General features: G+C 70.6%; 33 protein-coding genes and 2 pseudogenes. 12 read left to right on the plus strand and 23 right to left on the minus strand.

The window, feature by feature from the left end:
* Positions 1–251: 251 nt before the first annotated feature.
* Both RM445_RS28340 and RM445_RS28345 read right to left on the minus strand, forming a co-directional pair.
* On the minus strand, positions 252–2,027 hold the full coding sequence (locus tag RM445_RS28340) for a CocE/NonD family hydrolase (protein ID WP_311559934.1): 1,776 nt from the start codon (positions 2,025–2,027) through the stop codon (positions 252–254).
* A gap of 98 nt (positions 2,028–2,125) precedes the next feature.
* Positions 2,126–2,635: a DUF1269 domain-containing protein gene (locus tag RM445_RS28345; protein WP_311559935.1), complete on the minus strand. Its 510-nt coding sequence runs from the start codon at positions 2,633–2,635 to the stop codon at positions 2,126–2,128.
* A gap of 198 nt (positions 2,636–2,833) precedes the next feature.
* On the opposite strand from RM445_RS28345, the gene RM445_RS28350 reads away from it, so the two are divergent.
* From RM445_RS28350 to RM445_RS28365, 4 genes and pseudogenes are all read left to right on the plus strand, one after another.
* Complete coding sequence (locus RM445_RS28350; protein WP_311559936.1) at positions 2,834–5,704, plus strand: BTAD domain-containing putative transcriptional regulator; 2,871 nt, start codon at positions 2,834–2,836, stop codon at positions 5,702–5,704.
* A 115-nt stretch (positions 5,705–5,819) separates the two neighbouring features.
* Entirely contained in the window at positions 5,820–6,032 is a 213-nt protein-coding gene (locus RM445_RS28355) for a hypothetical protein (protein ID WP_311559937.1), read from the plus strand.
* Positions 6,033–6,336: 304 nt separating this feature from the next.
* Positions 6,337–7,371: pseudogene (locus tag RM445_RS28360) on the plus strand (IS3 family transposase).
* 471 nt (positions 7,372–7,842) lie between these two features.
* Entirely contained in the window at positions 7,843–9,504 is a 1,662-nt protein-coding gene (locus RM445_RS28365) for a SpoIIE family protein phosphatase (protein WP_311559938.1), read from the plus strand.
* Positions 9,505–10,019: 515 nt separating this feature from the next.
* Here the strand turns inward: RM445_RS28365 and RM445_RS28370 are convergent.
* The gene (locus tag RM445_RS28370; RefSeq protein ID WP_311559939.1) at positions 10,020–10,241 is read right to left on the minus strand and encodes a hypothetical protein; all 222 of its coding nucleotides are present in this window, start codon (positions 10,239–10,241) and stop codon (positions 10,020–10,022) included.
* Here RM445_RS28370 and RM445_RS32580 point away from each other — a divergent pair.
* Positions 10,206–10,373, plus strand: a complete 168-nt coding sequence (locus RM445_RS32580; RefSeq protein ID WP_397469416.1) for an integrase core domain-containing protein — start codon at positions 10,206–10,208, stop codon at positions 10,371–10,373. The genes RM445_RS28370 and RM445_RS32580 overlap by 36 nt on opposite strands.
* Positions 10,374–11,805: 1,432 nt before the next feature.
* Here the strand turns inward: RM445_RS32580 and RM445_RS28375 are convergent.
* Positions 11,806–12,339, minus strand: coding sequence for a hypothetical protein (locus RM445_RS28375; RefSeq protein WP_311559940.1), 534 nt, complete (start codon positions 12,337–12,339; stop codon positions 11,806–11,808).
* An 807-nt stretch (positions 12,340–13,146) separates the two neighbouring features.
* Here RM445_RS28375 and RM445_RS28380 point away from each other — a divergent pair.
* Positions 13,147–14,223, plus strand: coding sequence for a hypothetical protein (locus RM445_RS28380; protein ID WP_311559941.1), 1,077 nt, complete (start codon positions 13,147–13,149; stop codon positions 14,221–14,223).
* 1,095 nt (positions 14,224–15,318) lie between these two features.
* Here the strand turns inward: RM445_RS28380 and RM445_RS28385 are convergent.
* The 3 genes from RM445_RS28385 to RM445_RS28395 all read right to left on the minus strand — a co-directional run bounded on the left by RM445_RS28385 (position 15,319) and on the right by RM445_RS28395 (position 17,431).
* Positions 15,319–16,077 (minus strand): maleylpyruvate isomerase family mycothiol-dependent enzyme, encoded by a 759-nt coding sequence (locus tag RM445_RS28385; protein ID WP_311559942.1) that lies wholly within the window; start codon positions 16,075–16,077, stop codon positions 15,319–15,321.
* Between the two features lie 331 nt (positions 16,078–16,408).
* On the minus strand, positions 16,409–16,939 hold the full coding sequence (locus tag RM445_RS28390; protein ID WP_311559943.1) for an alanyl-tRNA editing protein: 531 nt from the start codon (positions 16,937–16,939) through the stop codon (positions 16,409–16,411).
* A gap of 234 nt (positions 16,940–17,173) precedes the next feature.
* Positions 17,174–17,431 carry a hypothetical protein gene (locus RM445_RS28395; protein WP_311559944.1) on the minus strand — a complete coding sequence of 86 codons (258 nt, stop codon included), beginning with the start codon at positions 17,429–17,431 and terminating at the stop codon, positions 17,174–17,176.
* Positions 17,432–17,708: 277 nt separating this feature from the next.
* Between RM445_RS28395 and RM445_RS28400 the strand changes: the two are divergent.
* Positions 17,709–18,824, plus strand: a pseudogene (locus RM445_RS28400) (MFS transporter); the annotation flags it as partial.
* Between the two features lie 311 nt (positions 18,825–19,135).
* Here the strand turns inward: RM445_RS28400 and RM445_RS28405 are convergent.
* From RM445_RS28405 to RM445_RS28425, 5 genes are all read right to left on the minus strand, one after another.
* Complete coding sequence (locus tag RM445_RS28405) at positions 19,136–20,287, minus strand: LLM class flavin-dependent oxidoreductase (RefSeq protein ID WP_397469417.1); 1,152 nt, start codon at positions 20,285–20,287, stop codon at positions 19,136–19,138.
* 26 nt (positions 20,288–20,313) lie between these two features.
* Complete coding sequence (locus RM445_RS28410; RefSeq protein WP_311559946.1) at positions 20,314–22,884, minus strand: ATP-binding protein; 2,571 nt, start codon at positions 22,882–22,884, stop codon at positions 20,314–20,316.
* Positions 22,885–23,290: 406 nt separating this feature from the next.
* Positions 23,291–23,473 (minus strand): hypothetical protein, encoded by a 183-nt coding sequence (locus tag RM445_RS28415; protein ID WP_311559947.1) that lies wholly within the window; start codon positions 23,471–23,473, stop codon positions 23,291–23,293.
* 124 nt (positions 23,474–23,597) lie between these two features.
* Positions 23,598–24,086, minus strand: coding sequence for a hypothetical protein (locus RM445_RS28420; RefSeq protein ID WP_311559948.1), 489 nt, complete (start codon positions 24,084–24,086; stop codon positions 23,598–23,600).
* 67 nt (positions 24,087–24,153) lie between these two features.
* Positions 24,154–25,317 carry an IS30 family transposase gene (locus RM445_RS28425; RefSeq protein WP_311559949.1) on the minus strand — a complete coding sequence of 388 codons (1,164 nt, stop codon included), beginning with the start codon at positions 25,315–25,317 and terminating at the stop codon, positions 24,154–24,156.
* Positions 25,318–25,592: 275 nt separating this feature from the next.
* Between RM445_RS28425 and RM445_RS28430 the strand changes: the two genes are divergently transcribed.
* The gene (locus tag RM445_RS28430; RefSeq protein WP_311559950.1) at positions 25,593–25,766 is read left to right on the plus strand and encodes a hypothetical protein; all 174 of its coding nucleotides are present in this window, start codon (positions 25,593–25,595) and stop codon (positions 25,764–25,766) included.
* Positions 25,767–25,873: 107 nt separating this feature from the next.
* Here the strand turns inward: RM445_RS28430 and RM445_RS28435 are convergent, their stop codons facing one another.
* On the minus strand, positions 25,874–28,762 hold the full coding sequence (locus RM445_RS28435; protein ID WP_311559951.1) for a BTAD domain-containing putative transcriptional regulator: 2,889 nt from the start codon (positions 28,760–28,762) through the stop codon (positions 25,874–25,876).
* 137 nt (positions 28,763–28,899) lie between these two features.
* Here RM445_RS28435 and RM445_RS28440 point away from each other — a divergent pair, with 137 nt between their 5' ends.
* Both RM445_RS28440 and RM445_RS28445 read left to right on the plus strand, forming a co-directional pair.
* The gene (locus tag RM445_RS28440; protein WP_311559952.1) at positions 28,900–30,099 is read left to right on the plus strand and encodes an NAD(P)/FAD-dependent oxidoreductase; all 1,200 of its coding nucleotides are present in this window, start codon (positions 28,900–28,902) and stop codon (positions 30,097–30,099) included.
* 107 nt (positions 30,100–30,206) lie between these two features.
* Entirely contained in the window at positions 30,207–30,983 is a 777-nt protein-coding gene (locus RM445_RS28445; RefSeq protein ID WP_311559953.1) for an alpha/beta fold hydrolase, read from the plus strand.
* A gap of 44 nt (positions 30,984–31,027) precedes the next feature.
* On the opposite strand, the gene RM445_RS28450 is transcribed toward RM445_RS28445, so the two are convergent.
* The 10 genes from RM445_RS28450 to RM445_RS28495 form a co-directional block, all read right to left on the minus strand.
* On the minus strand, positions 31,028–31,381 hold the full coding sequence (locus tag RM445_RS28450; protein WP_311559954.1) for a nuclear transport factor 2 family protein: 354 nt from the start codon (positions 31,379–31,381) through the stop codon (positions 31,028–31,030).
* 412 nt (positions 31,382–31,793) lie between these two features.
* On the minus strand, positions 31,794–32,540 hold the full coding sequence (locus tag RM445_RS28455) for a DUF1990 family protein (protein WP_311559955.1): 747 nt from the start codon (positions 32,538–32,540) through the stop codon (positions 31,794–31,796).
* A gap of 434 nt (positions 32,541–32,974) precedes the next feature.
* Positions 32,975–33,673: a catalase family protein gene (locus tag RM445_RS28460; RefSeq protein ID WP_311559956.1), complete on the minus strand. Its 699-nt coding sequence runs from the start codon at positions 33,671–33,673 to the stop codon at positions 32,975–32,977.
* A gap of 25 nt (positions 33,674–33,698) precedes the next feature.
* The gene (locus RM445_RS28465; RefSeq protein ID WP_311559957.1) at positions 33,699–34,061 is read right to left on the minus strand and encodes a Rieske (2Fe-2S) protein; all 363 of its coding nucleotides are present in this window, start codon (positions 34,059–34,061) and stop codon (positions 33,699–33,701) included.
* Positions 34,062–34,102: 41 nt separating this feature from the next.
* Entirely contained in the window at positions 34,103–35,191 is a 1,089-nt protein-coding gene (locus RM445_RS28470) for an NAD-dependent epimerase/dehydratase family protein (protein WP_311559958.1), read from the minus strand.
* Positions 35,192–35,298: 107 nt separating this feature from the next.
* Complete coding sequence (locus RM445_RS28475; protein WP_397469420.1) at positions 35,299–35,445, minus strand: DUF4383 domain-containing protein; 147 nt, start codon at positions 35,443–35,445, stop codon at positions 35,299–35,301.
* A gap of 250 nt (positions 35,446–35,695) precedes the next feature.
* Positions 35,696–36,142 carry a DUF4383 domain-containing protein gene (locus RM445_RS28480; RefSeq protein WP_311559959.1) on the minus strand — a complete coding sequence of 149 codons (447 nt, stop codon included), beginning with the start codon at positions 36,140–36,142 and terminating at the stop codon, positions 35,696–35,698.
* A gap of 402 nt (positions 36,143–36,544) precedes the next feature.
* Complete coding sequence (locus RM445_RS28485; RefSeq protein ID WP_311559960.1) at positions 36,545–36,826, minus strand: cupin domain-containing protein; 282 nt, start codon at positions 36,824–36,826, stop codon at positions 36,545–36,547.
* Between the two features lie 406 nt (positions 36,827–37,232).
* Positions 37,233–37,547, minus strand: coding sequence for a hypothetical protein (locus tag RM445_RS28490; RefSeq protein ID WP_311559961.1), 315 nt, complete (start codon positions 37,545–37,547; stop codon positions 37,233–37,235).
* Between the two features lie 483 nt (positions 37,548–38,030).
* Positions 38,031–39,284: an FAD-dependent monooxygenase gene (locus tag RM445_RS28495; RefSeq protein ID WP_311559962.1), complete on the minus strand. Its 1,254-nt coding sequence runs from the start codon at positions 39,282–39,284 to the stop codon at positions 38,031–38,033.
* A gap of 548 nt (positions 39,285–39,832) precedes the next feature.
* Here RM445_RS28495 and RM445_RS28500 point away from each other — a divergent pair.
* Both RM445_RS28500 and RM445_RS28505 read left to right on the plus strand, forming a co-directional pair.
* Positions 39,833–39,970 (plus strand): hypothetical protein, encoded by a 138-nt coding sequence (locus RM445_RS28500; protein ID WP_311559963.1) that lies wholly within the window; start codon positions 39,833–39,835, stop codon positions 39,968–39,970.
* Positions 39,971–40,863: 893 nt separating this feature from the next.
* On the plus strand, positions 40,864–41,244 hold the full coding sequence (locus tag RM445_RS28505) for a hypothetical protein (protein WP_311559964.1): 381 nt from the start codon (positions 40,864–40,866) through the stop codon (positions 41,242–41,244).
* Positions 41,245–41,680: the final 436 nt, after the last annotated feature.

Genomic DNA, 41,680 nt, shown 5'->3' on the forward strand with positions numbered 1-41,680 from the left:
GAGCGCCGCGCCGCCGAGCGCCACACCACCGAGATCACCGCGTGCGCCGGGCTCGGCCTCGAGGCCGTCGGCTGGCATCGCAAACGGGACGTGGCCGTCTTCGCCGGCGACTGCGTCGACCGCCTGCCCCCGGGAAAGCGACAACGCACGCACAGTTGGAAGGCGAGGGCGTGCAGCGGTAGCCGGGCCTGCACGGCTGGCGGCGCGCCGATTCCGACGTTTGGCCGTCCGCCGGTGAGGTGGCCACGTGGTCATGTGGTCGGGGCGGGTACCTCGGTGACCTCGACCCAGCTCTCACCGCCGAAGTGGACGGTGTTGCGGCACGGGTAGGGCGGTACCGGCATGTCGAACTGTGCGTAGCCTTCGCTCACGTCCATGCGGAGCAGGTCAATCCGGCTGGCGAGTTCGAGCCGCAAGGTGTCGCCGCGGCGCAGCAGGGTCGGCGCCGGGGTCAGGCTGAAGCGCAGGACGACCGGTTCGTCCGGGACGAGCGGCTCACGGTGCCCGGCGTCGATGGCGATCTCGAGTGGTGTGCTCCGCTGCTTGTCCTCGGTGCGGGAGACGGGCCGGATGGCGCCGAGTGAGAGCTGGTGGCGCTCGCCGGTGGCGTCGAGCCGAGACAGTCGGGCGACGACGTAGGAGTCGAGTTCGTTGCAGTTGTAGGTGAGTCGTGCGGTGACCGGCCCGGCGAGCTGGGTGTCCTGCTCGACGGGCAAGTCGAAGGCGAGCGTCTGGTTGACCACGTCGTCCATGCCCCCGAGGAGTGGGAGCCCGAGGGGGACTGCGACCCACGAGCCGGAGCCGTCGGCCATCGCGTCGAGGCTCAGCCGGTGGGTCGTGGCGTCGGCGTCGGGGGCCCCGAGGTAGAGACGACGGACGTCGCCGCCGACGGGTGGGAAGGCCTCGGCGGTGTCAAAGCGCTCGGCGCCCTCGACCCAGTAGCGCACGTGCGGCTGTTCGGCGTAGCCGTTGTCGGTGTCGCGCAGGATGTGGTCGAAGAAGGCGAGTGCTTCGCCCTGCCAGGCGTAGACCGGCAGGTCGTAGGACGGTGGGGCGAGGATGAGCCACTTGCGGTCGGCGGGTGTCGCGGCGTGGGCGATCAGGTCGTAGCAGCCGAACTGGTGCAGGTTGAAGTACCCGAGGTTCTGCACGACCGTGAACGGCACCTCGATGTCGCCGAGCGTGGCGGTCGGGCCCTCGGGGATCGTCGCCTGCGCGCGGGTCTTCTCGTCGAACATCCAGTTCGCGTAGATCCGGCGCATGAACTCCACCGGTGTGGCGGACTCGAAGGACTCGAACATCCCGGAGACCTTGTGGTGGACCAGCCGCTCGAGCAGGGGGTGCAGTGGCCCGTTGGTGAGGTGGCTGATGAGCGCGCGACGGTCGGGTGACAGGCGCTGGTCGTAATTCGCCTGTGTGTAGTTCGCGCCCATCCAGAGGCTGACGAAGAACCAGGCGGGCACGCCACCGAAGTAGATCATGTGGCGCCACAGGTCCGTCGTGACCTCGTTGCAGAACAACGCCTTGAGCGCCGGTGGTTTGCGCGCGGCGACGCTGAGCTGGGACACCGCGTAGTAGGAGGTGCCGAAGAGCACGACCTCGCCGTTGCACCACGGCTGCTCGGCCGCCCACGCGATGACCTTCTCGTGGTCGTCGATGTCCTGGGGGTCGAAGAACATCACCTGATCGCCGGTGGAGCGGCCCATCCCGCGGCGCTCGACGATGACCGGGCAGTAGCCGCGGTCGGTGAACACCGGCGGCGAGCCGATCTCGTTAGACCCCGTTGGGATGCCCGCGGTGTGGGTCTCGGTGGCGTATCCGCCGAAGGACACGACGGCCGGGTAGCGGCCCGGTGTGCGCGGGGTGTAGACGTCGGCGTGCAACTCGGCGCCGTCGGTGACCGGGACGCGCTGGTCGGCCAGCACGCGGTTGCCCAGCCCTTCCATCGCGACGGCGCGCGGCGCCCAGTCGGCGTACTGCCGGCCGGCGGTCGAGCCCTTGAGGGGGATGTGCGAGGAGGTGTTCACGGCGGTGACCTTCCTGGTCGTGTCGGTGTCGTGACCGGCACCATGACCCGGCGACCTCCAAAAAACCTCCAGGCCCCGGGGAGACCTCCGGCGGGCGGTCAGCCGTCGCCTCGGGGCGGTTCAGGGTCGGCGCCGAAGGCCATGTGCAGGATCGCCGACTGGTGCTCGTCCAGCCCGGCGACGAAGCGGCGGGCCTGCCGCCGGGTGAGGACGCTCTGCAGCCGGGCGACGGGCGGCTCGGGGTCGCCGAGCAGGAACAACGCCGAGCCGCCCGGCGTGAGCCCTCGGGCGATCGCCTGGAGGAGCCGGTCGTCGAGGCCGACCCGTGCGAGCAGGCCCCGGGGCTGCTGCGGGTCGACCTCGACACCGGTCAGGGGGAGCAGGAACAGTACGGCGAACAGCAGCCCCCAGAAGGCGCCGGACAGGCCGCTGCGCCCCACCGGTGCGGGCTCCTGCCAAGCCACCGGTCGCTGGGCGTCCCGCGGCCACACCACCACCGCCACGTCGTCGAAGGCCACGGCGGCGGAGTCCTGGAGCGCCTCCACGACGGCGAGGACCCGTTGCGCGCCGTCCACCGAGTCGAACGTGTAGATGCTGAACGTGACCACCAGTCGCCCTCTCGCCCGGATTCTCTGCCGGTCCGCAGGGTCGGGGCGTCCCCTCCAAGAACTCTCCAACGGCCCTCCGGTCGCGGCCACGAGCCGGGGCAAGTGGGCACGCCACGTGCTCTCGTCCACCGTGTCCACCCTGGTGCGGTCGCTCGAACAGAGGATGCGTCATTCGCGCCGCCGGTCGACGATGATCCGGTGGCACACGTTGCGGGGGTGGCGGCCGTCCCGCCGCACTTCCGCGATCTCGGCCCACTCCTGGTCGAGGTCGACGGCGTCGAGCGCACACCTGGGGGCCCGCGCCCCGCCGCCGCGCTGGCACTGTTGTTGATCAACGCCAACCGGCGGGTCTCCTCCGACACCCTCGGCAACGCCCTGTGGGCCGACGGACGCCCGCGGGCGGCGTCGACGCTGGAGTCGCACCTGTGGCGGCTGCGCCAGGTGCTCGAGCCGGACCGGTCCCAGGGCCGGGCACCCGCGGTGCTCGTCACCGAGTCCGGCGGGTACCGCCTGGTCGTGAGCGCCGACCAGGTCGACTCGGTGCGCTTCGAGCAGCTCGTGGAGGACGCCGCGACGCAGCTGCGTCAGGGCCGCCCCGACCGTGCCCTCGATCGTTGCGACGAGGCCCGCTCGCTGTGGCGGGGCCGCCCGTTCGACGGCGTGGCCGATCGGGACTGGGCGGTATCGACCGTCGCCCGGCTCGAGGAGGGCCGGACACAGCTCGTCGAGCGTCGGATCGACGCCCTGATGCAAGTCGGGGAGCCGGAACGGGCGCTGCTCGAACTGGAGAGCGAGCTCCGCGAACACCCGCTGCGCGAGCACCTGTGGGCACAGCGCATGCTCGCCTGCCAGCTCTGCGGCCGCACCGACGCCGCACTGGAGGCCTTCCACGACGCCAGAAGGCTCCTGATCGACGAGCTGGGCCTCGAGCCCGGCGAGGAACTCCGCGCCGTGCACGCCCGCATCCTGAAGGGGGACCCGGGCCTGCACGCGATCGTGCGGAGACGGGATCCCGCTCCGCCGGCCGACGACGACCTCCTGCACCTACCCGTCCCCGCCGGCGACCTCGTCGGCCGCGACGAGGAGCTCCGCCGGGTCGCCGCCCTCGTCCGGCAGATCCCCCTGGTGACGCTCGCCGGACCGGCCGGGGTGGGCAAGACCCGTCTTGCGGTCGAGCTGGCCCGCCGGACGTCCGGTTCCTTCCCCGACGGCGTGTGGTTCGTCGACCTCACACCCGCCCAGGACGCAGAGCAGGTCGCCGACGCCGTCGCCTCCGCGCTGGGTGTGCCGTCCGCCCCGACCGGCTCACGCGACGACGCCCTGCGCGTGTTCACCCGCGACCGCCGCATGCTGCTGCTGCTCGACAACTGCGAGCACGTGCTCGACGAGACCGCCGGCCTGGTCGCGACCGTGCGCCGCACCGGCCGGGAGCTGACCGTCCTCGCCACCAGCCGAGAGCCCCTGGACGTCGCCGACGAACACGTGGTCGTGGTCGACCCACTGGCTCTGACCGACGCGGGGCCGGGTGGGCAGGCCGCCTCGGTCGCGCTGTTCGTGGATCGCCTGAACGGTCGGGCCCGGTACGCCGACGGCGAGCCCGAGCGCGACGACCTCATCCGCAGGATCTGCCGCGCCGTGGACGGAATACCCCTCGCGATCGAGCTCGCCGCCGCCCGGGCCCGCAGCTTCAGCCTCCGCGAGGTCGCCGACCAGGTCGAGCTCGACCCCAGCTCCTTGTCCCGCGTGGGTCGGGGCCGGGCGGGGCCACGCTCGACCGTGCGCGCCACCGTCGAGTGGAGCCACCGCCTGCTCGGTCCGGACGAGCAGCGCCTGCACCGCGCCCTCTCCGTTCTGCCGGGCCCGTTCACCCTCTCGGCGGCCGCGGCCGTCACCGGGATCGACACGGCGACGACCGCCGACCTGCTCGCCGACCTCGTCCACCGCTCGCTGGTGGCTCCGCTGGGCAGCTCCCGTCCCGGTCGCCCCTCGCGCTTCGCCCAGCTGGCGATAATCCGCGGACACGGGGCGCGTGCGCTGGCCGACGCCGGCGAGGCCGCTGCGTGCCGGGCCCGCCGCGACGCCTGGGTCGAACACCTCATCACCGAGGACCCACCGCGACTCGGGTCGGTCGCGGAAACCACCTGGTTCGCGGCGATCGACGACGACCTCGCCGCCCTGCGCGCCACCCTGCGGCACACCCTCGTCGATGAGCGCTCCCCCGCCGGGGGTCGGATCATGTCCGCCGCCCCCCTGATGTACTGGTACACCCGCGGCGCGACGCTCGAAGGTCGCCGCTGGACCGAGCTCGCCGCCGACGTGGCGCCGCCCGGCCTTTCCGCCGCGATGCTGTCGTTGTCCCTGTCCGCCTTCTGGGGTGTCGCCGGCCGCGGCGATCAGGCCGAGCCGCACGGTACCGCCGGCCTGCACGAGCTCCCACCCAACCTCACCGTCGACGACGACCTGCTCGTCGGCGACCAGCTCGTGGTCCTCGCCGGCTGCCTGTGGCTCAGCGGGTGCCGCGCGCTCTACTCGCAGGTCCTCGACCGCATCGAGGCCATCAGCACCCGCACCGGTGACGCCGACCTCCGGCTCCTCCACCGGGTCCGCAGCGGCCCCTTGGAGCTCACCCGCCGCCCCGCCGCCGACGTGCTCGCCGACGCCGCCGCAGCGCACACCGAAGCGCAAGAACGCCACAACCACTACGCAAGCTGGTTCGCCACGATCGTCACCCAGATGGCCGCCCTGACCGCCGGCGACCCCGCCGCCGCCCTGCACTGGTCCGACCGCGCCCTGGCCGAACTGCACCACACCGCACAATCCCGGGCGCCGTTCCATCTCGAGTTCCGCGCCAACGCGCTCACCCTGCTCGGCAGGAACGACGAGGCGCTGCAGACCTACGCCGCCGCCCGCGCCCACAACCTGCACCTCGGCGTCCCCTGGCCCAGCCAGGACGCGACCGCACACCTGCTCGAGCGCGCCCGCGCCGCGCTGCCCCCGCACCGCGCCGAGGCGGCGTGGAACGACGGTGCTGGCCTCACCGTCGACGACCTGGCCGGACAGGCGGGCTGACCCGCGCGGTCGAGACCGAGCACGGCTCGGCGTTCCCCGGGTCGCCTCCGGTAGTCGGGCAGACCCGTCCCCGGGTACGGGTGGAGTTCGCACGCCCTGGCGCTCACAATGCGGCATGCCTCTCAGCAGCGACGGGACAGTGTTCCGGCGGCTCGGTGCGGACGAGGGCGCCGTACTGACGTCGGCGATCATGACTGCGTACGGCTCGACCTACGACGTGTCATGGGTCTACGACTCGGACGAGGTGTGCGCACGGCTGGCCGACGGCCGGTACGTGTCGGTGGTCGCGGAAACGGTCCGCGGCGACCTGTCGTGTACATGGGGATGAGCATGGCTGCGGCCGGTGATGCGGTCGGCCACGCCGGCCAGGCCGTCACACTGGCGACAGCGCGGGGGCAGCACCTATTCACCCGCACCAAACGGTTCCTCATGGACTGGGCCAGGGACCGGGGGCTCGCCGGGATGTACTCCGAGGCGACGGCCGCGCACCCGTACAGCCAGAAGGCGAACCTCGACCTCGGAGCCAGGGAGACGGCCTTCCTGCTCGGCTGGATCCCGGACTCCGTCGTCAACGACGCTGAAGCGCCCTGGGTCCTGTGGAGGCTCCTGACCTTGGAAACGAGGATGGAGTCATGCCGAAGGAGCAGTCGCCGGGTAAGCCGAACACGCGCCGGTTCTCCGAGGAGGAGAAGGCCGCGGCGGTGCGGATGGTCCGGACGTTGCGGGTCGAGTTGGGCACCGGGCACGGCACGGTCAACCGGTGGCCGACCAGCTCGGTCGAGGGAGGCCGGCTCGGGGTCGAGCCCATCTGCCGGGTCCTGCAGGTGGCCCCGAGCACCTACTACGCCGCCAAGACGCGACCGCCCTCGGCTCGGGCGTGCCGCGACGCCGAGCTGATCCCGGAGTTGGTCGGGCTGTGGGAGGACAACTACCAGGTCTACGGAGCCCGCAACCTCTGGAAGGCCGCCCGCCGCGCCGGCCTGGACGTCGGGCGGGATCAGGTCGCCAGACTGATGCGCGCCGCCGGGTCGCAGGCGTTCGCAGGACCAAGCGGGTGCGCACCACCAGACCCGACCCGGTCGCCGCCCGCCACCCCGATCTGGTGCAGCGCCGCTTTCAGGCCGAGCAGCCGAACCAGCTGTGGGTGACCGACCTGACGTTCGTGCCGACCTGGGCCGGGGTGGCCTACGTGTGCTTCATCGTCGACGCCTTCTCCCGGATGATCGTCGGCTGGCGGGTCGCCGGGCACATGCGCACCACGATGGTGCTCGACGCCCTGGAGATGGCTCGCTGGTCCCGCGGCACCCGACTGGACGGGCTGCGGTGCCACAGTGATGCCGGGTCGCAACCCGATTCACCTCGGTGCGGTATGGCGAGCGGCCGGCCGAGCTCGGAGCGGTCCCGTCGATCGGCTCGATCGGGGACTCGTTCGACAATGCTCTGGCCGAGACGGTGAACGGCTTTACAAGGCCGAACTGATCCGCGGCCCGACCCGCCAGCAGCCGTGGAAGACCGTCGAGGACGTCGAGCTGGCCACGCTGGGATGGGTCCACTGGCACAACACCCGACGCCTGCACGGCTACCTTGCCGACATGACCCCCACCGAGTACGAGGAGGCGTTCTACGCTGCCCACCGGGATGATCAGACCACGGTCGGAAACGCATAACGCGGGCCTCCATCAGACCCAGGGTGACTCAACCCCGACAGCCTGGATGCGATCAGGGAACGCCGAACGTCCGACTACCTGCTGGTCAACCCGCAGTACCGGGCGGAGCCGGCAAGCCGGCCCTACGGCCACTCCGGCTACACGCGTGACCCCGCGTTCCAAGAACAAGTCGGGCTGCTAGCAAGAGCCAGCCGACGGGCGATCGACGGGTAACCACCGGCCGATAGTTTGATCTTGGCTCCCTCAAGGCCAATCGGACTGTAGGTGAGGCGCTGCCGCCACAGTGCGCCTCGAGCGGCTCGGGCCTGGGCAGTTCCGTGTCTGCGCCACCTCAGCACCTGATCTAGTCTGTCCCGACACCGTGTTGCGTCGCGGGTCTACGTGCGGTGGGCCGGATCCCGAGCGTCGGGCGGTGGCGCGACCAATGGCCGTGGGCACTGAAGTCCTTATCGTCGAAGGAACGTTCGGAGTATGACCCCGTTGGAGTTGCAGATGCCGGCCGACGGCCGCGCGCCCGGGCTGGTTCGGGCCGAGCTGAAGCGGTGGTTGGCGGCGCGGGCCTGGCCGGATGAGGATCGCGAGGATCTCGAGTTCGCGGTGAGCGAGGCGGTCTCGAATGCGGCCGAACACGCCTACCGCCCTGACGCGTCAGCGAAGGAACCTGAGCCCGTTGTCGGCGTGGTCGTGATGGAGTTGATCGATCCGGATGGCCGGCGGGCCAAGGCGATCGTGGATGACGTCGGTGTCTGGCGCTCCGCGCCGCCCAGCCAGGAGTTCCGCGGTCGTGGCCTGCGCATGATTGACACCCTGATGGAAAGCTGTGAGGTGAACCAAAGTTCGGCGGGAACTAGAGTCACGATGATCAGCAGGCCCGTGGAAACACAGCCCCAGCACCGGCACGGATCCGGGTCGGCGGAGGCAGGGAAGCCGGCACGCTCCCCCAAGGAGCGGTTGCGATGGCTTGAGGTCGTCACCGACTCCGGACTGGCGCAGCTGACCGTGGACGAACTGCTCGACGAGCTACTGGAGAAGGTTCGCGAGTTGATGTCGGTCGACACCGCCGCTGTGTTGCTGCTGGATCCCTCACAGCAGTTCCTGGTTGCCACGGTGGCCCGAGGGATCGAGGAGGAGGTCCACCAAGGCGTGCGGATCCCGCTCGGTCGAGGGTTCGCGGGACGCATCGCCGAGGAACGACACTGGGTCGCCATCGACCAAGCCGATCACAACAACGTGCTCAACCCAATCCTGCGGGACAAGGGCATAGTGTCGCTGCTCGGCGTGCCGTTAGTGGCCGCTGGGACGGTGCTCGGCGTACTCCATGTGGGCACCCTCACCCGGCGCCGCTTCACCGAACAGGACGCCCAGCTGCTGCAGATGGTCGCCGACCGGGCGGCGCTGGCCACCCAGTCCCGCATATCGCAGGCCGAGCGCGCGGCGGCCTTGGTCATGCAACGCAACCTGTTGCCGGCCCAGCTCCCGGACGTTCCCGGAATAGAGTTCGCCTCCCGCTATGTCCCCGGCGGTGACGGCGAGGTCGGGGGCGACTGGTACGACGTGTTCACCCTGCCCTCGGGCGCGGTATGCCTAGTCGTCGGAGATGTCGCCGGGCACGGTCTCGCGGCGGCCCAGTCCATGAGCCAAATCCGCGCCGTGTTGCGGTCACACACGCTGCACACCGAGGACCCCGGCGACGTGTTGACCAGGCTCGACGAACACGTGCAGCACTTCCTGCCCAACACCATGGCCACCGTGCTGTGCGGGATGCTCACCCCCTCGACCAACGTGCTGCGCATGTCCTCGGCCGGCCACCCACCACCCATCCTCGCCGCTCCCCAGGGCGAGACCACAACACTGGCGATTCCTGCTGATCTACCGCTAGGTATCAGGACCAAACGCCCTCGCCACAGCACCGACGTGCCGCTGCCGCCCGGCTCCGGGCTCTGCCTCTACTCCGACGGGCTCGTCGAGCGGCGACACGTCGTCATCGACGACAACATCGAGAAGCTCCGCAACTCGGTGACTGCCCACGCGCCCGAGTCGGTCTGTGTCGACGTCATGCGACAACTGGTCGGGTTCGCCACCCCCAAGGACGATGTCGCCGTACTCGTCGTCCGGCGGTTTGCCACTGGCTAGTCCAACACGGCTCCTTCTTCCGTCTCGACTGTTGCATGAAGACAATTGCGCTCAACCCGGCGGCGAGTGCTCGCCTACCGGATTTGAAAGCTGCGCACCCGCCGCCAGTGGGTTCTCGTCGCGGGTCGCTCCCGGGCGCTTCCCGTGGGCGCAGGGTCCCCGGTACCCGGAGTGGTTCCAGGAGGACTTCCAACGCGCCGCTTGAGCTGCGCCACGGGGCAAGATCCACCCCGTCGTGGCCCACGAGATGCTCGAGCCGGTCGGTGCCCCGACCGAACAGACCGCGACGAGCACCTCGGCTCGGCGGTGTCGCGGCGGCCATCCTGGACCGAGTTCCTGCGAACCCAGGCCCACGCCATCCTCGCCTGCGACCTGTTCCACCTCGACACCATCACGCTGCACCGGCTGTACGCGTTCCTCGTCATCGAGCACGCCACCCGGCGAGTGCACTGGCCGACCAACAGGCCGCAACCTGCTCATGGACCTCGACAACGCCGACAGTCGCTTCCGGTTCCTCATCCGAAACCGCGACGCAAATTCACCGCGGCATTCGACGCCGTCTTCACCGCCACCGACATCCGCATCATCAAGACACCAGTGCGGGCGCCGCGGGCCAACGCGACCGCCGAACGCTTCGTCGGCAGCGTCCGACGCGAACTCTCGACCGCACCCTGATCATCAACCAGCGGCACGCCCCCACCGTGCTCGACGAGTACCAGCACCACTACAACAGCCATCGGCCACACCGCGCGCTCGGCCAGGCCGCTCCCCTACGATCACTCCCCCAGCCGACCACGAGCGCGACAACAGGCGTCCAACGCCGCGACCGACTCGGTGGACTGCTCCACGAGTATCAGCAGGTCGCGTGACCTGGGCAGCGAATCTGGCACCCACAGGCCCCGATTCTCCAGCCCACAGGGAGCCGCGGCCTTTCTCGCCACCTTCGGCACCCAACTTGCCGACGCCATCACCCCGTCTGCAGAGTGAAATGATCAAGGCAGGCCCCCGGCCACTGGTGCCGAAGGCGACGGTGATGCCCCACAGAAGCTCACTGAGTACCCCAGCCATCGCAGGCGGCGCCGTCTACGCGACAACAGCCAAAGTCAACTTGGCCGTCAGCTCACCGATCCCGTCCTGAACCAGTTACCCAGTCAAGGCTGCGTGACAAGTTCCAGCCAGGGGTAGCACCCCCGGTCGAAGTGGGTGACAAACTGGGCTACTGGCTCCGGATTCGGAATGCACTCGGCATCTGTCTCTGCACCGAGATACATAGTGTCAGCAGCACAAACGCTGATGCCAGCGGTTTTTGTCGCACTTCGTAGATAAGAAGTCAGCGGACACTTGTCATGTTCCCGTCGTTCTCCCGAAGACCCTAACTGGCGAAGAAACATGGCGATGTTCTCAGGCGTTTTGAGGAGTGCAAGCGCTGCAAGGTGCCGCTCGATGACTTCTCGAATCGAAGGGGACCGAGGTGTGTCCGTCTCAACCATCAGAGGCGACCTCAAGTATCTTCCCACAACGTCACAACTCTGCCCTCCAATGCGGCTTCACGCCTCTCAGGCGGCATAACCCAAGACAGCGGCAAGGTACCCAACTGACGTGGGGGCTAGTCACGAAGACTCTCCGCGGTCGGAGTCGACTCCGTCAGACACCCCGACAACTATCAGGGGGTTTGATCGTTAGGGTTCCGTAGATCGGTCGTGGATCGGTTCAAAGCTTATCCATTGACGCAGGACCGACGACGATGCGACGACGTCACAGTGATCGTTGTGATCCCGTGGGCTTGTCCGGCCTCAACAATATTCTGCGTGAGCAGACAGACGGGTCCGCGGGCCGACTGATCTTGGGTGTGAAGTGTCGAGAACCCTGGCACTGGACCTGATCAGCGCTTTCACATCCAGCCGCGCCCCCTACAGCCCGAACTCCGACCAGCATGATCGCTCGCTGTGGCTCTTCGACTCGCCTTCCTGATGCTCGCGCTCATCGCGACGCAGCAACCCCCACCAACACCTCAAGCATGAAGATCACAAAGACCTGAACTGGCCCCTTGTCCCCCAGGCTCGACCAGAGCGTCTGCCGACAGCCGCCATGATGCGCTGAGCTGCAGGAACTGTCTTGACAGACGTTCGCGAATCTCGCCGGATCTGAGTCCGTTGCGGTCAGCGTTGCTGTCAACCGGGCCCACCCGACAGCCACTCTCGCGTGGAGAGCCGAGCCTGGAGCGGCGGCGATCAGATCACAAGACGGAGCCAGATGTCACGCCTACTATGCTTATCGCTGAGTTTGATCTTTGTTTAGCGACTAGTGTGCCGCTCGTGCTTCCGACAGGTGCTTCTCCCTGATTTCTTCCGTGATCGACTCCGGCAGTCCGCCGCTGTCGCTCCGTACGGAGTGCAGCCATTCGAGCTGGTTTTCGTCATGGATCGCGTACGGGAGTTTCGAGGAAGCTCGGCCGAACAGTCGGAAGACCGTGACGTCACCCTCCGCCGCGCCTTGCTCGTCCATCGACTGAAACGGCGAGAACGTGAGCTCACGGACGCGGGGTTTATCGCCGGGGCGGACGTCGTTGATCGCTTTCGCGAGCAGCCTGTCGGGGGTCGTGCTGATGTACAGCCGGAACTTGGTGATGGCGGCCAGCTTGCGCAACGGGACGCACTGGTACTCGTCGAAATCGGCGAGGATGTCGCTGATGAGCCCTGAGAGCCGGTCGGCCTCTTCTCTTCCGACGAGCCGACGGGCCATGTGTTCCGTGAGCGTGAAGTCGGGCTGGCCGGCCGTCACGACGTTCAGGTCGGGCCCCGTGATCGGAACCAGTTCGCCGCGCCGGGTAGGCAAGCAGCTCGTTCCAGAAGATCTCGTCGGCCATGCCACGCTCCCGAGTCCGGCATGCACAACCGCGGGTAACGACAGGGTAACGGCCATGGCAAGGCCCACCCCTACGCTTGGAGGAGTCGGACGTGCCGACCGGTAAAGACGGCGAGGAGAGCGTCACCTCCACGTGATCCACCAGTCCGGCGGCCATCAGCGCCCGGTTCATCGACGGACAGGCTGCCGTGTGAGCGCAACGCGACCGAGGCAACCGCTCCCGCCTGGGCGAGGCGCTCGGTGTAGCGCTGGCCGATCCGCCGGCACGCACCAACACGGGTCAGCGGATCCTGCTTCGCACCGAGCACCATCCGCACCGCGCGCTCACGCAGCTCATCGGGGTACTTCCTCGGCGCCACCATCGATCTCGTTCCTCCAGGCTTGACGGTCTCCATCAAACCCGGCGCGAGACGGCGGGCTGATCACTCACCGAATCAACGTGGCGACCAGTCACACGCGGCGAAGATCCTCAACTGCGCAATTGTGACTTCCATGCCATCCAGTCAGGGGAGCATGCCGCTCCCATTCCCCTGCTGCAACGCAGCCGGCTTGTCCCAGGCTGCGGTCTGACTCGACGGAGACGTGCCCCGACTGGTGCTGGAAGTCGGCATGTCTACCGCTGTCCCGCTCCCCAAGGAGGTGGCCGGCAGTGGGCCTCAGTACATCGGTAGCGACTACCGATGCCCGCGCTCCCCCACGTTCTCGACGCTGTGCTCGTCCCGACCGGGTCGTCGAGCCGCGCGATCCCCGTGACACCCAACCTCCGAGGAGGCATATATGACCATCACCGCCGACAACACTCGCGTGCCGGACGACGTCCAGGAGCGGATCCACGAGGCCCACCGCCGGCGCGCCGCCGCGGAGCAGCGCGAGGTCACCTCCGCGCTGCAGGAGCTGCGGTCTCGGTACCGCGCCGAGTGGTCCCGGCTGATCACACCGGCTGCGGCGCAGTCGATGCGCGAGTTCTCCGCGGCTCATCGGCCCAAGGGCAGGGCACACGGGGACGCCGAAGCCCGTAGCCGGTTCCACGCCGCCGGCCTGGCCCACGCCCGAGAGCTCGGGGTCGACCTCGGCGCCCTCGACCGGTTGCGCGAGGACGGCCGGCGCCGGTATGCGGCTATCGCCGACCGCAGCACGGCGGCCACCGCGGGGTCGCTCTCGACCGGCGAGGGGGCGTCGGCGGCGGGGCCGGCGATGTCCGCGGCGGCGACGCAATCGGTCTTCTACGCTCCGTGGCACGGCTCCTGGCAGCCGGGAACGTGGCGTTCCACCACCGACCCGAGCCACACCACGTGGACCGACCAGGTGCCTAGCCACTTCGTCCCGAACAGCGGGCGACTGGGTAGCCGCATCGGGTTCAACCGTCGCCCCGCCGACAACGACGACTCCGCGTACATCAAGCACAGCTGCGGTGTGCTCGTCAACTACACAATGCCGTCCACCAGCCGGCTGGAGATCGGCATGGGCATGACCCGGCAGTTCGGAAGCCACTTCATCGACACCGACGATGAGTTCGGTTACTCGTGGAGCGAGTGGAACATTCGCGAGACGACGGTTGCCGAGGTCTACTGGGACTGGAATGACTGGAGCGCGGACAGCCGCGCGACCAATCAGGTCGCGTGGACCCACGGCGGAGGCTTCCTGGAGGAGTGGGAGGACACGGTTCCAATCCCGGCCGGCCAGTTCCGCGCGGCGTACATGTACAACCCCAACGTGGTGTTCCCGGCCGGCCACACCGTGGTGGTGTTCGCCGGCGTGGAGCTGTCGGTGGACGCCTGGGTGGACGACGTGGCGGTGCGCGCCACGCTCGACGCCGCGTGGCTGCTCAACTGGATCACGATCAAGCCGAGGTGACGGTCGGGAGTCCTATGAGGTTCCAGGACCTGCCCGCGGCGTGTAATCAGCGGCTTCAGGCTGCGGGCTCGTACTGGTTGATGACGCCGCCGAGGATCGGTCGACGCCGACCGGTGAACTCCTGCACCAGCTCACCCGCGATTCCAAACCCGCAGACCGCCCAGAACAGCGACAGGCCGAGCCGGCAGGTTCGGCCTGTCGCCGATGTCCTGAGACATCACAAGGACGGGCCGACGAACCCCGCAATGAATCTCTCGGACTGCCGTAACAAATGAGGCGTCGCCGGCGAGCCGCGGAACATGCCACGAGCGGGGCTCACCACGATCGCGGCACTAATCAGCGCCGTAGCCGGCGCTATTGCGATCATGGTCAGCCCGCTCATCTCCAACCCGATGCCGCTCGCCATCACGGGCGCCGCACTCGTCGTGTGTGGCGTGATCGCGCTACTCGCCACCGAGTGACCAGCACCATCACGGCGGCCACGATCCACCGGACATGGCGGCGATGGCGGCTGCTGCACGGAGGGAGCTAGAGCGGCGGCGGGCGGAGGGCCGCCAGGGGTCGACGTAACAACGGCATCATGTCACACGACGGTAACGGTTGACCGGGTGCGCGACGCGTCCCCTCCCGCTTCCAGGCTCGGTCGGCCCGACCTCGTGTCGGGGTGAAAAGGGCCCGCCCCGCCTCGGAATCATCGAGGCGGGGCGGGTGTCGCCAGCCCGGTGTTCGAGACCCCCGAACCCCCTCGCAGCGACCTTCCCTTATCGCCAGGTTAGGTTGACCGTTACAGCATCGTGTTCCGGATCGTCAAACTGAGTCGTGGCAGGTCGAGGCAACAGAGCGCATGCTGGCTGTGCTCGGGTTCCCCTCGGCGTCAGTAGCGGGTCATGGAACTGTGTCGGCAGATGACCCATTGGGTAACTGTTGGGCCAGTCACACCGAGTTGACAATCATGCATCCCAACGTCGTCTACCCGTGGTATCCGCTACAGCGGGGCGGACACATCGATGAAACGCAGCTCGCTGACAACCGGGCGCTGGGATAGCGACCAGGGTGCCCCCGTCTTCAACGCCGTCGTGGCAAGGTCCGCGGTCCTCACCGGATGATCGACACCATCTCCAGCACCGCAGCGGCAACGTCACCGTCGATGTGTGCCCGGGTCCGCGCCTGGTCCGGCTCGACCATGCGGACACAAACTCGCCACAGCAGATCTGCGTCGATCGTCAGCACTGCACCACCGGCTACCGCTGGAGCCCGCCGCCACCCTTCCTCGCTGCGCACCCAAGTCCAGCTCCCGACGTCGGTGGCGATCGTTAGGGCGGAACCGCTCCGATCGGCCAAAGTGAGGGGTACGGCGTGCAGGAAGGTGTCGAGGATCGCCCATAGGGTGGCCGGCTCGGTGCCGCCTGGGCGCCCGGTCGCCTCCCGGATCTGCTGCTGGTGGACCCAGTACTCCGTGGCGTCGCGGGCGCAGTCCAGCCAGACCGGAGCCGGGCCGGGCCCCGCCCAGGACACCGGCTCGCCGAGGGCGTCGGGGTCACGGCTCGCCCAGAACGTCACGACCTGCTCCGTGGTGACGGTCAGCAGGTCGATCAGAACCCGCGTACTGGCCCGTCGTGTGGCGTTGACCCACTGCCCGTTGAACCTGTGGATGAAGGCCGGAAGCGGCTCGCCCGGGCCGGGAGCGTCGACCTGGTGCCCGTCTCGGCCGCGGGCTAGACGGGACACGTCGTCGCCGAGAATGTGCGCCACCACGTCACGCACAACCCACGGCGCCGCAACGGTGGGCTGCTCCCACTCCACCGCCGACAGCGCACGTAGCAGATCCAGCAGGTCGGCTCGGTCCCGCGCCATCAGCCACAGCAGATTCCGATCAACGTCGAACGACGACATTGAACCCCGGATTCCCTGAAGGGTTGGTTCTCCCGCCGACGGTTGCTCGGCGGGTGTGTTCTGACGGTAGTGCAGGGTTTCGTACTCGACCGACGGAAGTTGCCGATCATGCTGTGGTTGTTGAACCAGTCGACCCAGCTCAAAGTCGCGAGTTCGAGGTCGTCGACGACATGGAAGAGTCCGTCGCGGCGGACGCGGACGCACTCGAGCTTGTCGAGCCTCGATGATCGAGTCGGCCAAGGCGTTGATGCTCCTGTCGCCCACCGAGCCGATCGAGGCGACCGCGCCGGCGTCAAGCAACCAGTTGGCGTAGCGGATAGCGGGTACTGCCCGGACTCAACCGGTCGTCGCAACGACGGATTGTGTTGAGCCGAGCGTGAGTGTTCGTCGAGGGCTTCGGCGGTTGTCTTCCAGCCGAGTGTCTTGCGGGGTCGGCTGTTGAGATCGGGTTCGCTGCGGTCCGGACCAGGGCGGAGTCCGCGTCGGCGTAGGCGTCGGCCACGGCAGGCCCGAGGAACTCGACGACGACGGCCCGCGCCGCGGCCGGCTCCTCGTTGATCCGGTTCCCGATGCGTCGCCCCAGTTCCGCGGAGATCGACTTCACTGGGAAGTCGAGGCGTCCGGAGCCGGGCTCCATGTTCCCGCCGGTGATCGGGATGGCGAACTCGCTCCACACCACGCCGCACAGCATGTGCAGCACCGTCTGGGTGCGCATGAGCAGGTGGCGCCAAGCCCAGTCCAGCTCGCCGGCCACCTCGACGCCCTTGCCGGGCAGCTCGGGGGCGTCGAGCCAGTGCCAGATCCGGCCCTCCTCCCGCTTCACGCGGGTGACCGCGGCCGGCCTGGTCGCTCAGTCCACGGTGCCGAGGTTGGCGGCTGACCGCCGCCAACCCGGGTAGAACGCGGTCCGACCGAGCGCGACCCCGCCGGCGTCACGGTCGGTCGCACGACCGCGGCATCGAACGAGCGGCGGTAGGCGTCCGTGGCGAACAGCTCCTCCGTCATCGGCGCGACCCTACGCGGCCGGCCCGGCTGCTCCCGCTCACCTCGGCCGGTGTCACGCCGCCGCCGGTGCCGCCGCGGCAGCCGCCCGCTCGCGCCATCCCCGCCGCAGGCGCAGCTGCCGCCGGCGGCGGGCCGCGGGGGCCGGGGCCGATCCGCGGGCGACCGGGGCCACGGCGGGCGCCTCGGTCCGGGCGGCGCGGCGTGCTCCCGCCTCGGCCAGCAGCACGTCCCCGGCCGCGAGGAGGTGGGGGAACTCGATGAGCTCGGCCAGGTCGAGCTCATCGACCGAGAAGACGACTCCGGTATCCATGGGGGCAGCTCCCTCCTGCTTCGACCCGCAGACCGTGTCGCACACCCGTCGCCCGCCGCGTCGGGAACGCCTACCCATGTCCGCGGGCCGGGCTACCCAGCCCGGGACGGGCGCGGACGGGGTCGAGCGGCGGCGCGGTGCCCGCGCACGAGAAGGAGGGACCAACGACGCGCGGTCTGGGTGTCGCGTCCCTCGAGATGGGCGGCCGGCACCGATGGGCGACGGCCTCGGTGTCGTGACGCTGGGCGGCATCCCTTCCGGCACCAGGAGACCTGACATGCGAACCGCCACCGCGTCCCGCCCGGCCAACCTCGTGCCACCTCCGCCGGACGTGCGCCGGGTCCAGCGCCGGACGCTGGCCGTGCTGGCGGTCACGCAGGTCTTCGGCGGCGCCGGCGTGAGCACCGTCGCCACGGTCGGCGGGCTGACCGCGGCGCAGTTGTCGGGTTCGGCCACCGTCGGCGGTCTGGCCCTGACCGCGGGCGCCCTCGGCGCGGCACTCATGGGCCTTCCCCTCGCACGCACGGCACAGCGGGCGGGGCGCCGGACGGGCCTGCGGCGTGGCTACCTGATCGCCACCACCGGTGCGGTCAGCGCCGCCGTCGCGGTCGCGGTCGGGAGCTGGCCCCTGCTCCTTGCGGCCTCGGTCCTGCTCGGCGCGGCGAACGCGACCACCCTGGCTGCCCGCTTCGCCGCCACCGACCTCGCTCGGCCGACGCAGCGCGGTCGCGCCCTGTCGGTGGTGCTGTGGGCGACGACGACCGGCGCCGTGACCGGGCCGAGCCTCGCGGCACCCGCCGGACGGCTGGCGACGGCCATGGGCGCGGTGCCCGCGGCCGGACCGTGCCTCCTGTGTGCGGCCCTGTTCGGTGCGGCCGCGCTCGGCGTGCACGCGGGCCTGCGACCCGACCCGCTGCTGGTGGCCCGGACGCACCGGGCCGAGCAGACGGTCCCACCCGCCCGGTCCCGGGCGCGGCCGGGGTGGACGCTCGCCACCACCGCCGTGGTCGTCGCGCAGGCGGTGATGGTCGGGCTGATGGCGATGGCCCCGCTGGACCTCGCGCACGGTGGCGCGGACCTGCGCGTCGTCGGCCTGACGATCAGCGCGCACGTGGGCGCGATGTACGCGCTGAGCCCACTGTTCGGCTGGCTCAGCGACCACGTGGGGCGGCTGCCGGTCCTCGGGCTCGGCGCCGGCCTGCTGATCGCGGCGGCGGGCGTCGGTGCCGCCGCACCCCCGCACGCGGTGCTGCAGCTGACCTGCGCCCTGACCCTGCTCGGCACGGGCTGGTCGGCGGTGCTGGTGAGCGGGTCCGCGCTGCTCGTCGACGCCGTACCGGCCGCCGAGCGACCCCGTGTGCAGGGCCGGACGGACGCCCTGATGAACCTCGGCGGCGCGCTCGGCGGCGTCATGGCGGGGGGATCGTCGGCGCGACCTCCTACGCCACCCTGTGCGCGGTCGCGACCACCCTTCCCGCGCTCGTGCTGGTGGCCGTCGTCCGGCGGCTGCGCCGCCCGCGCTGACGGCCAGATCAGCACCGGCCAGCCGCCCGGCCGTGGCCGCGCTGAGCGGAGTCACAAGCGGCAAGGCCGGCCCGGACGCGCCCGAGACCGACGGCGACATCGACACCGCCTCCGGCGGGAACGATTCGGGGGACTCACACGAACCCTTCCGGCGGAACCACCGTGTGCGGGTCGGGCGGGTCACGTCGCCGCATCGGGGTGCCTCGACGTCGCGGCCTGGATCGCCTGGCCGTGGGCCTGGTCCAGCTCCTCCCAGCGCGACCGCGCGTACTCCGCCGCGGCTCGCAGCCGTACGCCGGTGCCCTGGAAGTGCGGCATGACGTGGCGGGCGAACAGCTCGTAGCTGCGCGCCGTGGCGTCGGGCCGAGCCCATTCGTGGTGCATCAGCAGGAACGGGCCGAACCCTCCGGACTCAGCCTCCAGCCGCTCGATCTGCTCGATCGCGTCGGCGGGCGTGCCGATGACGCCCATCCCGCAGTCGGTCACCCACACCACGCGCTCGGCAAAGGTCGACCCGGCGGCGCGCAGGTGAGGTGCGGCCAGCACGTGCTGGGTGTAGTCCGCCCAGTCGTCGAGGCCGTACCGCACGTCCTCGATCGCCTGCTCGCGCGTCTCGGCTAGATGCACCGGACCGACGAGCCGCCACCGGCCGCGCTGCGGGGTGTGCCCGTACTCCGCCCCGCGCCGTTCCATCATGTCCCAGTGGCGTGCCAGGGTGGCGAACCCGTCCGGGGTCGTCGCGCCCAGCGACAAGAGTGAGGCACCGATCCGCGCCGCCGCGCGCGGACCGGTCGCCGACGCCACGGCGGCGACCGCGACCTCGAAGTCGCTGTAGGGCGCGAGCTGCGTCATGGCGTCGACGAGGGTGTAACGGTCCGTCTTCGCGGTCACCCGCTCCCCCCGCAGCAAGGCCGCCAGCACTTCGACATCCGCCTCGAACGCCGCTCGTTGCTCGGCCAGCGGCAGCCCGATCATCGCCGCGTCCGTCGGCAGCGCACCAGGCCCCAGACCAAGCATGAAGCGGCCGCGGGTCAGGTGGTCGAGGAACAGCGCACGCTCGGCCGTCCACAACGGGTTGTGGTACGGCAGCGAGACGACGCCCGTGCCGAGCCGCAGATGACGGACGTGGTTCACGGCATGGGCGATAAACAGGAACGGGTCGGGGATCAGCTCAGACCCGCAGGAGTGGTGCTCGCCAATCCACGCCTCCGCGAACCCGAGCGCGTCCGCGAGCCGCAGGACGTCGAGGTCGCGCTCGAAGGCCGCGGTCGGGTTCTGTCCGGCCGGGCAGTGGTACGGCGCAAGGAAGATGCCGAAGGACTTCCGGGACAAGTGACCCTCCTTCTCGAGGTGGTGGATCAGTCGGATCGGCGGGCAAGGCGGGCGGCCTCCCGCCGGCTGGCAACGCCGAGCTTGGTGAGAATCGCAGAGACGTGGTGGTCGACGGTCCGGATCGAGAGCACGAGCCGGGCGGCGATCTCGGCGTTGGTGAGCCCCTCGCCGAGCAAGTGCAGCACGTCGACCTGACGCTCGGTCAGCCCAGCCGGGTGCTCCCGGGCGAACGCCCTCGGCCCGCGCGGGATGCGCGTGACGCCGAGGTCGCGCAGCCGCGCCCGGACCAGCCGAGCCGCGGGGACCGCGCCCAGATCGTCGAGCACAGCAAGGGCCTCGAGCGTGGGCTCGCGCAACCCCGAGTCGGCCAGCTCCAGCGCCCGCTCGTACGGGTCGCCGACCCGCCGCCACTCCTCCGCCGCGCCCGCCCAGTCACCCCGCAGCCCCAACAGGTATTCCGGTGGGCAGCCGGCGAACTCGCGCACCGGCCAGCCGCACCGCTTCATGTACCGCAGCAGCTCGCCGCGGTACCGGCCAACTCCGGGGCGGTCGGTGCGGGCGAGGAGCAGCTCGGCCCGCTGCCGCTGCGCCGCCGGGTCACCGTCGAGCCAGGCGCGCTCGATCAACGCGATCCCGGCAGGCACGAGCACCGGCAGGATGTCGGTACGCAGGCCCAGCTGCCAGGCGCGGTCGAGCAGCTCGTTTGCCTCGGGATGACCGCGCCGCAGCAGGAGCCGCCCCAGGTGCGGCAGCGTCTCCCGACCCAGGATGCCCGCTTCGGGCGCGGCCCGTAGCAAGTTCCGCAGCCCCTTCTCCGCGTCGTCCCAACGCCCCTCCTGGACGCACAGCTGGTGCAGGTGCGCTTCAAGGGTGAAGCCGTGCGACCGCAGGTCGGTCTCGCGGGTCCGGGCGAGACCGGCGTCGGCGAAGCTGCGCACGTCCGCGTCGCGTCCGAGCCGGCGCGCCGCCTTCACTAGCGCGGTGTAGCCGAGCGCGGCGAACTCGCGCTGGCCCCGAGCCGTCGCGTCGGCGACACCGCGCTGCACGAGCTCCAGGCCGGCCTCGTCGCCGAGGAAAGCCAGGCCGAGTCCTCGGTAGATCGTCCACGCCGCGTCGAGTGGATCCCCGGCCGGGTGCCGGGCAGCCAGGTCGGCCAGCTCGGCAAGGCCCTCCTCCTCACGATCGCTCAGCACGTTCAGGAAACCGCGGTAGCTGCGGGCCAGCGCGAGCGCCTCGGGATCCCCGGCCTGCTCGAGGAGGGCCACCGCGTCGTCAACGGCGGACCGGGCCTCGGCCACCTCCGCATCGAGATACAGGTGCCAGGCGAGGGTGACCATGGCCCTGCCCAGCGCGGACTTCTCCCCGAGGTCACGACGCAGGTCAACCGCGTGCCGTGACAGCCGGACGGCGTCGGCGAAGCGCAGGGCGTTGTAGAGCTCCCACGCGTGCTCCTCGGCCACGGCCGCGCGCTCGGCCGGGTCCAGCAGGTCCTCGTGCGGTCGCAGCTGCTCGTAGTGGGCCAGTGCCTGGCGGTGGGCGCCGGCGCGGGTGGCCCGGCGGGCCGCCGCCGGGCCGTGGGTGGCAATGGCGGTGGCGTCCTGGCAAAGGACGGCATGGTGCAGGACCCGGGCCTCGTCGAGCGGGTCCTGGCGGAGCAGGGCGGCCAGCACCGACCGGCCAGCGGCCTGCCGCTGCACTGCCGGCATCCCGTTGACGACCGCCAGCCGGGCAAGCTCGTGACGGAACGCCAGCGCGCCGTCGTGCACCTCGACGATGCCGCGGCGCTCCGCCGGCACGACATCACCGGCCCATCCCGGGTGCAGCGCGTCGAGTAGCGGGGTCTCCAGGCGGGTCGGCACCACGGCGAGCAGGTCCAAAAGCGCCCGGGACGCCTCGGGAAGTGTGCCGACGCGCGCGAGCACGGCGTCCCGGACCGACGCGGGCAGCCCCTCGTCCTGCGCGGCGAGCAGCTCGGTGACGAAGAAGGGATTGCCGCCCGTCCAAGCGTGCAGGCGGACGCCAGCTCCGAGCTGTCCGGCCAGGGCCGACACCGCTCGGGCCGACAGCGGCCCCAGCGCGATCCGCCGGCCCGCCGGGCGCCGCACCCGGCCGAGCAGTCGAAGCAGCGGTGACTCGGGTGGCACCTCGTCGTCGCGGTACGTCACAACGATCAGCGCCGGATGGTGCTCCACGCGCCGCGCCAGGAACGCGAGGGCATCGATCGTGGCGTCGTCGGCCCAATGCACGTCCTCGACGACGAGCACCGACACCGGGGAGGCGATCTCCGCGAGCAAGGCCTCGAAGAAGTCCTGCATGTCCCCGGCAGCCAGTGCGGTCCGCAGCTCCGCCCGGGCGCCAGGCGCGAGGTCGTGGAACGGGCCCAGCTCCCGCGGGGTGACGAGGTCGTCGCACGCGCCACGGAGGATCCGGACCGCCCTATTGCCAGATAGGCTCGCCAGGAAGGCACGAACCACGCTCGTCTTGCCAATCCCCGCCTCCCCCATGATGAGCACCAGGCGTCCCTGGCCGCGGGTGGCGTCCGCGAGCGCATCATGCAGCTCGTCCAGTGCGGAGTCCCGCTCGAGCAGCCGGTCCACGTCCCACCTCCGCGTCGTCGGTGCTCCGGCCCGCAGCGCCGGCTGTGCCCACTCTGGCCGTGCGACCAGCCGCGCGCATCGGCGGCAGCGCACCCATGTCGTGGATCGGTAGTGCCTAGAAGAAGAGCGTCGCCCACCAGTGATCTCGTCATCCGGTGGGCGAGCTTCCGAGCGGATCAGTGTCACAACGCCTACGCGCGGGCCGGGCGAGCGCAGGGAGGGAGAGCGGTGATCGGCGCCGCTGCGGCGGTGGCCTATGCAGATCTTGGAGCCCCGTGCATCCGCGCATCCGCGCTGGCGCTGCGGCCGCGGGACCGCCCGTCCTCGAGGAAGACCGCCCGTCCGGTGAACGCGTCCGAGCTGCTCAGCCGGATGCTGAAGGGCGATGTCCCGGCCGGCGTGGTGATCATGCCCGCGCCGTCGAACCCGCCGCCGGCCGTACCTGCTTGACGTACCCCTGCAGACGGTCCCCGTCGGTGGAGCTTCCGCGCAGCTCGCCGTCCGCCAGCACGTCCACGGCGAACAGCCCAGCCAGCCTCCTGGGCCGGGTGCGCGCGGAACGGGGCGGTGCGTCCGGTGCGATCGCCACGTCGATCGTGCCTCCCCGGGTGGTCGCGCTCAGCCGGGCCGTCGTGCCCGCCCGGCCCGGGAACCACGGATCCGCTGGGTCAGGGAGACGGCGCCCGATGCCGGACACCGGGACGGTGCTCTGCTCAGTCCAGCTCGCAGTTCGTCTCACCCTCCGCATTGCAGATGTCCTGACCCGGGCCTCCGTTGGCGTTGTCGGTGCCCGGTCCGCCGATCAGCTGGTCGTTCCTCGGGCCACCGATCAGGAGGTCGCTGTCCGTGTCGCCGTTCAGCACGGAGGGCAGGGTCGTCTTGTTGTCGAGCACGTCGACACCCCCGCCGCCGTTGGCGTTGATGTTTTGCACCCCCCGACAGTGGACCACCCTCGTGTCGATCTGGATGCACCCGGGGCCGGCGGTCATTGAGGTGCTGTTGAGCTCGCGCACCTCGACGAGGTTGCCCACCGGCTCGAACCGGAGGCTGTTCGCCTCCGGCCCGCCCGAGAGGATCAGGTTGCCGAAGCTGACGCTGACCGTGTCGGCGGCGAAAGCCGGGGTGGCGAGCGCGACGGTGCCCGTGAGGCTGGCGGCGGTGAGCGCGGCAGCGACCACCGCGCGGTGGATCCGTGTGGTCATGATGAGTCCCCCTCGTGGGATCGGCGAGCCCTGTGTGAGCTCGTCAATGCAGATGCACGGGGGGAGGTCAGCGCCCGTTCACGCCGGGCCGGCGGTTGGGGTCATTAGGGGTGTTACCACGAAGGAGCCCGTCGTGGTGGCATGCTGTGTCCAACAAGAGTCGACGGCCTGTCGGACCGTGATCCTCGACCTCGAACCCAGGTCCTCCTGCGGCCACAGCCAGGATGTCGGCGTCGAAGCCCGGGGCCAGCCTGCCCTTCCTGCTGCCGACCCCGCAGGCCCGCGCCAACACGCTGGTCACAGCAGCCAACGTCTCCACCGTGCTGAAGCGGCGGAGGTCGGTGCCCTTGGGGAAGTATTGGCGCACCAGCCCGTTGGTGTTCTCGTTGGTTCCGCGCTGCCAGGGGCTGGCCGGGTAGGCGAAGTACACGCCCTGGTCGAACAGGGTGGCGAGCCGGTCGTGCTGGGCCATCTCCGAGCCTTGATCCCAGGTCAGGGTCTGGCGCAGGTGCTCAGGTAGCCCGGCGAGTCGCCGCTGAAGGGCTTGCCGGCAGGCGGTCGCGCTGTGCCCGTCGGGCAGATGGACCAGCAGCAGGTAGCGGCTGCGCCGGTCGACCAGGGTGCCGATCGCAGATCGACTACCCGGGCCGACGATCAAGTCGCCTTCCCAGTCTCCGAGCCGGGCGCGCTCAGACACCTCAGCCGGGCGGGCGTCGATCAGCTTCGCCGGGGCAATGAACCGGACCTGCCGCGCCATTGCCCTGCGCCGTCGTTTCCGCAGCGGCCGCCCGGTCCGCAGGCGGCGGGTCAATGTCCTGCTCAGCCCGCCCTTTCCGCCGTGGTAGAGCGCCTGGTAGATCGTCTCGTGGCACAGGTGCCAGTCCGGCCGGTCCGGATACCCGCTGCGCAGGTGCGCGGCGATCTGCTCCGGGCTCCATTCCAGCTCGAGCTTGGCCTGCACGATCTGGCGCAGCTGCTCGTCGCGGCTGAGCCGGTTGCGGCGCGGGCGTCGGGCGGCCTCTCGGGCGCGGGCATGAGCGAGGTCGCCGTCGTAGTTGCGGTCGTGGCCGCGCCGGTGGCGGCGCAGCTCGCGGCTGATCGTGGACGGGTTGCGGCCGAGCTCGGCGGCGATCCGCCGCACGCCCAGACCGAGCCGACGCAGGGTGGCAATCCGCTGGCGCTCCAACAGCGACAGGTAACGCCCCGACCGGCTGGCTTCGCCCCGTCGCACCGGTGGCAGCCCGCCGGTCTCGGACCGCCACCCGATAGCCGGTTTTGCGCCGATCCTGAGCGCCTTGCACGCCGCGACGGTCCCGACGCCGAGGCGAGTAGTCGCCAGTACTCGGCTTCCAACTCCAACTGCCGCTTGCGGCCCCGCCGTGCCATCTCCACACCCCTCGTCTAGCAGGTATGTTGCGACAAGCTCTGGAACCCGCAGAACGCTAGGGGGTCAGATTTCAGGATCCGTCGACAACTGGTGGTAGCCGATAAGCATGATCAGTCGCCGTGGCCCTCCGACTCGCCTCACTCATGCTCGGACGCGTGCTGAGCTGGCTCGTGCTGCTCGCCCGATCCGACGCGGCCAAGGACGCCGAGAGCCTCGTGCTGCGGCACGAGGTCGCGGTCCTGCCCCGACACAATCAGCGCCCGCCACTGACTTGGACCGATCGGGGACTGTAAGAACGTCGGCTCTGCCACAGAAGAGGTGGCGCTCCCGATGCTGCTGACACCCTTGGCCGTTCGAGAGCGCTCCAGAGCGAGAACTGGCCAAGGTTCGACGCGGCACATCACTCAGTGCGGGCACCGCCGGTCAAAGCGGTGACGAGGAGTCCGTTCGTGCGGGCGTAGTCGACGGCCTCGTCCAAGCTCATCGCCCGCCCTTCTGCCCATGCTTGAGCGATGCGCTCCTCGGGGTGTGCCGCACGGGCGGCTCGCCGTAGGTCGGGGAGGTCGGCGAACTCGGGGGGAACCTGGCCACCGGCGGACTCGGTGAGCGCTTCGGCGGCGCCGGCCAGACGAAGGGCACGGATGTGGTGCCCGAGCCGGTTCTCCAGGGCGGCGAGGTTGTCGAGCGTGATCGCGACGGCGGTGCGGTAGCCAATGGGAGCCAGTCCCTGCAGGGCTTCCAGGAAGCACGAGCGAGCGGTGTCGAACTGCCCCAGCTCGCGGGCTGCCCGGCCCAACTCGCTGAGTGCGTCCACCAACCCGAATGCGTCGCCCCGCTCACGATGCCGCCGGACGCTGTCGTGGGCCAGGTGCCGGGCGGTGGCGTAGTCCCCGGCGAGCCCGGTCATCATGGCCAGTGCCCACTGGGTGTCGGCGACGCCGACGGCGTTGCCGACGCTTTCGAACATCTCCCGGCTCTTCTCGAACAGCTGACGCGAGTGCGCCTTCGTCGGAACGAGACCGTAGGCGAAGGCGAGGTCGTAGGTGGCCTGTGCCCGGTTCGCCTGGTCGCCGACCTCGTCGCAGATGGCGGCCGCCTCCTCGTAGGCGGCTCGTACCGCCGCCACGTCGCCCTGCCAGTAGGCGAGGCCGCCTGCGGCGGACAGGGCCTTGGCCCGCGCGACCGTCCGGCGGGCGGCCGACGGCAGATCCAGCACCGCGGCTGTCCACCGCCGCCCTTCGGACAGGTGGCCGTCCAGGTGCCAGAAGCGCCACAGGGCGCCGACGATCCGCAGCCCGATGTCGGCGTCGTCGTGTTCGATCGACCAGCGAAGCGCCGCACGGAGGTTCTCGTGCTCGGTCTGCAGGGTGACGACCGACTGCACGAGCTGTGGGCCGCGCATGCCCGGCTCGGCGTCCTCGGCGACGCGGAGGAACCACTGCGCATGGCGGCGTTCGGCGCCGGTGCGGTCGTCTTCGACATTGAGCCGGTCCAGGGCGAACTCCCGGATCGTCTGCAACATGCCGAAGCGGACCTGTCCGTCGCCGGTGGGAACCGGGAAGACGAGGCTGGTGTCCGCGAGCACGGTCAGACCGGTCAGGACATCCAGGCCGGCTTCCTCGCCGGCGCAGACAGCGGCCGCGGCCTGCGGCGTGAACCCGCCTCCCAGCACGGAGACCCGGCGGAACAGGCTGCGCTCGCTGGCGGCGAGTATGTCGTAGCTCCAGCTGATCGCGGCGCGCAGGGTCTGCTGGCGAGCGGGGAGGTCGCGTGCGCCGGCCTCGAGCAGCGGCTCGTGGCGGTCCAACCTCTGCAGCATCGCCACGGGCCCCAGGACGGCGGAGCGTGAGGCGGCGAGCTCGATGGCGAGCGGGAGCCCGTCGAGCCGGCTGACGAGCTCCGCCACGGCCGGCGCGTTCTGCTCGGTGAGGGTAAATCGAGGCGCGGCCGCGGCGGCCCGCTGGGTGAACAGTGCCACCCCTTCGACCCGTGCGAGGGTGTCGAGCGACCCCGGGCCCGGGTGGGCGGTCTCCAGTGGCCCGAGCGGGACGACTTGCTCGCCACGGACGCGAAGGGGCGCGCGGCTCGTCACGAGGACTGTCAGTCCGGTCGCCGCCGCCAGCAGCTGCGTGACGATGGGCGCCGCGTCCAGCACCTGCTCGAAGTTGTCGAGCAGCAGCAGGAGGCGCCGGTGTCGGAGGTGCTCGTCGAGGGCCTGGCGTACGGGTCGTTCCCAGCCCTCCTCGCGGATCCTCAAAGTCGCGGCGATCGTGGGTACGACGAGGGCGGGATCGGTCACCGGCGCGAGGTCGACGAAGAACGTCCCGTCCGCGTACTCGCCGGACAACGCGGCCGCGACCTCGAGTGCGAGACGGGTCTTGCCCGTTCCTCCGGGTCCGGTGACCGTGAGCAGCCGGGTCGTCGCGAGCAACGCCGTCACGGCGGCCACCTCCGACTTCCGGCCGACGAAGGAGGTGAGCTGCGCGGGCAGGTTGGACCGTGTCCCGCCATCGGCGGAAGCTGTCAGCGCGATCGGTGGCCGCTGCGTCCTTGCGGTGCCGGGGTCGTTACGCAGGATCTGCGTCTCGAGGTCGCGCAGCTGCGGGCCGGGGTCGAGGCCGAGCTCGTCGGCAAGCAGCTCGCGGTACGCGCGGAAGACCTCGAGGGCCTCCCCCACGCGGCCGTCGATGTGAAGAGCCCGCATCAGCAGCTCGACCGGTCGCTCCCGCAGCGGTGCGCGAGCCATGACCTCGCGGGCGGTCGCGATGGCCTCGGTGGCGGCACCGGACTGCACGAACAGCGCGGCACGGTCCTCAAGCGCTGAAATCCGCAGCTCTTCGAGCCGCGCGGCCGCCGGACCGGCGAAGTCGTCGGCGAACTCCCCGTAGGCGGGTCCCCGCCACCACAGCAACGCGTCGTCGAGCAGCGCGCCCGCCCGTACCGGATCTGTCGACCAGACCGAGCGAGCCGCGCGGTAACCCGATTCGAAGCACTGCGCGTCGACGGACGCCGGGTCGACGACCAGAACGTAACCCGGCGGGCGGGTGACGATCGCCGTGCCCACCGGCCCGAGCCGCGTCCGCAACCGGGCGACGACCTGCTGCAGCGCGTTGGCGGGCGCGTCCGGCAGCTCCTCCCCCCACAACGCCTCCACCAGGCGGTGAACGGGAACGACCGAGTTCGGCTCCAGCAGCAGGGCGGTGAGCAGCGCTCGCGGCCGTTGCCCGGACAGAGGGATCGGACCGTCGTCGGCCTCGGCCTGCAGCGGTCCGAGCACTCGGAAAATCATCGTCGGCCACCCCTCGGCGCGAGAGGCGTCAGTCTCGCACCGCCCGCGCGTCAGCGCGATGACCTCGCCATGTCAGCGCCACACCGCACGCTCGATCCACGACGCCGCGACGGGCGGCGACCGAGCAGGAGGACCCGATGTACGACGTGATCGTGGTGGGAGCCCGGTGCGCCGGCGCATCCACCGCCATGCTGCTGGCCCGCCAGGGACACCGCGTGCTGCTGGTCGACCGCAGCACATTCCCCAGCGACCTGCGGCTGTCCACGCATCTGGTGTGGCAGCCCGGGGTCGCGGCGCTGAAACGTTGGGGACTGCTCGACGAGCTCGTCGCATCCGGCTGCCCGCCGATGACGACCGCCGCGATGGACGTGGGTGGGTTCACCGTCACCGGCACGATGCCGGCGGCCGACGGTGTGCGGGAGGCGTACGCCCCGCGACGCATCGTGCTCGACGCGATCCTGGTGAACGCCGCGGTCGAGGCGGGCGCGGAGCTGTGGGAGGGCTGCACCGTCGACGAGCTGCTCACCGACGACAGCGTGGGGGCGGGGCCACAGGTCCGCGGCATCCGCGGGCACCTCCGCGGCGGGCGAACGGTCAGTGCGACGGCAACGGTCGTAGTCGGCGCTGACGGCATGCGCTCCCCCACCGCCGCCCGCGTCGGTGCATCCATGTACTTGGCACGCCCGGCACGGCAGGGCACCTACTTCACCTACTGGAGCGGCCTCCCGAGCCGCGTCAACACGCTCTACCCCCGCCCGTACCGCTCGGTGGTCACCATCCCCACGAACGACGACCTGACGCTGGTGGCCGTCAACTGGGCCATCGACGACTACCGCGCCGTCCACCACGACATCGAAGGCCAGTACCACCAGACCATCGCCGAGGCCGCGCCGAAGCTCGCCGAGCAGCTCCGCGGAGGCCGTCGCGAGGATCGGTGGATCGGGGCTGCTGTGCCGAGCTGGTTCCGCCGCCCGTACGGGCCGGGCTGGGCACTGGTCGGCGACGCCGGCTACCTCAAGGACCCCTGCACCGCGCAGGGCATCACTGACGCCTTCCTCCACGCAGAGCTGCTTGCCAACGCCCTCGACGACGGACTGCGCCACCGCGAGCCGTTCGGCAAGGCCCTCGCGGCGTACGAACGGCAGCGCAACGCGGCCGTCATGTCGATGTACGACTTCACCTACGCCACGTCCGCGCTCGCGCCGCCCACCCCGCAGGAGGAGAGGCTGTTCACGGCCATGCGCGACGACCCCGTCCTCGTCGGGCGCTTCCTCGGAGTCTTCGCCGGGACAGTGGCAGTCCAAGACTTCTTCGCCTCGCCGTCAACGGCCGCCTGACCAACAGATGCCTCCTGGTTGCCCGACCGCAGCGACGGCCAGCACGCCGTCATCGTGCTGATCACCACTCGACACCCCGACAGCAACAACGAAGAAGGAACACAGTCATGACAACAGACACGACACCCGGCACATATCCGGGCACCGACATCCACGTGGAGGCCTGGGGGGACGGGACGCCGGTGGTGCTCGCCCACGGGTCGTTGGCCACCGCGGCCGAGGAGTGGGAGGGGCAGCGACCGCTCGCCGACGAGGGCTACCGTCTGCTGGCGCCGGACCGCCGCGGCTACGGGCGGAGCCCCGCAGCCTTCGGTGAGGACTTCCTGCGCGATGCCGAGGACATCGCCGCGCTGATGGGCGACGGCGCGCACCTGGTCGGCCACTCCTACGGAGGCCTCGGCGTGCTCTTTGCCGCCGCCCGCCGCCCCGAGGCGACCTTGTCACTGGCCCTTCTCGAGCCGGCAGCATTCGCGCTCGGTCACCAGCATCCCGCCGGGCGAGCGCTCGTCGACGAGGTCCGCCGCATGTGGGACCAGGACATCCCCGACCAACAGTGGGTCATCGGCTTCCTCAAGGCGGTCGGCAGCGATCCCGATGAGTTCTCCCCGGACTTCCTTGCTGCTGCACTGCCGCTCGTGCCGGTGCTGCGCCGCGGCCGGCCGTTCTGGCACCCCGACCTGCCACTCGAGGAGCTCGCCGCGGCACCGTTCCCCAAGCTCGTCGTGTCCGGCGGGCACAGCGCGGGGTTCGACGCCATTTGCGACGACCTCGCCGAGCGGATCGGCGCCTCCCGGGCCGTGGTCGCGGGCGCCGGACACGAGATCCAGTTCACCGGCACGCCCATAAACGACACGTTCCTGGCGTACTGGCGCACTACCCGGTAGGCGGGCGGAAGTAGGTAGGGCATCGCTCCATGCCTGCCGGCGCCTCAAGCTTTCACATAGGAGAGAATCTCGGCGACCTTCCCGTGGCGGACTCGCACGACGTCGACTCCTCGGACATGTCCGCCACTGAAGCGGCAGGTCCAGCGCACCACCGCGCGATCGCCGCGGGCGAGCATCTCCTCACCGTCAAAGACCGGAGAGGAGCCGAGGAACTCCGTCATCGCCTGCCGCACCGCCGCTTGGCCCTCGTGGCGTTGCCCGTCAGGGGCCGGCGTGAAGGACTCCCAGACGCAGTCGTCGGTCATGGCCGCCATGAAGGCGTCGATATCACCGCGATCGAACGCGGCATCCAGCCGTCTAACGGCCTCGACCGTTGCGCGGGTAGCCTCGTCGTCCACGCCGTCCCCCGACGTTGCAGTGCGGCCAGTATGCCTCTAAAAACGCGTTGGATCGTGGGCGGCTGTCGTGAAACGGCGCCGGTGATGCGAAACGCCGCCGTACCGGCGGCGAGCCTCGTGGTCCTCCGCCCAGGAGCACCCGCAACGACACTCACAGATCACATACTCGATCTTGCGCACCTCGATGTGGGCCGGCCTGCTCCCGGCTACCCGGTCGTGAGAGGACATGTGCGCGCGCTGGCTCAGCCAGTGAGCACGGGGAGCGCTGCCTCCGCTTCGGGCCTGCGGATGGCCGAGCTGCTGGGGACGCTGTCGCTGTCAGCGGACCTGGGCCTGGGGCAGCCGTTGGAGCACGTGACGTGTGCCTCTGATCAGATGCGGCGAACCTTCCGCTTCAGCGGGGCGAAGGCGGTCAGGACTCCGGCACCGGTTCGTCGACCCGCCGCGTGTGCACCCGCACGCCGCCGACCAGCCGGCCCCCGCTGCCTCTCACCACGCCGAGGCAGGTCTCGGTCCAAAGGTTGAGTTGGATCTCCTTGGCCAGCAGGAGCCGGTTGTAAAGCAGGTGCGAGAGCCGGTCGCCGGGCCGCGCCCACGACTCGATCTCGAAGTGCAGCCCCTCGCATTCTCCCTCGTTGACCCGTCGCGCCCGGAACTCAATCTGCCCGGCCTCCAGGTGCCCGTGCAGCGTCGCGAACCGGATGGACGTGGCGGTGCGGGCGATCACCTGGACCGGGCCGTCCCACGGGCCGGGCATGCGCACCACATACTCGTCGCCGACCCGCATCTCCCCCGGCTCGCCCGCGGTCTTGACGAAGACTGCGGCGTCGACAGGCGTGGCATGGTTCGGGTCGGCGGCCAGATGAGTGACGGCATCCTCCGGTCCCACCTGCGCCCCCTTGATCCATACGGCGTACCTGCGGTGCAGCAGCGTCCCGTAGCCCTGCTCGGGCGTCTGCAGGCTCTCGCGCTCCACGCCCTCGGGCAAGGGTGGCGGCATGTCGTCCGGACCGCCGACCTCGTCGACGCGGTAGACCGGGGTGATCCGCCAGACGTACCGAAAGGCGATCGCCGTCAGCCCGATCGGCCAGCGGAGGACAATTTTCGCGCGTTGCCGGAGGCCGCCGGGTCTGCGGTCGGAACGGGCAGGTAGCAGCACGATTCCCCGGGTACCCGCCGCTCGTGACCTCCACCCCGGTCGTGTTGCGGCGGCGACACCGCCGCCGGCCGCTCGGCGCTGACCCCGGGCAGCTCGGGGCAGGCCCCGGACCGGGCCCACGACGCTGCGGGCTACCGGGCCGGGCGCCCCGCCCCGGCGGCGTTCGACAGCCCGGTGGCCGCACCGCTGCCCTCCGCCGGCAGGCCGCCCCCGGCCCGCGCCGCCGGTCGACCCCTATGACACCGCGCGTCCCGGCGACCCGGTCGGCGCCCCGACGTCGCCCACTGGGCCCGTCACCGGGTACCCGGTGACCTGCGGCCCGGCGCGACCACCCTCGAGCTCGTCGGTGTCTCGGCGCCGCCGGGTTCGCGCGGGTACCGGGCCCAGGGTCGTACCCGACCGCAGGATGCGGGACGGCCACCCGATCCGGCCGGCTACGCGTCGGCCGCATCGTCGGGGCGACGGCACAACGAGGCCGGCTCGGCGTTGCGGCCCGTGCGGGACCCGGTGTACGCCCACTCACGAAGCGCGCTCAGCGGGCGGACCAGATGCAGTCGCGGTAGCGCGTTCAGGATCGGGTCGAAGGTGATCGACGGGCCGTCCTCGCGCACCGATTCCAGCACCAGCCGCCCGATCGCGCAGCGCTCCCCGAGGACCGGCATCTCGCTGACGGTGAACGCCACCGGCCCGTTGCGGACGGCCGTCGCCACATCACCCAGATCCGCGCCGGCCGGAACGATCCCGGCGTCGGCCTCGAGGCCCAGCACGAGCCGTCGCCCGTCGACGACGTAGGGCAGCACCGTGCTGTACGGCCGGCCCCACCAGTTCCCGGACGGCAGGAGCGCCATGTGGGCGATCCCGCGCCGGCCCGTCGACGCCAGCAGGACGTCGAACAGGCGGTCGTCCCCTGCAGAGATCCGCAGAGCCATCCCGAGCAGGTCCGGGATTCGACCCGGGAGCCCGATCGACTTCGAGGCCCGCACCACCGCCGGTCGCGACCGAGAGCCGGCCAGGGCACGTCCGGTGGCCGATCCGGGGTCGATGGTCAGCGTGGCGTCCACTGCGGTGCCGCGGGTGTGCACCGCCCGGCCGGACCGCCACCGGGCGAGGACGCCGAACATGAACTCGACCACTCGTTGGGTTCTGCCCATCGCCGGCCTACCGGCGCTTCTCGACCGTGATCCGTCCAGCCCGGCGTACGACGCGGCCGACGCGCAGCTTCAGGCGCTTCGCGTAGGCCAGCACGAGCGCGCTGTAGCCGGGCGTAGGACCGCGGTAGAACAGGATGCCCTGCGGGCCGTCCACCATGGCACCGGTCCGGACGTCGTAACGGCTGGCATGCCACGGGCAGACCAGGCAGCCGTCGGCGTCCACCGTGCCCTTGCTGAGGTCGGCGAGCTGGTGGCGGCAGCGCCGGGACACGGCGAAGTCCTCCCCGCCGCTAACGCCGACGGCCCATTCGCCGACGCGGCGGACACCGCCCGCGGCCATCGGGGTGTCGGGAACGGTCTGTTCGTTCATCGTTGCCTCCGGGTGGAACGCGAGCAGCTCGGTGACAGTGATCAGGGAAGCGGGCGCTTGACGATCGGACCGCGGCGCGCCAGCGCGGACAGCTCGGCGGCCACGGAACGCGGGCGCAACGCCGGGCTGGCGGTCGCCGCGGCGTCCGCCATGCCGGTGAGGACCTCGGCCAGCGCGGTGCGGGCGTCGATGGTCGGCGACCACCCGAGCTCTGTGCGCGCCCGCCTGGTGTCCAGCAACGGAACGGCGAACGCCAGGTCGATCCAGCCGGCATCAAGCGGTTGCAGCCGCAACCGCCAGGCCAGGTCGACGGCGGTGCGCAGCACCGTGCGCGGCAGGTGCACCGGCCGGGCGCCCAGCACGTCGGCGACCAGCTCGCGGGTCACCGGAGGGTCGGCGGCCAGGTTGAACGCCCCAGTCGCCCGCCGCTCCAGCGCGCGGGCGACCGCATCGGCAACGTCATCGGCGTGCACCAGCGGCACGACGAAGTCGCGGTCAAGGGGCAGCAGCGGGACGTGCCGCAGCATCGCGGCCGGAAGGTAGGCCGGCATGCCGTAGCGCAGCAGGGCACTGCCGGCGTCGCGCTGCACGATCAGGCCGGGCCGCATCCGGGCGACGGCGGTGCCGTCGGGGTGGCGGCGCTCGTGTTCGTCGAGCAGCCGTTCAGCCGCGACCTTCTCGATGCTGTACGCCAGGCTGTCGATGCCCCCGGTCGGCCACTCCTCGGTGACCCGGGGCCCTCCGGGCGCACCGGGATCCGGGCCGGGGGAGTAGGCGCCCACCGACGACATGTGCACCAGGTGCGGGACACCCTCGTCCTGCGCGGTATCGACGACCGCCCGGGTGCCCTCGACGCCCAGCCGGTCCAGATAGGCCACGTCATGCGACGGCTGGAATCCCCACGCCAGGTGCACCACCGCGTCGGCGCCGCGGAGCACGGGCCGCAGCGCCACGTCCACACCTGGTTCGGCGAGATCGAGCGCGACCCACGAGGCTGTCCGGTACGGCGGGGAGTCCGGGGGCGGCCGCCGGCAGACGCCGACCAGCTCGTGCCGCCCGCCTTCGCTCTCGAGCCGGCGCAGCAGGGCCGTGCCGACGTTGCCGCTGGCACCGGTGATGACGATCCGCACAGATCCCCCATCCCTGCGCTGGTGGCAGCCCGCTTGTCGAGGTGCCCGATCGAAGCTCCTCCAAACCGGCGCCGGCGCTGCGAAAGCGGCAGCTGCTCAGTGCTCGGTTATCCGGTGGTGCGGCCGCGGGTGTCGCGGGTGAGCAGTACACCGAGGGCGATCATGCCCGGTGCCAGGACGAGGTGCAGCGAGTTGTCGGCGTCGTTGACGGGGACAAAGTTGGCGGCGCTGCGATCCCCACCCGCGACGATCACATCAGGAAGATCTTCTGGCGGGCCGCGCTGATCGACCGGGCGCCCTCGGTCCTCACCCCGCCCCTGACCGTACTGACGCTCGGAGCAATCGCGGTCACCGCACTCGTCGTCGCCGCCCGGTTCAGCACCGTCGCCGCGGCGCTGGCGTCGCGGCCGACGCCGGGTACGCCGGTCGCCAACCTGGCCGCATCAGTGCAGGCGGCCCAGGGGCGTCCGGGCCGCCTGCACCCAACAGCGGGCGGACGCAGGGTCAGTCCAGGGCGCGCCGGTTCCGCCCGAGCAGAACGCCGAGCCCGATCATGCCGATTGCCAGGACGAAGTGCAGCCAGTCATCGGCGTTGTTCACCGGCACGAAGTTGGCCGGTGCGTCCTGGCCGATAAGCAATCCGTAGAGCCACAGCACGGCGTAGATCACGCCGCCGCCGATCAGATAGTTGCGCGCCCCGGTAGCGGTGCGCGCCATCGCGACGCCGGCGGCGCCGAAGAGCAGGTGCACGATGTTGTGCAGGATCGACACCTGGAAGACGCCGAGCAGGAGGGCGCTGGACATGTGGCCGGCGAACTGAAGCTGGTCGTAGTTCGTCGTGAGCCCGGGGATGAACCCGGCGATGCCGACGAGCAGGAACACTGCCCCGACGACCATGGCGGCGATTTGCACAGGCCGCCGGGCGCCGAGGGTGGGATCGGAACGGGTCATCACTGTGTCCACTTCCACTTGGCGGGAAAGGCTTGCAATCCGGCGGTACCCAGGGGCCCTCTACTGAACCGATCGCGGCCCAACCGTCACCGGCCCGACACCTTTCCGCGACGCGGTGCGCAGCCCTGGAAGCGCAAGGACGCAGGCTTATCCTCGAACGTGCGTTCGGGCGTCGGTGGCGTGCTCAGCGGCGTGGCCTTACCCGTCGGGCACAAGTCCCTTCGGCGCTGCGGCAACGAGGACGATCACGGGCCGCGGGGGTGGTCGTGGCCGTCGCCACCGAGACGATCGTGCCTGCGCGGCGGGCGCCGTCATGCGGTACCCGACGACTCCTGCGCGATCGCGTGGGTTTGACCGGCGGCCGCGCCAGGGGCCGACCTCGGGCAACTGTCGAGGCAGCGATCAGCCGCCCGCGTTCTGGATGTGCCGCAGCACCTCCTGGAGCTGAGCCGTGAGAGAAAAGTCCACGTACGCGCAGTCCTCCAAGGCTTCCGGGGCATGCCCGGGGGCCCAGTAGAACGCCTGGCCGGCCTCATAGGTGTGGTCCCCCGACGGGGTGCGCATCAGCAGCGTGCCCTCAAGCATGTAGCCCCAGTGCGGGCACTGGCACATGTCGCCCGGCAGCCCCGCCAACGCGGGACCCAGGTCGGTTCCCTTGGCGAAGCGGAAATACCCGACAGTCATCTCGCCGACCTCGGATAGCCGGACCTCGACATTGTCGTCCTTGAGTGCGATAGGGACATCGGCCGCCCTGATTGATCGCATAACGCATACCCCTTCCCCCGTGGAGGTCGAGCAGCGCGCCCCGTACCGCGAGCAGGTGCTATCTCCCGGCCTACCTCGGTCCCGTCGACCTCGTGCGTCTCGGCCTCGGCGATCATGCTCTTCCGTAAGCCGCCGGTAAAGACCTCGATTCCGGCGGGATGTCGACGATCAGGCCTCCCGGCCATCGACTTCACCACCACCTCGCCGAACTCGGCTTCGGCCAACCCGCGCCGGCGACCCGCCGTGCTCAAAGGCGTGGCCGGAACGCCGACCTCAAGCCGCACGAACGGCTTGAGGTCGTCCACGTATTTCACCGGCACCCGGCTCACCGGCTGCCGGGCTGCCAGGTCTCCCGTACGTCGAGGTTGTAGAACTTCGGCGGGGCGTCGCAGAGCTTGGCCAGCTGGCCTGCGTACTCGCTGACCTCTGGCCGGTTCGAGTTCTCCATCGCGGTCTCGTACGAGTCGAACTCGACGATGCTGAGGTAGAACCCGTCACGGTCGCGGTCGGCCGTGATGGTGCCGCGGCGCGGGGCCGAGGACCGCCCGTCGTCGAGCCGGTTGCGCAGCTCGCGGATCAGCGCTTCGACCTCGTCGATCCGGGAGGTCTGCATCTCGATGATCTGAGTGAAGCCGGCCATCGTCTCCTCCTGCAGGTCCTGGGTCAGACAGCGTCCTCCCCACCGCCTGCCCCCACAAGGGCGCTCGCGGAGCAGCTGGGCCGAGAGACAGTCCGATTGACGGTTCGATGGCGGAGCTCAACCCTGGGTGATTACGAAGTCACGCTCGATCGCCGCCGCTCCAAGCAACGGTTTCCCGACAAAGCTACCCGCGGTCGGGCCATTGGGGCAGCCGACAGGACCTGTCCTCGGCCCGGTCGTCGACCGTGCTACTGCGACGGCCCGACGAGCCACGGCTCCGGCTCCGGCTCCGGCTCCGGCTCCGGTCGTCGGACTCGTGGCCGTTCCCGTAGAAGCGGTTCACAGTGCGGCAGTGGTGGCCGAGGGTCTCCTGCTGCACCCGCCGACGCACGCCGTCGGTGCAGGCCACGCCCAGCTCGTTGCGGTCAGCGTTGCTGTCACGGCAGCCGGGTGCTCGTCGTGCGGGCCGCGAAAGGGTGCCGGTCAGGGCGGGGGTGGCAGCCGGAGCCGCACCGGTCGGCAGCCGAACCGCAGGTCATGCTGGCGGCGCAGCCAGGCGGTCTCTGCCCAGCGGTGCCCGCCCAGGAGGCGGGCGCCGTGCCGGGCCAGGGTGTATCGCCAGCTGCCGGAGCGGGCGTGGCCCTGGCCGCGGGACTCCCGGCGCTGCAGCCGCTGCGCCCGCTCCATCTCCGGTTCCCGTTCGACCTGCACCGCTCGGCACGCGGCGTCGACCGCCTCGACCCCGAGCTGGCCCGTCAGCGCCGGGACGAGGTGGTTCGCGGCCACCACGGCGTCACGCAGGGCGAGGTTGATGCCCTGGGCCCGGACCGGGGACATCGGGTGCGCCGCATCGTCGAGCAGCAGCACCCCGGGCGCGGTCCACGCCGGGCATCGCCCGACCTGCACGGTAAGCCGGATCGGCCCCTCGATTTCGCCGCGGCACGCGAGCAGGTGCGCGGCGAGGAAAGCCGGCGCGGCGCGCACCGCGTCGGCCAGCCAGTCCCCCGTGCCCGACTCCCACGGCCGCCCCTTCGGCATCACCACCCCGTACTGCAGCCGGCCGTCCCAGGAGACGTAGCCGACCGCCGGGTGGGTCCCGGCGCGCCCACAAAGTAGGAAGCCGGAGCGGTACGCGAGCCCACGGGGTGCGGGCGCGGTGAACCAGACCACGTCGTAATCCTCGGTCGACCGGGCCAGCGCCAGCCCGGCGTGCCTGCGCACCGACGACCCGCGCCCGTCACAGCCGAGGACAAGATCGGCTCTTTCATCCCAGCCCGCGGCGCCACCACCGGTTCGCACCAGGCGGGCGCCCACCACGCGCCCCCGACCGTCCCGCACCAGCTCGGCCAGCCGAGCCTCCGGATGAAAGGCGAACCCCGGGTAGCGGGTGGCCCGGTCGAGCAGCCGCGCCAGCAGCGCCGGCTGCGACACCACCCGCACCGCTCGCCGGCCGAGCTGCGCGACGGGCTCCGCGACGGGCTCCGCGACGACGAGAACCCGCTCGCCGTCGATCCAGGTGTCCCGGGAGCCGATCGTGCGGCTCGGCACCTCGTCGAGCACCCGGCCCACCCCCATCTCGTGCAGGGCGTCGATGCCGAGCGGCAGCAAGACCTCCCCACGGAACAACCGCCCCGGCATGGCCTCCCGCTCGACGAGAACAACCCCGACCCCGTAGCGCGCCCGCAGCAGCGCCGTGGCGACCCCGGCCGGCCCCGCACCCACGACCACAACCCTCACGCCACCCCCCGGAGCACACCGCGGCCCGCCCTGACCACTCCCGCAGGGCGCCGTTCATATGGTCGAGGCGTCGGCGAGGACCACGGTTCCCGACGCGCCGTCCACATTGACCAGTGCCCCATCGTGATCAGCTGGGTCGCGGCGTGACACGACGGCGACATCGGCCGCGCACTAACTCCGAGCATGCGATGCGCGAGTTCGTGGCCCGTTGCCGGCGGGCCGGCACACGACCATAAAGACACTCATTCCCGCAACCCGGACGGCAGGTGTGGTTCACCGTTCAGTCGATACGTCTGATCCCCGCCTGCCTCCCGCAGCGCAACACCGGCTGTTCGCGTCGGGCGGCGGGTCGGCCCACAGCCCCGCCAGGGCGAAATTTTCGCCGCCTATACGTCCTCGAGGCACTGGAAATGGCACAACGCGGCCAGCCGCTTCACCGCCCCGACGTAACCAATCAGGAGCAGACGCGACAACCTTGCAGTGATCGACATCGCGACCGTCCCAACAGTGCCCGACCACAGCCCGACCGCCTACGTCGTGGTGTCGGCGTGAGCGTTGTCATCATCGCGGTGTCCTGCGGCGCGCTGCTCCTGGTCGCCGGGGTCGGCGGCTATGTGGCCGGCACCCGGCGGCGACCACCGAGGCACGGCAGTGTGCAACTGCGGGCACCGCGCCGCCGGCGGTAGGGGTTCCCGCGGGCTGAGCAGCTGAACGACCGGAGTCCCACCGTCACCCCGTCGCTGGCAGCACCTGGATCTGCGCGTCGTGCGCATCCCGATATATCTGTAACGGGAAGGTAACGGGCGCAAGATCGGGGCCGACCCCAAGCAGACCAGCCGGTCGGGCGTCCCCTTCCGCCGCGACCTGCCGGTTGCACGGCAGGGCCCCGTCTCGCAGCTGGAGGCGGGGCGCTGTCGCATCAGCCTCCCCCTCAAGGCCTCCGCACGAACAACGTAAGTCGACTAGTGTCCGCCTCGGCCGGCCGTCGCCAATTCTGATGATGACCGCCCTTTTAGCGCAGGTGACGAGGCGGTTAACGTCGTAAGCCCCGCGGTGCGAGCCCCAGGGTGTGAGCAACCGGCCCAGGGGAACTGCCGCCGCCTTCGCGGCTGGCATGTTGGGTGCGAGTTCCATCATGATCAGCCCCATCACGCCATGGCCCCTGGATGTCGCGGTCCTCGGCTTGGCGCTATTGGTGCTGGCCGCAGCCGTCCTGACGACTGGCCTTCTGCGGAACCGGTCCTGATGCCCTCGGCCGACAGGCGCGCCACGCCGCGGGCGGTGGGAGCCTTCACCTGCGCCTCAGTGACGACGATCCGGAGCGCGCACCCGCCGGCCGCTGACGGCACCTTGTCGAGCTTGCCCATGACGAGTGCTCGCGTCCCGGTCGGGCCGGACGACCTCGACCTCGAGGCGGTCACCGGGGCAGATCTTGTAGGACGGGCGCATCGACATAAGCCCCAACAGGCGCCGCACGAGCGGAGCGCGAAGCGTTGACCAGCGGGCGGGTCACGGAACGGGGCCGCCGGCCCACACCGTCCGCGCGTTCTTCGCCGACCGACCTGCACTACATCACCGCGTGATCAAGCCTGTAGCCAACGAAATCTTCAGTAACAACCAGGTGCACTCGACCGACCAGGCAATGGTGGACGTCCTGCCGCACGACATCACCACGCTGCCGCACGTACTCGGCAGCGACCTGATCGAATATCTGGCAACTGCCTCCGCGGGAACTCGGAGCAGGCCCGATGTCTGGGACCCCTTCGTAGAAGCTGCTCACGTGGTCGACCCGGGCCGTTGGTACAGGACGTCGTTCGACGCCGCCCCCGAGCGGTCGGTCACTCGTTGGTTGCCGCCGGACGAATCGGGCTTGGCAACGGTCGCCATCTATTTACAGGGGTCCGAGACGGCCGTACTGATCAGATACGAGTCCCCGGAGCGATCGAACCGTCGTCGGTGACACCCCGCACTCCGCCGTGAGAGCCGAATCAGTCGAAAGTCCGGTCGAACAAGCCGAACCAGCACGCTGCTGTTCTGGATGGTCCGCATGCCACCCCGACTAGACGAGTAAGTCCTAACGGCGTGCCTGCCCGGGACGTGGCAGGAGGGTGTTGAAGATCCGTTTGTGACGACAGACCTCAACACCCTCCTAACCCAGGGGGTCGGCAAAGTCGCGGTGAGTAGGCGCTGAGCTGCGGCGACACGCGGGCGGAGGTACGGGTGCGGGCACGGCTCCAGTGGTGATCTTGCGGTTCTCACGCCGTACAAGACCATCACCTGGAGTGCCGTGCCCGCGTCTGCATCTTCGTCGATCGCTGCTGTCGCCGACCAGGTGGGAGGCGTGGAGCTACCCGATCCAGTTGAGGTGGCCGCCGATCTGCGTGAAGCGCTGGCCG

This window comes from Pseudonocardia charpentierae (assembly GCF_031845345.1).
In the GTDB taxonomy this organism is placed as follows: domain Bacteria; phylum Actinomycetota; class Actinomycetes; order Mycobacteriales; family Pseudonocardiaceae; genus Pseudonocardia; species Pseudonocardia charpentierae.

Bases quoted from the DNA above. Each gene is read 5' to 3' on its own strand.
- RM445_RS28355 (WP_311559937.1), top strand. From the start codon at position 5,820: ATGCCTCTCAGCAGCGACGGGACAGTGTTCCGGCGGCTCGGTGCGGAC.
- RM445_RS28365 (WP_311559938.1), top strand. From the start codon at position 7,843: ATGACCCCGTTGGAGTTGCAGATGCCGGCCGACGGCCGCGCGCCCGGG.
- RM445_RS28370 (WP_311559939.1), bottom strand. From the start codon at position 10,241: ATGGCTGTTGTAGTGGTGCTGGTACTCGTCGAGCACGGTGGGGGCGTG.
- RM445_RS28380 (WP_311559941.1), top strand. From the start codon at position 13,147: ATGACCATCACCGCCGACAACACTCGCGTGCCGGACGACGTCCAGGAG.
- RM445_RS28385 (WP_311559942.1), bottom strand. From the start codon at position 16,077: ATGGCGCGGGACCGAGCCGACCTGCTGGATCTGCTACGTGCGCTGTCG.
- RM445_RS28395 (WP_311559944.1), bottom strand. From the start codon at position 17,431: ATGGATACCGGAGTCGTCTTCTCGGTCGATGAGCTCGACCTGGCCGAG.
- RM445_RS28420 (WP_311559948.1), bottom strand. From the start codon at position 24,086: ATGACCACACGGATCCACCGCGCGGTGGTCGCTGCCGCGCTCACCGCC.
- RM445_RS28435 (WP_311559951.1), bottom strand. From the start codon at position 28,762: ATGATTTTCCGAGTGCTCGGACCGCTGCAGGCCGAGGCCGACGACGGT.
- RM445_RS28440 (WP_311559952.1), top strand. From the start codon at position 28,900: ATGTACGACGTGATCGTGGTGGGAGCCCGGTGCGCCGGCGCATCCACC.
- RM445_RS28445 (WP_311559953.1), top strand. From the start codon at position 30,207: ATGACAACAGACACGACACCCGGCACATATCCGGGCACCGACATCCAC.
- RM445_RS28465 (WP_311559957.1), bottom strand. From the start codon at position 34,061: ATGAACGAACAGACCGTTCCCGACACCCCGATGGCCGCGGGCGGTGTC.
- RM445_RS28480 (WP_311559959.1), bottom strand. From the start codon at position 36,142: ATGACCCGTTCCGATCCCACCCTCGGCGCCCGGCGGCCTGTGCAAATC.
- RM445_RS28485 (WP_311559960.1), bottom strand. From the start codon at position 36,826: ATGACTGTCGGGTATTTCCGCTTCGCCAAGGGAACCGACCTGGGTCCC.
- RM445_RS28490 (WP_311559961.1), bottom strand. From the start codon at position 37,547: ATGGCCGGCTTCACTCAGATCATCGAGATGCAGACCTCCCGGATCGAC.